The sequence below is a fragment of the Pseudomonas sp. MF6394 genome, from assembly GCF_002018845.1.
Lineage (GTDB): Bacteria > Pseudomonadota > Gammaproteobacteria > Pseudomonadales > Pseudomonadaceae > Aquipseudomonas > Aquipseudomonas lactis.
Genome location: NZ_MVOJ01000003.1, coordinates 1 through 56069, shown reverse-complemented (window position 1 = coordinate 56069; position 56069 = coordinate 1). Strand labels below are relative to the sequence as shown.

Sequence of the window (56069 nt, the reverse complement as noted above, 5' to 3'; positions counted from 1 at the left end):
ACGTGGTTCATTTTTTCGGAGGTGATGTTCTTCATCGCCTTTTTTGGTGCGCTGTTCTACGTGCGCGTCTGGGCTGGGCCTTGGTTGGCGGGCGAAGGGCCCAAGGGCATTGCCCATATGCTGTGGCCGAACTTTGAGTTTGCCTGGCCCCTGCTGAACAACCCCGACCCCAAGCTGTACCCAGCGCCCAAAGGCACCATCAGCCCCTGGGGCCTGCCGTTGGTCAACACCATCCTGCTGGTGAGTTCCAGCGTGACCATCACCATTGCCCACCATGCCCTGCGCAAAGGCCATCGTGGTGCACTGAAACTGTGGCTGGCGATCACCGTGCTGCTGGGCCTGGCGTTTCTTGGGTTCCAGGCTGAGGAATACATCCACGCCTACAAAGAGTTGGGCCTTACCCTGGGTTCAGGCGTGTACGGCGCGACGTTCTTCATGCTCACGGGCTTTCACGGCGCCCACGTGACCATCGGCACCCTTATTTTGTTTGTGATGCTGATGCGCATCCTGCGCGGGCATTTCAATGCCGAGCACCAGTTCGGTTTCGAGGCGGCCAGTTGGTATTGGCACTTTGTGGACGTGGTGTGGATCGGGCTGTTTTTCTTCGTGTATGTGCTGTGACGCTGCTTACCACGGCGCATGAGAGACCAGTTGGCCGCTGAAAAAGCCCCAGGCGATCAAGCCCACGGTGATCACGGCCAGCGTGACACGCACGGTCAAGGCGGTGACGAGGCGGTTGGAGTTGCCCTCGTCCTTGACCAGGAAGAACAAGCCACTGAACAGGCTCACGACGGTCGCGATCAGCATCAGGGCAATGGCGGCTTTGAGCATGGTCTGGCTCCGGGTTTATTGAAGGAGGGGCGATGAGATCGAGTATAGCCAGTGCCCTGCAACGCTTTCGTCCGGGCATCGCGCCGACGCTGGTGGTGCTGATGTTGCTGCCATTGATGGTGGGCCTGGGGTTCTGGCAACTGGCCCGTGGGCACGAAAAGCAACTGCTGGTAGACCGTTATGCCGAGCGCCGCGCGGCTGAGCCGGTCAGCAGTGCGCAGCTCAATGATATGGCTGATCCGGCCTTCCGCCGCGTTCATCTTCGCGGGCAACTGGATGGCGAACACAGCGTATTGCTGGATAACCGCATGCGTGACGGCAAGGCCGGTGTCGAGTTGCTGCAACCCTTCCATGACCAGGCCAGCGGCCTGTGGCTGTTGCTCAACCGTGGCTGGCTGCCCTGGCCGGACCGGCGTATCGCGCCCGCCTTTACTACCCCTGAACAGACCCTGAACCTCGACGCCTGGGTGTACGTCGCCCCTGGCGAGACCTTCCAACTGCATGCCGACCCGGCCAGCACGCAATGGCCGCGCCTGCTCACCGCGCTGCACCCCGCCGCACTGTGGGACGAACTGGGGCGCAGCGGTTTTGCCTATGAGCTGCGTGCCGAAGCGGGCCCCGGTACCTACGAAACCCACTGGCCCATCGTCGCCATGGGCCCGGAAAAACACCTGGCCTACGCCGTGCAATGGTTCGCCATGGCCTTGGCGTTGCTGGCGCTTTACCTCTACCTCGGATGGCATAACAAAAAGGAGAAGCCCCATGGGAGCGGCCATGAATCCACCCAGCACATCTGACACGCTTGATCGGCGTAAGGGTCGCTGGCAGCTGATTTTGATCCTGATGATGGTGATCGGCCCGATGGCGCTGGCCACCTTTATGTACAAATTGCAGTTCTGGGTGCCGGACAGCCGCAGCTACCACGGCGAACTGATCGGCAACGGCCAGACCCGCGCCGACATCGGCGTGCAGGCCGATGAACAGCGCTGGCAACTGTTGGTCACCGCCCCCACCGCGTGCGCTGCCGATTGCCAGCAACTGGTGTACCTGGCGCGTCAGCTGCAGATCAGCCTTGGCCGTGATGCGTCCCGTGCCAGCCATGCCCTGGCCGGCGCGCAACCTTTGAGCCGCGAATACGAGGCCAAGCTCAAGGCCGAATATCCACAGCTGCAGCGCTACCCGCTGGATGTGTCGACCTTTGCCAGGAATGCTGCCGCGCCCGGCGATGCGCAACTGTGGATTGTCGACCCCCACGGCAATCTGGTGCTGCGCTACGACGCCAAGGTCAAGGGCAAGGACTTGCTCAACGACCTGCGCCTGCTGTTGAAACTGTCGAACATCGGATAAGGGCACCGTCATGGCCAAGCCTGGATTTCGCCTCGCGCTGTTTGCCACGTTACTGGCATTGTTTGTCGTGCTGCTCGGCGCCTATACCCGCCTGACCCACGCCGGCCTCGGCTGCCCGGACTGGCCGGGCTGCTATGGCTTTATCAGCGTGCCGCACAGCGAAGCCCAACTGGCCCATGCCGAGTTGCACTTTCCCGACACGCCGGTGGAGGCCGACAAAGGCTGGGCCGAGATGACCCATCGCTACTTCGCTGGCAGCCTGGGCCTGATGATCGCGCTGCTGGCGGCGCGTTCGTGGCGTCATCGGCGTGATCCGGGCCAGCCAGTGAAGCTGCCGCTGTTCATACTGGCGGTGGTGTTGGCCCAGGCGGCGTTTGGCATGTGGACCGTGACCTTGAAGCTCTGGCCGCAAGTGGTCACCGGGCATCTTTTGGGCGGCTTTGCGACCTTGAGCCTGCTGTTTCTGCTGACCCTGCGGCTGTCCGGCGTACTGCCGGCGCTGGTCGTGCCCAAGCGCCTGCAATATTGGGCGACGGCGGGCCTGGTGCTGGTGATCGGGCAGATCGCCCTGGGCGGCTGGGTCAGTTCCAACTACGCGGCGGTGGCCTGTGTCGATTTGCCCACCTGCCATGGCCAATGGTGGCCGGCAGCGGACTTTGCCAATGGCTTTCACCTGACCCAGCACATCGGCCCCAATTACCTGGGCGGGCAGCTCGACAGCGAGGCGCGCACTGCTATCCACCTGACGCATCGCGTCGGCGCCGTGCTGGTCACGCTGGTGCTGCTCGGTTTGGCCTGGCAACTGCGGGCAGTGGGGATGACGCGCCTGGCCGGCCTGCTGTTGATCGCCCTGGCCGCGCAGATCTGCCTGGGGCTGAGCAATGTGGCGTTCGGCCTGCCGCTGCCGGTGGCAGTCGCGCACAACGCTGGCGGGGCAACGTTGTTGTTGACGCTGGTGCTGGTCAATTACCACGCGCGCACCAGCCTGGTTCGGGTGCGTCACCCGCGTCTGTTCGGTTGGCGTTTTATCCCGCGCAAACAGGTGTCGGGCCTGATCACCCTTAAAGGAGAACTGCCATGGCGACCGTGATCGGCGCACGTCGCGACCGGGCGATCTGGCGTGACTATCTGGAGCTGACCAAGCCCAAAGTAGTGGTGCTGATGCTGATCACTTCGCTGGTGGGCATGTTCCTCGCCACCCGCGCCGGGGTGCCCTGGACCGTGCTGGTGTTCGGCAACCTCGGCATTGCCCTGTGTGCCGGCGGCGCGGCGGCGGTCAATCATGTGGTGGATCGACGGATTGATGCCGTGATGGCGCGCACTCACAAGCGGCCGATGGCTGAGGGGCGTGTCTCGCCGATGGCGGCGTTAGCGTTTGCGTTGTTCCTGGCGATTGCAGGATTGGCCCTGCTGCTGGCGTTCACCAACCCGCTGGCGGCCTGGCTGACCTTGGCTTCGCTGCTGGGTTATGCGGTGATCTACACCGGCTTTCTCAAGCGAGCGACGCCGCAGAATATCGTCATCGGCGGTCTGGCCGGTGCGGCACCGCCGCTGCTGGGCTGGGTGGCGGTCACCGGCCATGTGAGTGCCGAACCCTTGCTGCTGGTGCTGATCATCTTCGCCTGGACCCCGCCACACTTCTGGGCCCTGGCCATTCACCGCAAAGAGGAATACGCCAAGGCCGACATCCCGATGCTGCCGGTCACCCATGGCGAGCACTACACCAAGGTGCATATCCTGCTGTACACCTTTGCCCTGCTGGCGGTGAGCCTGATGCCCTACGTTATTCACATGAGCGGGCTGCTCTACCTGGGCTGTGCGCTGGTATTGGGGGCGCGCTTTCTGCAATGGGCCTGGGTGTTGTACCGTGGCAGCCAGCCGCACGCGGCGATCAACACGTTCAAGTACTCTATCTGGTACTTGCTGTTGCTGTTTATCGCCCTGCTCGTAGACCACTACTTATTGTTGAACCTATGACTCGAACTCAAAAAACCGTCTTCATCCTCGTGGCCCTGGTGGCATTGATCATGGGCCTGACCGTCAACAAAGTGCTCTCGGGCAAAGGCCAGGGCGATCCCACCGCGCTGATCGACGCGGGCATCATTCTGTTGCCGCAAAGTCGTCAGTTGCCAGCGGTGACCATGACCAATCAGGAAGGCCAGCCGGTGGTGGTCAACGAGTTGAAGGGCAAGTGGAGCCTGCTGTTTTTTGGTTACACCTTCTGCCCGGATATCTGCCCGACCACCCTCGCCCAGCTTCGCCAGATCAAGAGCGAGCTGCCTAAAGAGGCTGTGGATAAGTTGCAGGTGATTCTGGTCAGCGTCGATCCGCACCGCGATACCCCGGCGCAGCTCAAGCAGTACCTGGGCTACTTCGACCCACAGTTCCAAGGCCTGACTGGCGCGAATGTGGAGGATGTGCAGAAGGTCTCGAATGCGGTGAGCATTCCCTTCATTCCGGCAGATACCAGCAAGCCGAACTACACCGTCGACCACAGCGGTAACCTGGCACTGATCGGCCCGGACGGTACCCAGCGTGGGTTTATTCGTGCGCCGTTGAACAACCAGAAGCTGGTGGCGCAGTTGCCGGGGTTGCTGCAGCGCAAATAGCAGCCATATAAAGCCGATTTTGTAGGAGCGAGCTTGCTCGCGAAGAACTCACAGGCGCCGCGTTTATTCAGGCAGCGCGCATTATCGTTGACGTTTTTCGCGAGCAAGCTCGCTCCTACAGATCGGGTTGGATCAGAACGCCGGCTTGATCGCGCCTTTGTACTTCTCTTCGATGAATTTCTTCACTTCAGGCGTGTGCAGGGCTGCAACCAGCTTCTTCACCGCGTCTGCATCTTTGTTGTCTTCGCGGGTTACCAGGATGTTCACGTAAGGCGAATCGCTGCCTTCGATCACCAGGGCATCCTTGGATGGGTCCAGCTTGGCTTCCAGGGCGTAGTTGGTGTTGATCAGCGCCAGGTCGACCTGGGTCAGCACGCGCGGCAGGGTGGCGGCTTCCAGTTCGCGGAATTTCAGCTTTTTATCGTTGCCGGTGATGTCCTTGATGGTCGACAGGATGTTGGTCGGGTCCTTCAGGGTGATCAGGCCGTTCTTGGCCAGCAGTAACAGCGCACGGCCGCCGTTGGTGGCGTCGTTCGGGATCACCACGTTGGCGCCGTCAGGCAGGTCGGCCAATTTTTTGTACTTGCTGGAGTAAGCGCCCAGAGGCTCCAGGTGCACAGCGCCGACGCTCACCAGGTGAGTGCCTTTGGCCTTGTTGAATTCATCCAGGTACGGCTGGTGCTGGAAGAAGTTGGCGTCCAGGCGTTTCTCAGCCACCTGTACGTTCGGCTGCACGTAGTCGGTGAAGACTTTGACCTTCAGGTCCACGCCTTCTTTGGCCAGGGCAGGTTTCACGAATTCGAGGATTTCGGCGTGAGGCACCGGCGAAGCAGCGACCGTAATGGTCTCGGCGTGGGCGGAAAACGCAGCCACGGCGGCGAAAGCAACCAGTAGTTTTTTCATCCAGCAAGCTCCTTGTTCGGGCGTCTGCCGGCTGTGTGCCGGCAATGGCCGTTATTTACGAGAAAAGTGCACCACCAGCCGGTCGCCGACGGTTTGCAGAATTTGCACCAGAATCAACAGCATCACCACAGTGACCACCATCACATCGGTCTGGAAGCGCTGGTAGCCAAAACGGATGGCCAGGTCGCCCAGGCCGCCAGCACCGACCACACCAGCCATTGCGGTGTAGGAAACCAGTGTAATCGCCGTCACCGTAATCGCTGCGAAGATGCCAGGGCGGGCTTCGGGCAACAGGGCGTTGGTGATGATCTGGCGGGTGGTAGCCCCCATGGCCTGGGTGGCTTCGATGATGCCACGGTCCACTTCGCGCAGAGCGGTTTCCACCAGGCGCGCAAAGAATGGCGTGGCGCCGACGACCAGCGGTGGGATCGCACCGGCGACACCCAGCGACGTGCCGGTGATCAGTACCGTGAACGGAATCATCACGATCAGCAGGATGATGAACGGCAGCGAGCGCAAGATATTCACGATCAGCGACAGCAGCGCGTACAGGCCTTTTTGTTCGAACAGCTGGCGCGGGCTGGTCAGGAACAACAGCACGCCCAGGGGCAGGCCCAGCAGCACGGTGAAGAACAGCGAACCGAACAGCATGGTCATGGTATCGCCGGTGGCGAGCCAGATTTCAGACCAGTCGATATTGGCGAAGAAACTCAGGAAAACGTCCATCAGCGCAGGACCTCCATGTGAACGTCGGCGGCGGTGAAGCGCGCAAACGCGGCGTCCATGTCACCGCCGGTGACGGCGAGGGTCAGTTGCCCGTAAGGGATGTCTTTGATGCGATCGATACGACCGGCAAGGATGCTGTAGTCCACCCCGGTTTCCCGGGCGACGGTACCCAGTAGTGGCGCGTAGGTCGCGTCCCCTTGGAACGTCAGGCGCACGATACGGCCTGGCACATGGGCAAAGTCGTCGCGCTGCTCGCCTTCGTCCACCTGTTCGGCTTCTTGTACGAAGCGTTTGGTGGTCGGGTGCTTGGGGTGCAGGAACACGTCGGCCACCGAACCTTGCTCGACGATCACCCCGGCGTCCATCACGGCGACCTGGTCGCATACGCGGCGGATCACGTCCATTTCATGGGTGATCAACACGATGGTCAGGTTCAACTCACGGTTGATCTCGGCCAGCAGTTGCAGGACCGACGCCGTGGTTTGCGGGTCGAGGGCGCTGGTGGCTTCGTCGCACAGCAGGATTTTTGGCTTGGTCGCCAGGGCGCGGGCGATGCCGACGCGCTGTTTCTGGCCGCCGGACAACTGCGCTGGGTACTTTTTGGCATGGTCCGACAGGCCAACGCGGGCGAGCAGCTCAGCCACACGTTGGTCGATTTCCCTGCGCGACAGTTCGCCGGCGAGCGTCAGCGGCAGCGCGACGTTGTCGGCCACGGTCTTGGACGCCAGCAAGTTGAAGTGCTGGAAGATCATGCCGACCTGCTGGCGAAAGCGCCGCAGGCCGTTGGCGTCCAGCGCAGTGACTTCTTCGCCATCCACCTTGATCTGGCCACCACTGGGCTCTTCCAGGCGGTTGATCAGGCGCAGCAGGGTGCTTTTACCGGCACCCGAGTGGCCAATCAGGCCAAACACCTGGCCGTTCTCGACGCGCAGGCTGGTGGGGTGCAGGGCGGGAATATCCTTACCGGCGACGCGGTAGGTTTTATGGACGTTTTGAAACTCGATCACGTAGCGAACCTTGTGGGGCGCATTGAAAAGGGATCAGCGGTTAGCCGGGCGCGCATTTTAGCCTGTCCGTATAGCGTTTCTTAGCATTTATTTCGTATTCATCCAGTCATTTGGCAATAACGCGATCAAAGGTCATAAAAAAGGAACGGTGCAAAACCGCGCCAGTCACTACTTAAGCAACTCGATTTCCCAGGTGCCGTGCCTGGGGTTTTGCTCAAACGAGCCGGGGACCGCTCTGGCCACTTTGAATAAGGAGTTTTGACTGATGAGTACCAAGAAGCCAGCCACCCCGCCCAAGAGTGAACTTGCGGGTACCGATACCCTGGACCGTGGCAACACCAACGCCAAGTTGCAGGCCCTGGAAGAATTCCGCTCTGATGCGACCGGTCAGGCCTTGCGCACCAACCAAGGCGTGAAGATTTCCGATAACCAGAACAGCTTGAAAGTCGGCGCGCGCGGCCCGTCGCTGCTCGAAGACTTCATCATGCGTGAAAAGATCACGCACTTCGACCATGAGCGCATCCCGGAGCGCATCGTGCATGCCCGTGGTACGGGCGCCCATGGCTATTTCCAGAGTTACGGCGACCATTCGACGCTGACCAAGGCAGGTTTCCTGCGCACGCCTGAGCATAAAACCCCAGTATTCGCGCGTTTTTCCACGGTGCAGGGCCCGCGTGGTTCCGGCGACACCGTGCGTGACGTGCGCGGTTTTGCCGTGAAGTTCTTCACCGACGAAGGCAACTTCGACCTGGTGGGCAACAACATGCCGGTGTTCTTCATCCAGGATGCGATCAAATTTCCTGACTTCGTCCACGCGGTGAAACCCGAGCCTCATAACGAAATTCCTACCGGCGGTTCGGCCCACGATACGTTCTGGGATTTTGTTTCGCTGCAACCGGAATCCGCGCACATGGTGATCTGGGCCATGTCCGACCGCGCCATTCCAAAAAGCCTGCGCGCCATGCAGGGCTTTGGGGTGCACACCTTCCGTTTGATCAACACCGAAGGTAAGTCCAGCTTCGTGAAATTCCACTGGCGTCCGAAAGTCGGCACCTGCTCCCTGGTATGGGATGAGGCGCAAAAGCTGGCCGGTAAAGATACTGACTACCACCGCCGTGACCTGTGGGAAGCGATTGAAAGCGGCGATTACCCCGAGTGGGAGTTGGGCGTGCAGATCGTGGCCGAAGAAGACGAGCATAAGTTCGATTTCGACTTGCTCGACCCGACCAAGATCATTCCCGAAGAGCTGGTACCGATCACGCCGCTGGGCAAAATGGTGCTCAACCGTAACCCGGACAACTTCTTCGCTGAAGTCGAGCAGGTTGCGTTCTGCCCAGGCCACATCGTGCCGGGCATCGACTTCACCAACGACCCGTTGCTGCAAGGCCGTCTGTTCTCCTACACCGATACCCAGATCAGCCGACTGGGCGGGCCGAATTTTCATGAGATTCCAATCAACCGGCCTGTCGTGCCTTTCCATAACGGCCAGCGCGACGCTCAGCATCGTACGGTGATCGATAAGGGCCGTGCGTCCTACGAACCAAACTCCATTGATGGTGGTTGGCCGAAGGAAACCCCTGCCGGTCCTACCGATGGTGGCTTTGAGTCCTACTACGAGCGCGTCGATGCCAACAAAGTGCGTGAGCGCAGCGAATCCTTCGGTGACCATTTCTCCCAGGCGACGCTGTTCTACAACAGCATGAGCCACCACGAGAAAGAGCACATTATCGCGGCCTACAGCTTTGAGCTGGGCAAGGTGGAGCGCGAGTTCATCCGTGCGCGCCAGGTCAACGAGATCCTGGCCAATATCGACCTGGAGCTGGCCAAGCGCGTTGCGCAGAACCTGGGCTTGCCGGCGCCGACCAAGGGCACGGTGCCTGCCCGTGAAACATCGCTGAAAGAATCGCCAGCCTTGAGCCAGGTGAACTTGCTATCGGGCGATATCAAAACGCGCAAAGTGGCGATTCTGGCAGCCAACGGCGTTGATGGTGCGGCCATTGACGCGCTGAAAGCCGCGCTGGAAGCTGAAGGCGCCCATGCCAAGTTGCTGGGGCCTACTTCGGCGCCTGTGACCACCGCGCAGGGCAAGACGCTGCCGGTCGACGCCTCGATGGAAGGCATGCCGTCCATTGCCTTCGACGCAGTGTTTATCCCGGGTGGCAAAGAGTCCGTGAAGGCGCTGAGCGGTGATGGTGTGGCGTTGCATTACGTACTGGAAGCCTACAAACACCTGAAGGCGATTGCGGTAGCCAGTGATGTGAAACCCTTGCTGGATCTGCTGAAACTGGAGGCGGATGCGGGGTTGATCGTGGGCGCGGATGCCAACGCGTTCAAAGCGTTTTTTGCGGCGATTGCCCAACATCGGGTGTGGGAGCGTGAGCCGAAATCCAAGGCGATTCCGGCTTAACTTATCGGTTGTTTGTTAGGTCGTCATCGCAGGCAAGCCAGCTCCCACACCGTTCAAAGGTGGGCGCTGGCTTGCCTGCGATGCTTTTAGTCCGCCTTGCGCGGAATCAGCACAACCTGCGCCGGAATATGTTTCAGGATCTGCCGGTGAATCTTCAGGTCATACCCCGAATCAATCCGCTTGACCCGCTTGGTCAGTAACGTGGCCAGCCACGGGTAATCCTGGGTGCGTGGCACCTGGATGCTGACGTCGCACTGGTAATTCACCACATCGGTGGCGATTGCATCCAGCTGATGGCGCATATCTTCGACATCCGCCAGGTTCAGCGCCACGGTGGTGCTCGGCGCTGCCGGGTCGATGACCTTGGCGGCGGGCTTGGCTTCAGCGGCTTTCAATGCGGCTTCTGCCTGGTCCAATTCGGCTTTGCGCGCATGGCTGATGGCGCTGTTGACGCCACCCGTCAGCGCAGGGGCCTTGGGCATCAAGGCGCGGGCACGGCTCAGGGCCGTGGCGGCCGCGTTGACATCGCCCTTTTGCAACACGATCTGGCTGCGCTGCAAGTAGGCTTCGGCCAATTGACGCTGGTAAGCCTCAAGTGCCGGGTCATTGGGCGATTGGGCCTGCAGTGCGGCCAACTGGTCTTCGGCGGTGGCCAATTCGCTGCTGGCCAGGTTTTGTTCCAGCTGCGCGATGGCCGCAGCCCGCGGATCCGGAGCCTGGAGGGCGGCGGGCGGCGTACTTTGGCAGGCGCCCAGCAGCAGTGAAAATGCGGCAAGGAGCAGATAACGGGAGGTGAACGGCTTCATTCCTGCGACTCTCTATTTGCGCAAAAAGCGAGCAAGTCTACACCCCTCGACGGGGCAGGACAAAACTCAGCAGAAACAGGGCGGCCGCCGTAACCACAATCGACGGCCCGGCCGGTGTGTCCTTGAACCAGGACAGCGCCAGGCCACCACACACTGCAAGCATCCCCAGGAGGCTGGCGCCAATCGCCATCTGCTCCGGAGAGCGAGCGTGACGTTGGGCGGCGGCGGCTGGAATGATCAGCAGCGACGTGATCAACAATACGCCGACAATCTTCATCGCGACAGCAATCACCACGGCGATGAGCAACATCAGCGCCATACGCAGGCCTGCGACGGGCAAGCCCTCTACCTTGGCCAGTTCTTCATGCACGGTGATCGCCAGCAACGGGCGCCACAGGGTCACCAGCAACACCAGCACCGCAGCGCTGCCGCCGAGTATCCAGGCCAGGTCGGTCGGGCTGATCGCCAGCAGGTCGCCAAACAGGTAGGCCATCAGGTCGATGCGCACTTCATGCATGAAGCTCAGCACCACCAGGCCCAGGGACAAGGTACTGGGCGCAAGGATGCCCAGCAGTGTGTCGGAAGCCAGTGGCTGGCGTTGCTGCAGGGTCACCAGCAGCACCGCCAGCAGCAGGCAGCCGACGGTCACGGCGATGGCCGGGCTTACATCCAGCAGAAAGCCCATGGCCACGCCCAGCAAGGCGGCATGGGACAAGGTGTCGCCGAAATAGGCCATGCGCCGCCAGACCACAAACGAGCCCAATGGGCCCGCCACCAGAGCCAAAGCCAAGCCTGCCAGCAGGGCGTAGAGCAGAAAATCAGCCATGCTTGCAGCTATCTCCATGAACGTGGGGGGTATCGACGACGGCGCCATGCAGGTCATGGGCGTGGTCATGGTGGTGATGGTAGATCGCCAGGCTCTGGGCGTTCTTGCCGAACAACTCCACGAACGCCGGGTCGCCACTGACTTGTTCCGGGTGGCCGGAGCAGCACACGTGGCGGTTGAGGCAGACCACCTGGTCGGTGGTGCTCATCACCAGGTGCAAGTCGTGGGAGACCATCAGCACGCCGCAACCATGGCGGTCGCGCAGGCGGGTGATCAGGCTGTACAGCTCGGCCTGGCCGGCGACATCGACACCTTGCACGGGCTCATCAAGTACCAGCAGCTCGGGCTCGCGCAGCAAGGCGCGGGCCAGCAGCACGCGCTGCATTTCGCCGCCGGAGATGCTTTGCACCGGGTTGTCGATGACGTGTTCGGCGCCGACTTCCTTAAGCGCAGCCTGGGCGCGGGCGCGGTCTACGCCGGGAACCAGGCGCAGGAAGCGCAATACGGAGAGCGGCAACGTTGGGTCTACATGCAGCTTTTGCGGCATATAACCCACGCGAAGCTTGGGCTTGCGCCAAACCGTGCCGCTGTGGGGCTTGAGCAGCCCGAGTACGGCGCGCACCAGGGTGGTCTTGCCAGCGCCGTTGGGGCCGATCAAGGTCACGATTTGCCCCGGTTCCACGCTCAGTGCGATGTTCTCCAGCACGTTTTGCCCGGCGAACGTGACCCCGACCTGCTCCAGGCGGATTAACGCATTGCTCATCAAACCCCCTGGCAGCCTGCGCACAGGCCGACCACTTCGACCGTTTGCCCATCGACCTTGAAGCCAACGTCGGCAGCGCTTTTGACAATGGCGTCGCTGATGCTTTTTTGTTCAAGCTCAATGGCGGCGTGGCACTCGCGGCAGATCAGGAACTGACCTTGGTGCGCGTGCTCCGGGTGGTTGCAACCGACAAAGGCGTTGAGCGAGGCGATACGGTGCACCAGGCCGTTTTCCAGCAGGAAATCCAGCGCACGGTAAACGGTAGGCGGCGCGGCGCGGCGGCCGTCCTGCTCGCTGAGGACGCCGAGAATGTCGTACGCGCCCAAAGGCTTGTGGCTCTGCCACACCAGCTCCAGCACCCGGCGACGCAAGGCGGTCAGGCGCAAGCCTTTCTTTGCGCACAGGGTGTCGGCCTCTGACAATGCGGTGTGCACGCAGTGAGAGTGGTCGTGGGGACGGCTGGCAAGCGGTGTTTTAGGCATGAGCGGCGACAGATATTTGATAGAGACGTTATTATGTTACCCGTTCCTACGCCATCGAGTGGTCATCGTGTCCCGACTTTTTCCCGTTTTTGTCGTATTTGTCACCAGTTTGTTCGTTGCGGGTGCCGTTCAGGCCGAGGTCAAGGTGCTGACGAGCATCAAGCCGTTGCAACTGATCGCGGCTGCCGTGCAGGACGGCGTGGCTGTTCCAGAGGTATTGCTGCCGCCGGGGGCGTCGCCGCATAACTTCGCTTTGCGCCCATCCGACGTACGGCGCGTGCAGTCGGTCGACCTGCTGTACTGGATTGGGCCGGACATGGAAACGTTTTTGCCGCGTGTGCTCAAAGGCCGTACGGCGGCAACGGTGGCGGTGCAGGACCTGCCGGGCATGAAACTGCGCATTTTCGGCGAAGATAGCCATTCTCATGCCGATGAAGCCGACGAACATGACCACGATCACCGCCCAGGCAGCGTGGATGCGCACCTGTGGCTGTCGACCGTCAATGCGCGCGTGATCGCCGCACGGATGGCGGCCGACCTCAGCGCCGTCGACCCGGCCAATGCCGAGCGTTATCAGAGCAATGCCAAAGCGTTCGAAGAACGCCTGAACGCGCTGGATGCGCGCCTGAAGCAGCGTTTGGCGGGCGTTGATGGCAAACCTTACTTCGTGTTCCACGAAGCCTTTGATTACTTCGAAGAGGCGTACGGCTTGAAGCATGCGGGCGTGTTCAGCGTAGCCGCCGAAGTACAGCCGGGCGCCCAACACGTAGCGGCGATGCGCGCGCGTTTGCAGGAAGTGGGCAAGACTTGCGTGTTCAGCGAGCCGCCATTGCGACCTCGCTTGGCCGAAACCCTGGTGGCCGGGTTGCCGGTGAAGCTGGCGGAATTAGATGCGTTGGGTGGCTATACCCCGGCGACGGCCCAGGGTTATGAGCAGGTGCTGGAAAAACTCGGCAATGACCTCGCCGGTTGCCTGGAGTCGCTCTAACAGGTAACACAAAACCCCTGTGGGAGCGGGCTTGCTCGCGAATGCGTTGGATCAGTCAATGATGTAATAACTGACAGGTCCCATTCGCGAGCAAACCCGCTCTCATATTTTTTTGACCGAGTGGGGCTTTTTAGAGTGCGAACGGCAGCTGGACCGTGACCTGCTGACGCTGCGCCAAGCGATGCTCGAACTCAGCCGGGTCATGAATCAACACATCCTGCCCGGCAAATGACTCGGCTGCGATCAGCCGGGACAGCCAGAACCGCACGCACGCCACCCGCAGCATGGTCGGCCATAGCTCGGCTTCCTTCGCGGTAAACGCCCGTAGCCCCGCGTAAGCGCCCAGCAGGGCCCGGGCACGGTGACCGTCAATCACGCCCTCGGCATCCGAGCACCAGTCATTCAAGGCGATAGCCACGTCGTAGAGCATCGGCCCCGAACAGGCGTTGTAGAAGTCGATCAGGCCCGTCAGGTGCGTGCCTTCAAACATCGCGTTATCGCGAAACAGATCGGCGTGCACATTCGCCCGCGGCAGGCCGAGAATGTCGGCCTTGTGGGCTTCGATCTCGGCCAGCGCATCGCGCAACAGGCATTGCTGGGCCTCGTTGAGGTGCGAAATAAGCTGCGCGCCCTCGCTGAGCATCCACTCCAGGCCGCGGTCGGTCTTGCGTTCAAGTACCTTTTCGCCTTGGGTGGCCAGGTGCAGGTGGCCGAGCAGTTCGCCAACCTGGGCACAATGCTGCGCATTGGCCTCCTTGATGTGCTTGCCCGCCAGGCGCGGTTGTAGCAAGGCCGGTTTGCCCTTGAGTTCGCGCAAAGCGATGCCGTCGGTAGTGCGCAGGGCGTACGGCACCGGCAGGTCGGCGTCGTGGAGCACGTCGAGCAGCTCGATGAAGAACGGCATTTCTGCCACCGGGCCACGTTCAACCAGGGTCAGGACGAACTCGCCCTGCTCCAGACTGATAAAGAAATTGGTGTTTTCGCTGCCGGCGGCAATCCCCTGGAAATCAAGCAGGCGGCCGAGCCCGTAAGGGGCGAGAAAGGTTTCCAGCTCGGGCCGAGCCAGGGGGGTGAACACAGACATGGTTAAAACTGCCGTTACGGGCGCTGCGGTGGGCAGCGCCGGTTAAAATTAAGAAATCATTTCCATTCGAAGATCTTCCATGACGGGATCAGCATATCCGGCTGGTCAGAGCGGATGAAGTTCGCGTCGGTGCCGTCCGCACGTACCAGAAAGTACGGCGGTGCGCCCTTCGGGGTGACTTTGATTGCGTACAGGAAGCCGTTTTGGCGGTATTCCTGGATGGTTTTGTCGCCTTCCGTGCGAATGGTAACTTCCGGGTCTGCCGAAGGGGCATCGTCTGCCGCCATGGCAGCCATCGGAGCGAGTGCAATCAAACCGGTCAACAGCAGGCGATTGAATGTACGCATGATAACCTTGTCCCTTTGTTTTCATTGGTCCGGCTATTCTAGCGCCTGACCCGCCGAAAAGGTTGATCCTGCTCATGAGCCAAGCGCCCCTCGTCCTGGTGGACGGTTCTTCTTATCTGTACCGCGCCTTCCACGCGCTGCCACCGCTGACCACCTCCAAAGGCCTGCCCACCGGTGCGGTCAAGGGCGTGTTGAACATGCTCAAAAGCCTGCGCAAGCAGTACCCGGACAGCCCGTTCGCGGTGGTCTTCGACGCCAAGGGTGGGACGTTTCGCGATGAGATGTACGCCGAATACAAGGCCAACCGCCCGAGCATGCCCGATGACATGCGCCTGCAGATCGAGCCGCTGCATCAAAGCGTGATCGCTCTTGGCTTCCCGTTGCTGTGCGTCGAGGGCGTCGAGGCCGATGACGTGATCGGCACCCTGGCCCGCAGCAGCGCGGCCGCCAGCCGCCCGGTGGTGATCTCGACCGGTGACAAAGACATGGCGCAGCTGGTGGACGGCCACATTACCTTGGTCAATACCATGACCGGTAGCTCCATGGACATTGAGGGCGTTAAGGAGAAATTCGGCGTCGCTCCGGAGCAGATCATCGACTATCTGGCGTTGATGGGAGATTCGTCCGACAACATTCCCGGCGTTCCGGGCATTGGCCCCAAGACCGCCTCCGGTTTGCTGGTGGGGGTCAATGGCGGCCTCAAAGAGCTTTATGAGCAGTTGGATATTGTGCCGACCCTGCCTATCCGTGGGGCCAAGACCCTGCCGGCCAAGCTGGAAGAGCATAAAGAGATGGCATTCCTGTCCTATCAGTTGGCGACGATCAAGATCGATGTGCCGCTGGATGTTGGGTTGGATGATTTACACCTGATCGAACCGGACCGCGAAAAGCTGCTTGAGCTGTACACATTGCTGGAGTTCAAGAGCTGGTACGACGAGATCCAGCGCGATACCAAGCGTGTCGAGCTGAAGGCGGCCAATGAAGTTGCGCCCGTCGCGGATGTCGCAGTGGAAGCGGTGGTATCGGTGCCCGTAGAGACGGTTTACACCACCATTCTTGACCAGGCCACGTTCGATCTGTGGCTGAAAAAACTCAACGACGCCAAGCTGTTTGCCTTCGATACCGAAACCACCGGGATCGACGCCCAGCAGGCGCAATTGGTTGGGGTTTCGTTCGCGGTGCAGCCCCATGAGGCTGCCTACATTCCGCTGACGCACGCTTACATCGGTGCGCCGGAGCAGTTGGACCGCGACACCGTGCTGCTGGCCTTGAAACCGTTGCTGGAAGACCCGACCAAACTCAAGGTGGGCCAGCATGCCAAGTTCGACATGAATATCCTGGCCAACTGCGCCATTGGTGGCGACCCTGCCCAGGGCATTACCGTGCGCGGCATCGCCTTCGACACCATGCTCGAATCCTACGTGCTCAACTCCACCGCGACGCGGCACGATATGGACAGCCTGGCGAAGAAGTACCTGGACCACGACACGGTCAGCTTCCAGGACATCGCCGGCAAAGGCGCCAAGCAACTTACGTTCGACCAGATCGCCCTTGAGCAAGCCGGCCCTTACGCGGCCGAAGATGCTGATGTGACCTTGCGCCTGCATCAGTACCTGTACGCGCAACTGGCAGCGATCCCGAGCCTGGCCAGTGTGCTGACGGACATCGAGATCCCGCTGGTGCCGGTGCTGGCCCGCATCGAGCGCCAGGGCGCACTGGTAGACAAGGACCTGCTCGGCATCCAGAGCATCGAGCTGGGTAACAAGATGGTTGAACTGGAGCGCCAGGCCTACGAGATCGCCGGTGAAGAATTCAACCTGGGTTCGCCCAAGCAGCTTGGGGCGATTCTCTACGAAAAGCTCGGCATGCCGGTGCTGAAAAAAACCGGCAAGGGCCAGGCCTCCACGGCTGAAGAAGTGCTGGCCAAACTGGCCGAAGATGATTTCCCGCTGCCCAAGGTACTCATGCAGTACCGCAGCATGAGCAAACTCAAAAGTACCTATACCGACCGCCTGCCGGAACAGATCAACCCACGTACCGGGCGTATTCATACGTCTTACCATCAGGCCGTGGCGGCGACCGGGCGTTTGTCCTCCAGCGATCCGAACCTGCAGAACATCCCGGTGCGCACCGCCGAGGGGCGTCGCATTCGCCAGGCGTTTGTTGCGCCCAAGGGCTATAAGCTGCTGGCGGCGGACTATTCGCAGATCGAGCTGCGGATCATGGCGCATTTATCCAAGGACGAAGGCTTGATGAACGCCTTCCGCAATGACCTGGACGTGCACACCGCCACGGCGGCCGAAGTGTTCAAGGTTGAGTTGAATGAGGTCACCTCCAACCAGCGCCGCAGCGCCAAGGCGATCAACTTCGGCCTGATTTACGGCATGGGTGCCCAGAAGCTGGGCAAGGACATCGGCGTCGACACCAAGACCGCCAAGGCCTACATCGATGTGTACTTCGCCCGCTACCCAGGGGTTCGCGAATACATGGAGCGCACCCGCGCTCAGGCGGCGGATCAGGGTTATGTCGAAACCTTCTTCGGGCGACGCCTGTACTTGCCGGATATCAACTCCAACAAGCCCCAGGAGCGCGCGGCGGCCGAGCGCACAGCGATCAACGCGCCGATGCAGGGCACGGCGGCGGACATCATCAAGAAAGCCATGGTGCAGGTGGATAACTGGCTGACCGAGTCGGGCCTGGACGCCAAGGTCATCCTTCAGGTGCACGACGAATTGGTGCTGGAGGTGCGCGAAGACCTGGTCGCGCAGGTCAGCGAGAAGATTCGCGAGCATATGAGCGCGGCGGCGCAGTTGGACGTGCCTTTGGTGGTGGACGTAGGCGTAGGCGACAACTGGGACGAGGCGCACTGATTCTGCGGCTTCGCCATCACATTGCGCGGTGGCGAGGCGGTTTAGAGCGCAAACCGCGGTCAGTTATTTCCAATAGTTTTTTGAGCCTGTCGGAACTTAACCTGTGAACTGCCACTCAGAGTTACTGAATGGGTGGTGAAGCCCTTCAATGCTCCTATGTTGTGTTAAGTGTTGGCAGATAATTCCGGACCCCGCCCTAGCGGTCCGGAACTTGAACCCCGAACTTCCCCTCCCCAAAAGAAGTCCGGGGTTTTTTTTGCCCGCAGAAAAGTTATTCGGCGATTTCTGCGCCCTTGTCCGCCAATTCCATCCAGCCGGCCAGTACGGTGTAAGCCTCTTCCAAACCCATGCGCTTGGGGGCGGAGAACAGCTGAATGGTGATGGTGTCGCCCCAACCCTTACGGATTTCGGACTGCACTTTGAGCAGGGTGTTCTTGGCTGCACCGTAGGTGAGCTTGTCGGCCTTGGTCAGCAAAATGTGCATCGGCATGCCGCTGGCGACCGCCCAATCGAGCATCAGCAAGTCGAAGTCGGTCATTGGATGACGGATATCCATCATCAGAATCAAACCCTTCAAACTCTCGCGACCGCCCAGGTAAGCCTCGAGGTGACGCTGCCAGTGCAGCTTCAGCGGGATAGGTACTTTTGCATAACCGTAGCCCGGCAGGTCGACCAGACGCCGATCATCGTCTAGCTTGAAGAAATTGAGTAGTTGCGTGCGGCCCGGGGTTTTCGAGGTGCGCGCCAGGCTGGCGTGGGTCAGGGTGTTCAGTGCGCTGGATTTACCGGCGTTGGAGCGGCCGGCAAAGGCGACTTCAAAGCCCTCGTCATCGGGGCATTGGTCCACTTTGGCGGCGCTGAGCATGAAGGTGGACTGTTGGCACAGGCCGAGGATGGGGTTCTTGAGTTGCATGAGATTTCCGATGTGGGCGGTGCCGAGAAAGGGTGCGGCAAGCGGTGTCGTTTCCGTTTCAGTAGCGCCAGTATATAATGCCGCAGATTTTGTGTGTGCTTTGTCCCAGCGAAGGATGAAGTTCACGGGAGCGAAAGACCTTTATTGCGCATTAGAACGCAAAACGCTCTCAAACCCTGAAAAGGTCGATGTATGGACCGACGGTTGCTCGCTTCTGCTGCCCTGATTCCGCTTTACGGCGCTCAGGCTACACAGGATCAACCGAGTTTGCATGGTCAGGCTGACGCAGCACGTGACCCAGGGTTTCAAGGCAATGCCGCCGCGTGGTTTGTGCATGGACTGCAGTACTGAGGATTACCAGGCCGTCACTGATGTGATGGTGAGTAAACCCGGTAGATAACTCTTAAACCCTTAGCCGTAGTTGGATTAGCTGATGAACAAACTGATCGTGAGTCTGCTGTTGACCTTGGGCATCACCAGTGTTGCCCATGCTGCAGGCGACGCTACAGCGGGCCAGGCGAAAGCCGCCGTGTGTGGTGCTTGCCACGGACCGGATGGTAACAGCCCGGCGCCGAATTTCCCCAAGCTGGCCGGCCAGGGTGAGCGTTACCTGACCAAGCAGATGCAGGATATCAAGAGCGGCAAGCGCACGGTGCTGGAAATGACCGGCCTGCTGACCAATCTCAGCGATCAGGACCTGGCGGACCTCGCGGCCTATTTTGCCAGCCAGAAGGGCAGTGTGGGAGCTGCCGATCCTAAATTGGTCGCCCGTGGAGAGCAGTTGTTCCGTGGCGGGAACCTGGAAAAAGGCCTGCCTGCCTGCACCGGTTGCCACTCGCCCAATGGCGCAGGCAACGCTGCTGCCAGCTTCCCGCGCCTGAGCGGCCAGCACGCCACCTACATCGCCAAGCAGTTGACCGACTTTCGCAAAGAAGAAGCCGGCCGGGCCAACGATGGCGACGCGATGACCATGCGCACCATCGCTCGCAAGCTGAGCGACGAAGACATCGCAGCCCTCTCCAGTTATATCCAGGGCCTGCACTGACCGGGCTGGGCGTTAACGCTCGATTAATCCCGCGATGCAAGCATAAAAAGGGTGGCTCAGGCCGCCCTTTTTTGTGGCCGCTGCCGTTACACTAACGAACTCATGTCCGCGTAGACCTGTCACAACAAAGGTCGCGTGAGGCGACTTTATTTGTCCAGGAGTAAAGCATGCGTAATCTGATCCTCAGCGCCGCTCTCGTCACTGCCAGCCTCTTCGGCATGACCGCACAAGCTGCCGATGTGCCGCTTGAAGCCGGTAAAACCTATGCTGAGCTGACTAACCCGGTTCCCGTTGCAGTACCGGGCAAGATTGAAGTGGTGGAGCTGTTCTGGTACGGCTGCCCGCATTGCTACGCCTTCGAGCCGACTATCAACCCATGGGCTGAAAAGCTGCCCAAGGACGTTAACTTCCGTCGCATTCCTGCCATGTTCGGCGGCCCATGGGACGCCCACGGCCAACTGTTCCTGACCCTGGAAGCCATGGGTGTTGAGCACAAGGTCCACAACGCCGTCTTCGAAGCGATCCAGAAACAAGGCAAGCGCCTGACCAAGCCGGACGAAATGGCTGACTTCGTTGCCACTCAGGGTGTCGACAAGGACAAGTTCCTGGCGACCTTCAACTCCTTCGCTATCCAGGGCCAGATCAAACAGGCCAAGGAGCTCGCGCAGAAGTACGGCGTGCAAGGCGTTCCAACCCTGATCGTCAACGGCAAATACCGTTTCGACCTGGGCAGCACCGGTGGTCCTGAAGCGACCCTGAACGTTGCTGACCAACTGATTGCCAAAGAACGCGCTGCCAAGTAAGGGGCTCGCCATGCGCCGCTGGGGTACCGAGCGTGTCGTTGGCCTGCATGAACCGCAGGTCAATGAGCATCACCTGGAGTCCACAGGCCTGCCGGCAGATAGCCGCTTGCGCCTGCTCAGCTTCAATATCCAGGTGGGCAACAGTACCGAGAAGTATCGGCACTACCTCACGCGTGGCTGGCAACATCTGCTGCCACACAAGGGGCGTACCGGTAACTTGCAGAAAATCGGCGACCTGCTCAGTGACTTCGACTTGGTCGCCCTGCAGGAAGCCGACGGCGGCAGCCTGCGCTCCGGCTATATCAACCAGGTGGAACACCTGGCTCAGTTGGGTGCTTTTCCGTACTGGTATCAGCAACTCAACCGCAACCTGGGGCGCCTGGCACAGCACAGCAACGGCGTGCTCAGCCGTCTCAAACCCACTGCCATTGAAGATCACCCCTTGCCAGGCCCCAAAGGCCGCGGGGCAATCCTTGTGCGTTTTGGCGAAGGCCCGGAAGCCTTGGTGGTGGTGATGATGCACCTGGCCCTCGGGGGGCGTACGCGCAACCTGCAACTGGCCTACGTGCGTGAATTGATTGGTAACTACAAGCACCAGGTGCTCATGGGTGACATGAACACCCATGCCAACGACCTGCTGCAGAATTCTCCGCTGCGCGACCTGGGGTTACTGGCCCCGCAAGTCGAAGCCACGTTTCCCAGCTGGCGCCCGCAACGCTGTCTGGACCATATCCTGCTCAGCCCAAGCCTCACACTGGAAAGTGTGCAGGTGCTGGCGCAGCCCATTTCCGATCACCTGCCGGTCGCGGTAGAGATTCGTCTGCCGGGCTCGCTCACGGCTGATGCATTACCCGCGTTGAGCCCAGGCCCTCGCGGACCCCTTGCATGAGCGACGACGCCCAGCGCTGGAAAGAGAAGTACCTTCAGAGCATCGAGCAACAAGACAAACTCGAACGCCGCTGGGCTGCCCGCCTCGATTTGCTGCGCCGCGGGCTGGTGCGCAGCACGCTGGCCGCTGAAGGCACCGACCGCGCCGTCGATCAATGCATGAAGGAAATGCGCGATGTCGTGCGCACGGACGACATGGATGCTGCCCTCGCCGCTTTACTGCCGCGCCTGGAAAAGGCCGTGCTGGATTCGGAACAGCGCCGCGAAACCCGCGTCGACCAGATCAGCACCGCGCTCACGGCATTGGTTGCCCAATTGCAAAAGCTGCCGCTGCCTCGCGAAGTGGCTCGCCCGCTGAAAACCTTCGCCAAGCAACTCGATGGTCGCGTGGCGCAAGCGCGGGAGATACCCCTGCTGCTCAGTGAGCTGAGCAGCCTGCAGGGGCAGGCGCTGAATAATCTGGAGCCGGATGGCGAAACCACACGCCCCGGGCCGGGCCTGTTGCAACGCCTGTTCGGTAGTAAAGAGGCCTCCAGTGAAGCGCCCCCGGTTGACGCTGAGCCGATGCCGGTAGCGCAATTGGCACCGCCAACGCCTGCAGCGCCTAAACCCGCGCCCGAACCGGAAGAACCTGCGCAATCGGAAGAGTTGACCCAAGCCTTGCGTGCCTTTGCGCCTTTGCCACCCTTGAAGCCTGCGCCTGTGGCAGCGGCCGAAGTGCAAGAGGTCGCCAGCGAAACGCCGGTATTCGGCGCTCCAGAGCTGCCGTCGATTGCGGCGCCTGCGCAATTACCTGAACCCGACGTGCAGGCGCCGCCAGTTGCGGAGCCTGCTCACGAAAGCGCACTCGCCGCCTTTATCGAGCCGCCGCCGATTCCAGTTGAAACGCCGGATGAGACCACCATCGGCAGCTTGTCATTACCCCCCGTGCTGGAAAGCCCCGAGCCTGACGAACTGCAACCGGACGGCACCTACGCCCTGCCCGATTCGCCTGAACCGTCTTACAGCTCGGTGGCCAAGCACATTGAAGGCACTTTGCTCGGCCTGCTGGAAGATCTTTCCCTGCCCGAACGTCACCAGCCCCAGGCCGAGGCGATGCGTGAGCGTCTCGCCCACGGCTTGAACTGGTACGAACTGCTGCCGATCCTCGATGACCTGGCGGTGCTGATGCTGGCGATCACCGACAGTGGCCAGCATGAGTTCGAGGCTTATCTCAAGCAGCTCAACGAGCGTCTCGAGGCATTCCAGGGCCATCTGCAGGTCGCCAGCGAGGGCCACGCCGACAGCAGCCTGGCCGCGCGGGAGTTGGACACGCAGATTCGTGAGCAGGTCGACGGCCTGCAAAGCAGCGTGCAGGACGCCGCCGACCTGGACAGCCTCAAGCAGGTGCTCGAAAGCCACCTTGAAGGCTTGCTCGGCACCATGGACGAACACCAGCAGCAGCGTGACCTGCGCGAACAGGAAGTGGCCGCACGTCTAAAAGGCCTGGCTGAACGCGTGGCCCATATGGAGCAGGAGGCCCAGGGCTACCGCGAGCACCTGGAAGTGCAGCGCCAGAAGGCCTTGATCGATCCGCTCACCGGCTTGCCCAACCGTGCGGCGTGGAGCGAACGCCTCGATTACGAAGTCAACGCCTGGCATCAGCGCGGTGACAGCCTGTCGCTGGCCATGCTCGACCTGGACCACTTCAAGCGCATCAACGACGGTTACGGTCACTTGGCTGGGGACAAAGTCTTGAAGATCATCGCCAATGTGCTGAGCAAGCGCCTGCGGCCGACGGACTTCATCGCGCGTTTTGGGGGTGAAGAGTTTGTGCTGCTCATGCCCGACTCGACCTTGGCGGATGCCTTGGCCGTAGGTGAAGTATTGCGTGAGGCCATTGCCGCGTGCCCGTTCCACTTCAAGGGTGAGCCGGTAACGATCACGGTGTCCATGGGCGTGGCGCAGTTTCAACCCGGCGAGCGCAGTGACCTGGCGCTCAAGCGTGCCGATGAAGCGCTCTACAGGGCAAAGGCCGCGGGGCGTAATCAGGTGCAGGCGGCATAAAAGATGTTCCATTTTGTAATTTGACCGCCTGGCCGTGAGTCGTACGTTACACTGTTGCATTATCGTCTTTCAGTGTACTGCCTCTCGCCATGAAATCCTTGTATATCGCTTTAGCGTTTCTTCTGCTCGCCGGCTGCGCCAATGGCCCGCGCCTGAACACCAGCCATCCTTCGGTCAACCACGACAATCGCGTGCAGTTCGTTGTGGTGCATTACACCTCGACCAACCTTGAACGTTCCCTGGCGCTGTTGACCCATGGCCAGGTCAGCAGCCATTACCTGATCGGCGACGACGCCTCCGGCACCATCTACAAGCTGGTGGATGAAAGCCAGCGCGCCTGGCACGCAGGGGAAAGCGAGTGGATGGGGCGCACCTGGCTCAATTCCAGTTCCATCGGTATCGAGATCGTCAACCCAGGGTTCAGCGATACGCCGACGGGGCGTGTGTGGTACCCGTATTCCGAAGCGCAGGTGCAGTCGCTGATCGTGCTGCTCAAGGACATCAGCAAGCGCAACGGCATCGACCCCAAGAACATCATCGGGCACAGCGACATCGCCCCACTGCGCAAGCTGGACCCAGGCCCGTTGTTCCCTTGGAAGCGCTTAGCGGCAGAAGGTCTGGCCGTGTGGCCGGATGCCCAGGCAGTGGCCCGGTTTCAGGTGCAGTACGCCGCGCAGTTGCCGAGCATTACCTGGTTCCAGGAAGAACTGGCGCGCCTGGGCTACCAGACGCCGCAGACCGGCGAGTTGGATGTGGCCACGCGGCATGTCATCGCCGCATTCCAGATGCGTTTCCGCCCGTCATTGTTTGACGGCACCCCGGATGCTGAAAGCGCCGCAATCCTGCGCGCCTTGAATCACCGCTGATGGTGTAAAAATAATAATGTAGGAGCGAGCTTGCTCGCGAAGAACGCATAGACGACGCGGGCTGCCTGACAGCACAGCGTTATCGTTGACGTTTTTCGCGAGCAAGCTCACTCCTACAGGGGTAATGCCATATAGAACTGCGTGCCCTGCCCCGGCCGTGAATACACACCCATGCGGCCCCCGTGCAATTGCACGATCTCCTTGCACAGTGCCAAGCCCAGGCCCGCACCGCCTTTCTTGCGGCCCACCTGCACAAAGGGTTCGAAGATCCGCCCTTGCTGGCCGTAGGCGATACCTTCGCCGTTATCCTCGACGCTGATAATCACCCGCTCGCCATGGCGTCGTGCTTGCAGGCGGATCTGCCCGCCTTCGGCGGTGTGGCGCAGGGCATTGCCCAGCAGGTTGTCGAGCACCCGCTCCAGTTGCACTTGGTCGGCATATAGCCGTGGCAACTCAGGTTGGGCTTCCACCAGCAACTCAATGTGCTGGGCGTTCGCAGGCTCAGTAAACCGCGCCCGTGCGTGCTCCAGCAAGTCGGTGACGTCGCACGTGCCCAGGGTGAGTTTCTGCAGGCCGTTCTGGTAGCGCGAGAAGTTGAGCAGGTCGTTGATCAACTGCATCAGGCGCTGCATCTCTTCATTGACCGTATCCAGCAGGTCCGCCTCGCGGGAGTCCGGTGGGAACTTGGCCCGCTCACGGAACAAGCCGAAGGCCATGTGCATGCCGGTAACCGGCGTGCGCAGCTCATGGGAGGCGCGCAACACGAACTCGCTGCGCACCCGCTCGAACGCGCGCTGTTCAGTCACGTCATGCAGCACCATCACGGCTCCGAGAATGTGCCCCTGGGTATGGCTGACCGGGGTCAGGCTGTAGGTCAGCAGGCGCAATTCACCCTCGACTTCCACCTCCAGATCATCCGGGGCCCGCTCCAGGTTGCCGCCGCGCAGCACCAGTTGCAGCTGTTCATCCATTTCTGCGCGACCCATGGCTTCGCCAAGGCCTTGGCCGAGCCGCTCCTCATCCCATCCCAATTGACGCTGCGCCACAGGGTTGAGGTGCTCCAGGCAGCCTTGGCGATCGATCATCAACAAGCCGTCATCGATACTGTCGAGCACCGCTTGCAGGCGCTGTTGGCCGGCCAGCAGCTCATCGATGTTAGTGGCCTGATGTTGGCGCAACGCTTCAGCCATGATGCCGAAACGGCGGGTCAGCAGGTTCATTTCCGCTGCGGAGGAGATCGGCAGGGTGACTTCGAAATCGCCCTGCCCGATCTTGTCGGCGGCCTTGGCCAGCGCCTCGATGGGGCCACCGAAGCGCCGGGCGATGCCATGGGCCGTGACGAAACCGATGATCAACACCGCGAGCCCTACCAGCCCGAGCAGGCCGGCAATCAACAACGCGCGCTCGCGGGATTTATGCTCGCTGGTACTGATATTTTCCAGCGCCCGCTTGTGATCGGCGATCAGGCCGTTGCGCAATATGTTGAAGGTTTCAGTCAGCTTTTCTTTGCTGCCTGCGGGCGGTGATGCCTGTTGGGATTGGTCAAACGCTTCCAGTAGCTTCTGGTAATCGGAGCGTGCCTGGCTGAAGCCATGATTTTTGCCGTCTATCTGCTCATGGGCGATGCCTTGGTCCAACAGGTCGAAATAATGTTGCTTGGAGGCTTGCAGCGCGTCCGGGTCGGGGCGCTTCTCCAGCATCATGATCAACTGGTCGCCCAGGCTCTGACGCAACTTGAGCCCCAGGTCCAGGGTGATGAAGTTACTGCGGATCAGCGATTCCTGGGTCTTGGCCATTTGCATGACACTGACCAAGCCCAGGATCAACCCCAGCAATGCCACGGTGATCAGCGCTGAGATGCTCAGGAATAACCGGGTGCGCAGTTTCATCGCGAGCTTCATAAGGTCCTGTTCAAAGGTTGTACTGCTTGCGTTTGCGGTACAGCGTCGACGCATCGATGCCGAGTGTGCGGGCCGCTTGGTCCAGTGTGTCGCTGGTCGCAAGTACGGCGCCGATATGGGCTTTCTCCAGCTCATCCAGGCTCAAAGCCGCGCCGATACGCGGTGCATTGTTGGCCGGTTGCTCGGCCATCCCCAGGTGGCTGATCTCCACCTTCTCCTGAGGGCAGATGATGCTGGCGCGTTCCACCACGTTACGCAGTTCGCGGATATTGCCGGGCCAGCGATAGTTGAGTAGCGCTTCGCGGGCATTATCACTGAAGCCGCGCGCCGGGCGTGCGTATTCCTTGACGAAGCGGGCAAGGAAGCGGTCAGCCAGGGTCAGGATGTCTTCACTGCGTTCGCGCAGCGGCGGCAAGTGCAAGGTGATGACATTCAAGCGGTAGAGCAAGTCTTCACGGAAGCGGCCATCGCGCACCATGTCTTCCAGGTTCAGGTTGGTGGCTGCGAGGATGCGCACATCGGCGCGGCGGGTGACCGGGTCGCCCACACGCTCATACTCTTTATCTTGAATAAACCGTAGCAACTTGGGTTGCAACGTGAGGGGGAAATCGCCGATCTCGTCGAGAAACAGCGTACCGCCGTCCGCCTGGTTCACTCGGCCCAAGGTGCTTTCGCTGGCGCCGGTGAACGCGCCGCGGCTGTGGCCGAACAGTTCGCTTTCCATCAGCTCTGCGGTCAGAGACGGGCAGTTGATGGTCACGCAGGACTTCTTCGAGCGTTTGCTCCAGCCGTGTATCGCCCGGGCCAACTCACCTTTACCGGTACCGGACTCGCCGAGGATCAAGATGTTGGCGTCTGTCCCGGCCACCTGCCGCGCGGTTTCCAACACCACCATCATTGCCGGGCTATGGGAGTCCAGGCCGTCTTTAGGCTGGCGCACTTCGCCTTCCAGCGCTTCCAGCCGCGCCGAGAGCTGACGCACCTCCAGTTGCTTGGCGGTGGCCAGGCGCAGTTGGTCTGGGCTGCACGGTTTGACCAGGTAGTCGGCGGCGCCAGCCTGGATGGCGTCCACGGCGGTATCCACGGCCGAATGGGCGGTCACAATCACCACGCGCATCCACGGTGCCTGCACCCGCATCTGGGCCAGCACGTCCAGGCCATTGTCCTCGCCCAGGCGCAGGTCGAGGAAGCACAGGTCGAACACCTGACGCTGCATCAGGGCATCGGCCTGAGCGGCACTGTTCGCGGTGGCGACGGTATAGCCTTCATCTTCCAGGCAATAGCGGAAGGTGCGCAGGATCGCAGATTCGTCATCCACTAAAAGAATGCGGCCTTGAAGTTCCTTGGCTGATTCCATCTGTCCTGCACTCCTTAACTATAAATGTGATGGTGTTTAGTCCCGGAATAATCGGGCAAGTTGCATGGTTTATTCTGATTCATAAAAGGCTTCTTCGTGCAGCTATCTGCGCGCCTTCCTACAGACGTCGTCTGAGCGCATTTCCCTTCCGTTCGCCCTTCGATCCTTCGATGTGTGCGCTGGGTGGCTGGTTCCGACCACTTGCCATCGTGCATTTCGCACGGCCTGCAAGGAGGCATCGTGCAGGATGCTAGGCGACGAATCCATTGATCAAGTGTAACCACTTGATTTTATTGAGTTTTATTTTGCAATAAAGCTGGCACGCACTCTGCAATATCTCCCCCAAGAGCGTCATGAACGAATAATCAGAATGCGGGAGCAATGCAGTATGACTCGCCAAAGCCTCAGCCAATTGCGTGTATCGCCGCTGCGCTTGCAGCAGAGCCTGTTTGCCAGCCTGGCCTTGATGGTCACGTTGATCGCCGGCCAGCAGTTGCAGCATTGGCAAGAGCGTGCGCAGCCAGCCCCGCAATTTGAACGTCCTGCCATGACCCAGACCCATTTTCGTTCCATTGGCAGCGCCAGCGCCGATGTGACTGCCCCGCAATTGAGCCTGGTAGATCAGGGTTCCACCCTGGATGAACTGCCGGCCCATGACCGTTGGGTGTTCTAGGCAAAAAACGTCGCTTGTATTGAGCGGCTGCACGGCATCACCGCTGTTACCCCTATAGAAGCATAAGGAGAATCACCATGTTGAGTTGGGCAATCACATTTCTGATCATCGCCATTGTGGCTGCAGTCCTGGGCTTCGGTGGTATCGCTGGCACCGCTACCGGCATCGCCAAGATCCTGTTTGTGGTCTTCCTGGTGATGTTCATCGCTTCGTTCTTCTTTGGTCGCAAAGGCCGAGGTTGAATATGGCCAACCTGCCTTTTAAAGCCCTTGCTGCCGCCCTGCTGTTGGGCGGTAGCGGCTTGGCCTTGGCCGCCAATGACGGCCAATCCCGGGCTAACGAATTGCTCAGCGCGGATCCGCAGTACCGTGAAACCTGGCAAGACGTGGTGAAGAAAGAAGAGCGCCTCCCTGAGTGGGTGATGAACCTGTCGGGCACGGCCGAGCAAATGAATGCCGTTGAGGAAGATGGCGACAAGTATTTGGTCGGGCCGCTCTGCGAAACCGCAGACACCTGCCTGAACAAGCGCCTGATCGTTGCCTTCAGCCTCGACAAGGAAGATGCCTACGCCATGTTGGTGGAAGTACCGGCCGGTTTGCCGGCGGACAAGTCCCCGACGCGGCACGCCGATTACCGTTTTATCGGTAAGCCGGACGAGGGTATGCAAAAGCTGCTGATGGAGCAGCTCAAGAAAGATCCGAATTGGTACTAGGTTCCGTCTGACGGAGCCGGCGTCCATAGAAAGAAGCCTTTGTGCTTCTTTCTGTTTGCATCGCTCCTTGAGCGATGCATGACCAGGGGGCCGGGTTGCTCTGATCGATCAGGATCGGCGTGACCTACGGGTACAGGGAGTACCTGCGCAAGGGCCGGGTCAGGCGAAAAGCTGCGACGCAAGTTCACAAGACCTCAAGCTTGCTGAACTTGCGGCGGGCTTATGACTCTCATGCCCGCACTTCATGCCGCCCATAGCCGCAGTTTTGCTTTTTGCCTCTGGCTAACCATTACTGGGTATGTCGGCGTGACCATCTATCGAGAATTTTTCATCCGCGCTATAGGATCTTTCTGGCGCTAGGTGATGGATTTCTCAGACATTTCTGCCAACCAATCCGAGACGTCCAGTATCTCTGCGCGAGCCTGATTTGGCTGCTCAACGGCATATTCACCCGCCTGAATGGCGGATACGAACTGACCGTTTGGACAAATATTTTCAAAAAAAGCCATGCCGATTCGGCATGGGGTAGGCGTTTACGGCATTAGACGTCGCTCCCTTGCATGGGAATAGTTGCGCCTTTTTTCGCCTGCCAGTAAGCCATTTCGGCCACGCTGCGGTGACCTTCCATGGAGGCAGATGCACACACTTTTTCGCTTTCGAGCGTTGCAGCTGGCGCATTTGCCGTAAGTCCACTTGAAGCAAGGGTAATGACATGAAGAAGGCAAAGCTAAGCCTCGCCTGGCAGATCCTCATCGGTTTGGTACTGGGCATTGCAATCGGTGCAGTACTCAACCATTTCAGTGCTGAAAAGGCCTGGTGGATCAGCAATGTGTTGCAGCCGGCGGGCGATATCTTTATCCGCTTGATCAAGATGATCGTGATCCCGATTGTGATTTCTTCGCTGATCGTCGGTATTGCCGGTGTCGGCGACGCGAAAAAGCTCGGTCGTATCGGCGTCAAAACCATTCTTTACTTCGAAATCGTCACCACCATCGCCATCGTGGTAGGCCTGTTGCTCGCCAACCTGTTCCACCCAGGCGCAGGCATCGACATGAGTACTCTGGGTACCGTCGATATCTCCAAGTACCAGGCGACTGCTGCCGAAGTGCAGCATGAACATGCGTTCATCGAGACCATCCTCAACCTGATCCCTTCGAACATCTTCGCCGCTGTTGCCCGTGGCGAGATGCTGCCGATCATCTTCTTCTCGGTGCTGTTCGGCCTGGGGCTGTCGAGCCTCAAGCCTGAGCTGCGCGAGCCGCTGGTGACCATGTTCCAGGGCGTGTCCGAGAGCATGTTCAAAGTCACCCACATGATCATGAAGTACGCGCCTATCGGTGTATTCGCGCTGATCGCGGTGACGGTCGCCAACTTCGGCTTCGCCTCGCTGCTGCCGCTGGCCAAGCTGGTGATCCTGGTTTACGTCGCGATCCTGTTCTTCGCCTTCGCGGTACTGGGTTTGATCGCACGCCTGTTTGGCTTCTCGATTCTCAAGCTGATCCGCATCTTCAAGGATGAGTTGGTATTGGCTTACTCCACCGCCAGCTCCGAAACCGTGCTGCCGCGTGTGATCGAAAAGATGGAAGCCTACGGCGCGCCGAAAGCGATCTGCAGCTTCGTGGTGCCGACCGGTTATTCGTTCAACCTCGACGGTTCGACCCTGTACCAGAGCATCGCAGCAATCTTCATTGCCCAGCTGTATGGCATCGACCTGTCGATCGGCCAGCAACTGATGCTGGTACTGACCCTGATGGTGACCTCCAAAGGTATCGCCGGCGTGCCGGGCGTGTCCTTCGTGGTATTGCTGGCGACGCTGGGCAGCGTGGGCATCCCGCTGGAAGGCTTGGCGTTTATCGCCGGTGTCGACCGTGTGATGGACATGGCGCGTACCGCCCTGAACGTGATCGGCAACGCCTTGGCCGTACTGGTTATCTCCCGTTGGGAAGGCATGTACGACGATGCCAAGGGCGAGCGCTACTGGAATTCCTTGCCGCACTGGCGCAGCAAGGAAGCCCTGCCTACGGCACAAGCCACCCGTAGCTGATTGCAGATTGATCGAAAACAAACCCCGGAGAATTCCGGGGTTTGTCGTTTCTGCCAGCCCCGTTATCATTCGCCCCATCTTTCGGGGGACTTATCTGATGCTCAATGGCCTGTGGCTTGGCTTCTTTGTCGTGGCAATGGTGTCAGCACTGGCGCAATGGCTGGTGGGTGGTAACGCCTTGATCTTCGCGGCGATGGTCGAAAGCATTTTCGCCATGGCCAAATTGTCGGTGGAAGTCATGGTGCTGCTGTTCGGTACCCTGACGTTATGGCTGGGCTTTCTGCGGATCGCCGAAAAAGCCGGGATCGTCGATTGGCTGGCCAAGGCCCTCGGCCCGCTGTTTCGCCGCTTGATGCCGGAAGTGCCCGCCGGGCACCCCGCGATCGGTTTGATCACCCTCAACTTTGCCGCCAACGGCCTGGGCCTGGACAACGCCGCCACGCCCATCGGCCTGAAAGCCATGAAGGCGCTGCAAGAGCTCAACCCCATTCCCAATACGGCGACTAACGCTCAGATCCTGTTCCTGGTGCTCAACGCGTCCTCGCTGACGCTGTTGCCGGTGACTATCTTCATGTACCGCGCCCAGCAAGGCGCTGCGGACCCGACGCTGGTGTTCCTGCCGATCCTGCTGGCCACCAGTGCGTCGACGCTGGTGGGCCTGCTGTCGGTGGCAGTCATGCAGCGCCTGCGGCTGTGGGACCCGGTGGTGCTGGCCTATCTGGTCCCCGGCGCGTTGCTGCTGGGCGGCTTCATGGCGCTGCTGGCGACCCTGTCTGCCACGGCGCTGGCCGGTTTGTCGTCGATCTTGGGCAACCTCACACTGTTTGGCTTGATCATGCTGTTCCTGGTGATCGGCGCGTTGCGCAAGGTCAAGGTGTACGAGGCCTTTGTGGAAGGCGCCAAGGAAGGCTTCGACGTAGCCAAGAACCTGTTGCCCTATCTGGTGGCGATGCTGTGCGCGGTTGGCGTGTTGCGTGCCTCGGGGGCCTTGGAGTTCGGCCTTGAAGGGATTCGCCATGTGGTGGCCTGGACGGGCCTGGATACGCGCTTTGTCGACGCGCTGCCGACCGCGATGGTCAAGCCGTTCTCCGGCAGCGCGGCGCGGGCGATGCTGATCGAGACCATGCAGACCCAGGGTGTGGACAGCTTCCCGGCGTTGGTGGCGGCGACGATTCAGGGCAGTACGGAAACCACGTTTTATGTGTTGGCGGTGTACTTTGGCTCGGTAGGCATCCAGCGGGCGCGGCATGCGGTGGGGTGTGCGTTGTTCGCGGAGTTTGCTGGTGTAGTGGCGGCTATTTCGGTGTGCTACTGGTTCTTCGGTTAAGCATGAGCCGCACCCCTGTAGGAGCGAGCTTGCTCGCGAAAAACGTTAACGATGACGCGGGGCATCAGACTCCCCGAGGCGGTCTCAGGTTTTTCGCGAGCAAGCTCGCTCCTACAGGGCGGTGGAATCATTTTTTCGGCGCGGTATTACCCTGTTGTACTACCCAATCCACCACCTGCTTATTCAACTGATCCCCGGCCTGGCCAAAAGCAGCCACCACCGCTGGCACCTTGGTGTCACTCACCGGCTGCCTCACTTCAAACCGACGGCTGGCGATAATTCTTTGATCACGTCCACGCACCAATCGCGCGTCGAGACGAATCACCACCTCCACCGCCTTGCCCCGATACTCGCTCTGAAACGCCTGCAACTGCCCGCCCAGCTCATAGTCGGCTTGCAGGTTGGTCTCGTCGGTACTCAGTAATGTCACGCGCCCATCGCGCTGAAAGCCATCCAGCAGGCGATTACGCAGCAGCACCGGCGCCGGGTCGCTCCAGCGCGAGTTCGCGTAGTTGCTGATCAAGTTGCCATCTGGCACCACGGCGATGCGCGGGCTGTCGAGAAACTCGCTGGTCTGCGGCTTGGTCACGCGCAGCGACCAACTCACCGGCGTGCCTTGGCTGGCCGGTTGGGCGGACGCCAGCCGGTACACGTCCGAAGGGTCCGGCTTGGGTAGGATCGAGCAGGCGCTGACCAGTGCCAGGGCCATAGGGACGATCATGTGGTAAGCACGCTTCATGGCGTGAATTCCTTGTTCTTATCGCTGCCCAGCAGGTAACCACTGGGGTTGGCTTCCAGGCGGCGAGAGATGGCGCGCAGCGAGCCGAGGGTTTCACGCAACTCGCGCACGGCTGGCGCCAGTTCGTTAAGGCCCTGCATGCCGCTGTTTACCGAGTCCTGGTTATTGGTCAGCAAGGTATTGATGGTGGCGGTGCTTTGCTCCAGGGATTTCATCGCCTGCTCGGCGCTGCCGAAGGCTTGCTTGCCTTGTTCGCTGAGCAAGCCATTGGCGCTACGCATCAGCACGGTGGTTTGCTCCAGCGCCGCGCCCGCCTGTTTGCTCACCTGCATCAATTGCTGCATCACCACCTTGATGTCGCCGCGTTGCTCGGCAATGGCGCCGGTGGTTTGTTGCAGGTTATCCAGGGTGTTGCTCAGGCGTTCGACGTTTTCCCGCGAGAACAGGTGGTTGGCGTTGTGCAGCAGCAGGTTGACGCTGGTCATCAGGTCGTTGCTGTTATTGAGCAGGCGCGCGATGGGCGATGGCGATGCGATGATTTCCGGCAGGTTGCCGTCCTTGCCCTTGAGCTCCGGGCTCTGCGGGGTGCCGCCACTGAGCTGGATGATCGAGGTGCCGGTGATGCCGGTCAGGGCCAGTTTGGCCTGGGTGTCTTCCTTGATCGGCGTTTGCCCGGCCAGGCGGATGCGAGCCAGGACGCGGCGCGGGTCTTTGGGGTCCAGGCGCAGGCTGATCACGTCGCCCACCTTGATGCCGCTGTACTGCACCGCACTGCCCTGGGACAGGCCGCTGACCGCCTCGTTGAAGATCACTTCGTAATCCTGGAATGCGGTATCCACGCTGGACTTGGCCAGCCACAGGCCGAACAGCATCGCGCCGACCACCACAATTACGCTGAACAGTCCGATCATCACATGATGGGCTCGGGTTTCCATGTCATACCTCGTTGAGCGATTGAGCGGCATCCAATGCCGCGCGGCCTCGGGGGCCGTGGAAATATTCGTGAATCCAGGCGTCGTCCGTTTCCGACACGACATCGATGGCGTCGGCCACCAGCACTTTCTTCTGCGCCAGCACCGCCACACGGTCGGTGATGGTGTACAGCGTGTCGAGGTCGTGGGTGACCAAAAACACACTCAAGCCCAACGCATCGCGCAGGGTGAGGATCAGTTGGTCGAATTGCGCCGCGCCAATCGGGTCGAGACCGGCGGTGGGTTCGTCCAGAAACAGGATGTCCGGGTCCAGGGCCAGTGCGCGGGCCAGGGCCGCACGTTTGATCATGCCGCCGGATAACGAGGCCGGGTATTTGTCGGCCGCCGACAGCGGCAACCCCGCCAGGGCCAGCTTGACCGCCGCCAAGTGCTCGGCATCGGCGCGGCTGAGGCCGGCGTGCTCGATCAAGGGCAGGGCCACGTTTTCGGTCACCGTCAGCGAGGAAAACAGCGCGCCCTTCTGGAACAGCACGCCAAAGCGGCGCTCCACCAGTGAGCGTTCATGTTCAGGCAGGCTCGGCAGGTTTTTGCCGAACACCCGAACTTCGCCTTCGCTGGGGCGACGCAGGCCAACGATGCTGCGCAACAACACGGATTTACCGCTGCCAGAGCCACCCACCACCGCCAGGATCTCGCCTTTGTACAAGTCCAGGTCGAGGTTCTCGTGCACGCTTTGGCTGCCAAAGCGATTGCACAGGCCACGCACTTCAATCACCGCCTCAGTGGGCGCACGGCGTAGACGACTCACCAGCCCATCTCCATGAAAAACATCGCCGCGACCGCATCCAGCACGATCACTACAAAAATCGATTGCACCACGCTCGACGTGGTATGCGCGCCGACAGATTCGGCACTGCCGCTGACTTTGAAACCTTCCAGGCAGCCAATGGCCGCGATCAAAAAGGCAAAGATCGGCGCCTTCACCATGCCCACCAGAAAGTGCTGCACGCCAATGTCCGATTGCAGCAGCGAAAGAAACATCGCCGGCGAAATATCCAGGGCCACGGCACACACCACACCACCGCCGACGATCCCCGAGAGCATCGCCAGGAAGGTCAGCATCGGCAACGCCACCAGCAGCGCCAGCACGCGGGGCAATACCAACAGTTCCATAGGGTCCAGGCCCAGGGTGCGGATGGCGTCGATTTCTTCGTTGGCCTTCATTGAACCGATTTGCGCGGTGAATGCACTGGCGGTGCGCCCGGCGATGAGGATTGCGGTGAGCAACACGCCGAATTCGCGCAGGAAGGAGAAAGCCACCAGGTCGACGGTAAAGATCGTCGCGCCGAAGCTCTTGAGCACGGTGGCGCCGAGGAAGGCCACGACGGCGCCCACCAGAAAGGTCAGCAGCGCGACAATAGGCGCCGCATCCAGGCCTGTCTGTTCGATGTGGGCGACCATGGGCGTCAGGCGCCAGCGCTTGGGCCGCCAAATGCCGCGGGCGAAGGTTTCGAGGATCAGGCCGATAAAGCCCAACAGCTTCATTGCGTCTTGCCAGACCGTGTCTACTGCGCGGCCGATGCGGGCCAAGACTTGAATGCCGGCGGCCTCTTCCGGCTCTTTGATCGGTACGCAAAAGTCATTCAGGGAGCGGTAGACGGTCTTGAGCAGTGCACGGTCGGCGGCTGCCAGGGTGCAATCGGTCTGTTCGGCAGAGTGTTCGATGCGCGCTGGGCCCAGCAGCTCCACCAGCAACGAGGCGCCGGCGGTATCCAGCGCGCCGAGGCCGTTGAGGTCAATGCGGGCACCGGCGTCGTATTGGCCGTCGAGCGTGGCCGACAGCTTCTTCAGGTGGGCGTAGTGGGCCAGCGTCCAGTCGCCGGTAATCCGTAGCGAAGGCGGGGTGCTGGACGTATCAAGATGGGCCGCGCCGGCCGTCGTGCGAGTGGTCATAAGCTCCGAGCTTGTTTGGCTATCCACAATTGCTACGTAATAGCACGATCCGGCTTACTTTGGGTTGTCCGCTTGTGCTGTATCTATCACTTTGAAGCGCAGAACGCCGATGACTTGCCCGTCTTCGGTGAGCACCTGCACCTGCCAGCGCCCCACGGCGTCACCCGGGAAATTCTGCTTATGGGTCCAGGCGCGATAGCCTTCCTTGCGCCCACCATGGATGTCCAGGGCAATGCGGTCGACTTCCTGGCCGTTGAATTTCCACACATGGTAGATCCGCTCATCCAGCCCGCGTGGTGCGTTGATGGCGGTGTACGCATACAGCCCACCGCTGCGCAGTTGGGCGGCGGTGACTTGCTTGAGGTCGTCGCCCGGCGTGCGGTCTTGCAGTTGGGTGCTGATGGCGACTTCGGTCATCCACAGGGTCGCGGGCGGTACCCAGCTGCGCAGGAACCAGCCGGCGCAGCCGATGGCGGCCGTTACCCCCAGCAGCATCGCCCAGCCCTTGAGGCTACGCAGCGGCAGGCTGACGGCCAGGCTTGGAATCGACAAGACCATGGCTACACCCAACGCCAGTTTGTAACTCTGGGCGGTGGTCAGGTGCATGATGATCGGCAGCGCGGTCAGCAGCGCGGCGAACAGGGTCAGGGTGTGCAGGGCCAGGAACAGCGAGCGTTTGGGCGCCAGCCACTTGTAATACAGCGGGTCGATAATCGATACCAGCGCCGCCGCGCCCAGCAGGCCAGTGAACAGCGATTGGCCGCTGTTCCAGGCGGTGGTGACGAAAAAGAAGGGCAGGACGAAAAACAGACTTTCCTGGTGGATCATCTGGGTGGCGTAGCGCAGCAGCGGTTCAGGGATCTCGCGATTGAAGACCTTGGTGAACAGCTGCGTAAAGCTGTTTTCCAGCATCAGCCACAACCAGCTCACCAGCATGATCACCGCGATCCAACTGGCCATGCCCTGCTGGCGGTCTACCAGAATGAAGCTGCCGACCCCCGAGATAAAACCGCCGAGTGCAATCACCCCTGGGTAGCGCTTGATCAGTTCTATAACGCGCTGGATGAGGGGCGGCAAGTTCGGCATGGGCGGTTCACTGGTTGTGGGAAAAATCTCAGACAGAATAACGCCTTAGCCCGATATTCTGTGCGTCATTACTCAACAGGTTTGCGATAAAGCCTCAAGCCGATCAAACCAAGGATGATCAGGCCCAGCACGCCCGCACCGATCCAGGTCAATGCGTCATAACTCAACAGCGGTTTTTCGATGCGCCAGTAGCCCGGCTGCTGGAACGCTTCGCGCATGGCCTGGTTGGTTTGCGCCAGGCTTACGGCCTTGATGCGTTTGACCGGGTCGCTGAAACGCCCATTGGAGTAGTCGCCGGCCGCACTCCAGTAATAGTCGGCCAGAGCACTGTTGCCCTGCACCGCCCAGGCTTGGCGGGCAATGGCGGCCTGTTGCAGGCGCGTGAATACTGTTGGGTCGAGGCCGTCCTTGAGCAGTTGGGCCTTGAGGTCTTGCAAGACCTGCTCGGCTTCAGGGAGGTTTTCCCGCTCAAGGTCGGCATTCAGGCTGAGGAATCCAACGCCGCCGAGCACTTCGCGTTCTACCCAGGGGCCGTAGGACAAACCGTGCTTGAGGCGCAGTTGCCGGTACAGTGCCCAGTCGAGGTAATCCTTGAGCAGGTTGTAGGTTTCATCATGCTGGTCGTCCAGCACAGGCTCGGGGAACAGCCAGTGCAGCTTGGCGCCATCGCCCACCCAGCCGCGGATCAGGTCGCGATGGCTGGCGGCGGTATGCTGGATTTCGGGGAGGGGGCGATGTTCGCTCGGCTCCACGGGGTCGAGTTGCCCATAAGTGCGTTCCAGGTAGGCAGGCAGCAGTTTGTCGAGATCGCCGACGACGATCAGGGTCATGTTGTTCGGCGCGTACCATTCGTTGCGCAGCTTCTCTAACTGGTCGCGGGTGAGGTGGTTGACCTCGGCGCGTTCGGCGCACTTGAGGCCCAACTCCACGGCCAATTGGTTGCTGGCGCTGTGACCGAGGTCCTGGCGATCCAGCAGGCGTTGCAAGTGTGAGTAATGGCCGCCGTCTTCGCGCTCCACCACTTGCTTGGCGGCATTGATATGGGCGTCGGTCAATTGCGTGCGCGTGAGGATTGCCAGCAGCAGGTCCAGCACCTTGCGTTGGTTCTGCGCGGGCGCCTCGATCACGAAGGTGGTGTCGGCGTTGCTGGTGTAGGCGTTCCACTCGCCGCCGAGGGCTTGCATACGGTCTTCGAGGTCGCCTTCGCCGCCGCCGTCGATACCGCTGAACAGCAAGTGCTCGAACAAGTGCGGCAGTTCTTTTTCGTCGCAACCGAAGTCGTCCAGGCCCACCCCAGCCACCAGGCGAATAGCCACGTGCCCACGCTCGGTGCCCGGTTTGAGCAGCAGTTGCAGGCCGTTGGGCAAGGTGTAGCCCTCGACTTGCAGGCGGTCAAAGGCAAAGGTGTGGGCCGAGCCCAAGAGCAGGCAGGCGAGTAACAGGCGACGCATAACAAGCTTCCTGGCGAATGAGGTCCATTGTTAACTGACTTCGCTCGCGGGCGTACGTTCAGGGCGAATGGGTGATGTCGGCAATACTTTCGGCAGAGAGCGCGCCGGTGTCGGACGTTTCCAACACTACATAAGCACTGCTGCAAAACAACGAGTTCAAGCGTTTCATGTCGGCAATCAGTTCCAGATGCAGGGAACTGGTTTCCAGGCTCTGCACGATCTTGCGCTGCAAGCGGCTGACATGGGCGTGGGCCAGGCGGCGTTCCTGGGCGCGGAAGCGGCGCTTTTCTCGCAGTAATTGGCGGGCGCTTTCCGGGTCGCCGCTGAGAAACACCGACAGGCCCAGGCGCAGGTTGGCGATCAACTGGCTGTGCAGGCCGCTGAGTTCTTCCAGGCCCACTTCGGAAAATTGCCGGCGCTGCGAGGTCTTCTGTTGCTGGACCTTGCGCAGCATGCGTTCGATCAGGTCACCCGCCAATTTCAAGTTGATCGACAGCTCGATGATCTCGGCCCAGCGGCGGTTGTCTTGTTCACTCAGGTCTTCCCGAGGCATTTGCGCCAGGTAGAGTTTGATCGCGCTGTAGAGCGCTTCGACGTCATCGCTCAGGCTGCGCATTTCTTGGGTAACGGCGGTTTGGTTGCCGCGCAGCACTTCCTGCATCGAGGTAAGCATATTGTCGATCAAGTCACCCAGGCGCAGGGTTTCGCGGGCAGCGTTCGCCAGGGCCAGGCTTGGGGTATTCAATGAGGCCAGGTCCAGATGGCGTGGCTTGGCTTTGCCATTGGTTTCGGGGCGTTCCGGCAGCAGCCATTCGCACAGGCGTGCCATGGGCCCGATGGTGGGCAATAGGATCAGGCAACGGCTGACGTTGTAGAGCAGGTGGAAGGTGATGACCATGCCCTGAACGCTGTAGTCCAGGCCGTCCATCCAGCCCACGAGCGGGTCAAGCACCGGAATGATCAGCAACAGACCGATCAATTTGTACAACAGGCTGCCCAGGGCCACTTGGCGACCGGCAGTGTTTTGCATGCTGGTGCTGAGAAAAGCCAGTACGCCGCTGCCGATGTTGGCGCCGATCACCAGGCCGATGGCCACGTGCAAACCGATCACGCCGGCACCGGCCAGGGTGGCCGTGAGCAATACTGCGGCAAGGCTGGAGTAGGAAATCATCGCGAACAGCGCGCCGACCAGGGCGTCCAGCAAGATATCGCCGGTCAGCGAGGCGAAGATGACTTTGACGCCCTGGGCATGGGTAATGGGCCCGGCGGCTTCGACGATCAATTGCAGCGCGAGGATGATCAGGCCCAGGCCGATCCCGACCCGGCCCAACTGCCCTGCCCGCGTCTGTTTGCGCGACAGGAAGAAAATCACCCCGAGGAAGATCAGCAGCGGCGACAGCCAGGACAAATCGAACGTCAGCACCCGCGCCATCAAAGCCGTACCGACGTCGGCGCCAAGCATGGTGGCCAAGGCCGGCGTGAGGCTCATCAGCCCTTGGCCGACGAACGAAGTCACCAGCATCGCGGTGGCGTTACTGCTTTGCACCATGGCCGTCACCAGGATACCGGCGACAAATGCCAGCCAGCGCTTGGACATGTTCTGCCCGATGACTTGGCGCAAATTGGAACCGTAGACCCGCAGGATGCCGGTTCGGACGATATGCGTGCCCCAGATAAGCAGGGTCACGGCGGAAAGCAGATTGAGCAAGGTCAGCATGCTCGGCCCCCCGTGTGGGTGCGCTCCAAAAGGAGCGAAGGAAAGTTACCGCGTGCCGCTCTACGTCTTGTACCTAAGCTGTAGTTGGCGAATGGGCTCTGCGCCAGCATCGCATAGCTAAACTTGGGATTGAAACAAAACTGTCATGAAATCAATTTTTTGCGGATGAAAAAAAGGGGCTCGAAAGCCCCCTTCTTCACAGCGGGTCAAATTTACTGACCCGGAATATCCTTGCGCAGTTTCACTGGGTCCTGCTGTTTCTTCTTTTTCGCGATGGCGGTACGCATCTTGATGTTCACCGCTTCCACCGCCAGCGAGAACGCCATGGCGAAGTAGACGTAGCCTTTTGGCACGTGCACGTCGAAGGATTCAGCGATCAGCACGGTACCCACGACCAGCAGGAACGACAGCGCGAGCATTTTCAGCGACGGGTGCTTGTCGATGAACTCGCTGATAGTGCCGGCAGCCAGCATCATCACCAATACCGCAACGACGATGGCGGCAACCATCACCGGCACGTGGGAAACCATGCCGACGGCGGTAATCACCGAGTCCAGGGAGAACACGATGTCGATGATGGCGATCTGGATAATGGTGTAGATGAATTTGCCACCGGCGCCTTTGGGCTCGTCCTGGGTTTCATCTTCACCTTCCAGGGCGTGGTACATCTCCTGGGAGCTTTTCCACAGCAGGAACAGGCCACCGAAGAACAGGATCAGGTCGCGACCGGATATGCCCTGGCCAAACACCACGAACAGGTCGGCGGTCAGTTGCATGACCCAGGTGATCGACAGCAGCAACAGGATGCGCGTGACCATGGCCAACGCCAGGCCGAAGATCCGAGTGCGTGCCTGCATATGCTTGGGCATGCGGCTGACCAGGATCGAAATCATGATGATGTTATCGATGCCCAGGACGATCTCAAGGGCCGTCAGGGTGAAGAAGGCAATCCAGATTTCCGGATTGGTCAGCCATTCCATGTGTATTCCTTTGAGCAAGTGTTAACCGCGCAAGCTGTAGCGCCGCGCGGTGAGTGAGTCGGTACGATTATAGAGTGCTGAACAGCGGAAAAATCCCCATCAGCAATGCGGCGAACATTATGCACAGGCACACCAGCACTGCCCACTTGAGCGTGAAGCGCTGGTGATCGCCGAATTCGATGCCCGCCAGGGCAACCAGCAAGTACGTCGAGGGTACCAGTGGGCTGAGCAAATGCACGGGTTGCCCGACGATCGACGCCCGCGCCATTTCCACAGCGGTGATGCCGTAATGGCTGGCGGCTTCGGCCAGTACCGGCAGTACGCCGTAGTAGAACGCATCGTTGGACATGAAGAAGGTGAACGGCATGCTCACCAGCGCGGTGATCACCGCCAGGTAAGGGCCCATGGCTTCGGGGATGACTGCCAACAGGCTCTTGGACATGGCGTCGACCATGCCGGTGCCCGACAGGATGCCCGTGAAGATACCGGCGGCGAAGATCAAACCCACCACCGCCAATACGCTACCGGCGTGAGCCGCGACGCGGTCCTTCTGCTGCTGCAGGCACGGGTAGTTGACGATCATGGCGATACTGAACGCCACCATGAACAGCACCGGCAGCGGCAACAGGCCGGCAATCAAGGTGCACATCAACGCCAGGGTCAGGGCGCCGTTGAACCAGATCAGTTTTGGGCGGCGAGCGTCGGGGAATTGCGACACGCTGATTTCGCTGTGGTCGATCTCGTCGCCCTGCAGGTGCAGTTCACCCAGGCGCGCACGTTCGCGCTTGCCGTACATGTAGGCAATCACCAGGATCGCCACGACACCGGCGGCCATGGCCGGGATCATCGGTACGAAGATGTCCGACGGGTCTACATGCAGCGCACTGGCGGCGCGCGCCGTCGGGCCGCCCCAGGGGGTCATGTTCATCACGCCACCGGCGAGAATGATCAGGCCGGCCATGATCCGTGGGCTCATGCCGATGCGCTGGTACAGCGGCAGCATGGCCGCGACGCAGATCATGTAGGTGGTGGCACCGTCACCGTCCAGGGATACCACCAAGGCCAGTACGGCGGTGCCGACCGACACCTTGAGCGGGTCGCCCTTGACCATCTTGAGGATCTTGCGCACGGCCGGGTCGAACAGGCCGGAGTCGATCATCAAGGCAAAATAGAGGATGGCGAACATCAGCATCACGCCGGTCGGCGCAAGCTTGGTGATGCCTTCGAGCATCATCGGGCCGATCTTCGGTGCGAAACCGCCGAACAGCGCGAACAGGATCGGCACGATGATCAAGGCGATCAGCGCAGACAGGCGCTTGGTCATGATCAGGAACATGAACGTGATGACCATGGCAAAGCCAAGGAAAGTCAGCATAGGAATACTCCAGGCGTAGCGCGGCTAGGGAATGGCGGACCGAGTGGCGGTCAGCGCAGAACGAAAGGCACGAGGCGTACGGGTGGAGTTGGAGCGAACAGGCGGGTACGAGCGGACATCGGGAATCACCATTGTTGTTGTTAACAGCCGGTCTGTTGCCGGCAGTGGAGGCGATCCTAGACGGGGAAGCTTTCAGCCAGCTTTCGCTGAGAAAACAGCTGATGAAGGGCAGGCAACAATCTTCAGGTTCTTGTTCTTGTAGGAGCGAGCTTGCTCGCGAAAAACGTCAACGATAACGCGCGCTTTCTGAATAAACGCGGCGCCTGTGAGTTTTTCGCGAGCAAGCTCGCTCCTACAAGGGCAAGCCAGTGGTCGCTGCCAGAGTATCAGGGTAGTTCCAGGCCGCCGGCGGCTTTGTGCAAGGCTCGCAAATGCTCACCCACCTGTTTGAGGTTGGCCTCACAGGCGGCAATCTCGGCGGCGCGAGACGGATCGAGCAGCGCCCTCACCTCCTTATCCAACTCGCCGGTCAATGACTGCAACTGCTTCTGGCGTTCGGCGCTTTCTGATTCCAGGCGCTTGGCTTCCGAAGGTTGCGGCAGGCCATAACCCCCACTGTCCAGCAACTCGGCTGGGCGGCTGAGGAAGCCGCTGTTGGCGAGAATTTGCTGCAGCGTATTGTTGGCTTTCTCCATGCCGCCGTTTTTCAGTTCGCGGGCATTGAGGTAGCGTTGTTTGACTTCGTCCTGGGCGAGCATCAATTGCTTGCGATAGCTGGCCTGTTCCAGCAGCAACAGTGCGGCGCTGGTACGTAGGTCGGCCTGGCTGAACCATTGGCGACGCGCTTGCGCATCCAGGGACAACCAGTCTTCGACCTGGGTCTGCTTGATCGGCAGTTGCTTGCGTAACACGTCGAACATGGCCTGGTAGCGCTCGCGGAACGAATCGAAGTGATACCCCAGGCGCAGGGCTTCGCGCTTGTCGTTCAATACGCTGGTGTCGGCCAGGCCGCGGGCGCTGAGCACTTCCAGCAATCCGTTGGGGGTAATGTTGTCCAGGCCGGTCAATTGCGGGTTGGCGCTGCCACTGCGCAACAGTTTCAGGCTTTCGACCGCACAGTTGTTGGAGATAAAGAAGTAGTTGCCGTCATAGCTCCAGTGCATCTGAGCCGCATGTTCGACGGTGTCGTTGATTTCCTGGCGGCTGAGCTTCAGCGGCACCGACGCCAAGCCGCGCAGTTCGGTCTTGGTGTATTCATCAATGACTTGGGCCAGCGGCAGGACGAAGAGCCGCGACGGGTATTTGCCCACCAGGCCATCCCAGCTCGACAGCTGAACGTCACCGACGAAGGCGCGGTAAGACAAGACCAGGTGCCGGTCCAGATCCAGCCGACAATCCGGGCCACGTGGGCGGCCCGGGGCGCAAATCACCAGGCGCAACATGCTATGGCCCCAACGGCTTACCAGGTTCTGGTTGGCTTCGGCCAGCAGGTAGTCGATTTCATACACGCGTTCCGGATCGATCTGGCCCAGGGGTGTCTTGGCGAAATCGTTGCCTGCGTTCAGGAAGGGATAGGTGCTGGCGCAGGTGTCTTGTTCGGGTGGAGCCCAGCCGAAGTGATCCTTGTAATAACGGAACAGCGCTGGGCGGCGACAGGCGTAGCTGGGGTCCAGGAGGAAGTACTCCATGTTGACCGCTACGAATTCCAGCGGGCTGGTGGTTTCGTAGATGTCCGGGCTGCGTACCACCTGATGGTTGTGCTGTTCACGCTCGCCGCGCCGACCCACATATTGTGGCCAGCCGGCAAGGTCCAGCAGGCGCGGGTCGTCACTGAGGGTAAAGCGGCGGTCGTTCTGGCCACGGCACTGGTCGGGCAAGCCTATCAAGCCGGTGATGTTGTTCTGACGGCTGCAGCGCTGGATCAGCATGCGCTCGTCCTTGGGCCAAAGGCGCGCACGGTCATAGATGTGGGTCAGTTCATGCAGCACGGTGGCGAGCATTTCCCGGCGCACAGTACCGTGGGGGCGATTGGTTTTCTGGGTGGCGGCGCTGCCGTCAGTCAGGCTGGCGAGCAGGTTCTGGTTGAGGTCCAGTTCGGACACCAGGGATGCCTGGCCGTAGGCGTTTTCAGGCATCTTGTCGGTCCAGCCGACATCGATACGTCGATCCAGCTGCTCGACAAAGCGCGGCGGCAATGAACGTAGCGCTTCATCGAGCAATGCCTGGCTGGCCTGCTCTTCGGCCGGGCTCAAGCCTTCGGTCTTGAGCCGCAGTTGCAGGCCGGCCTGGGCCGTACTTGCGCACAGCAGCACGGCCCCGGCCAGGAGCCAGGTTTTGAGGCGCCTCACAGAGCGAGGATAGCTTCTGCGAGGGTCTGGTCGCTGGCATCACGGGCTTCTGGCACGCGGGTGCGAAGGGTATCGAACGCGGCTTCCAACTGGGCGCCACGGATCTCGCCATTGGTGGCGACGAAACTGGCGGCGTCATCGTGGGCTTCGCGCACGATTTTGGAGTCGCGGATGGAGGTGGTGGTGTCCGAGGTGAAATCAATGGTACGTGCCGAAGCCCGCACGACGATGTTGCTGGTGGCCTTCAAGGTTTGCGCCTGGGCGACGTCGGCCAAAAACAGCAGGCCGAGGGCGGCGACGATCAGCGGGCTACGCATGGGGTGACTCCAATGACAAAGATAGAAATACAACGATGATTATTGGACGAGAATTGCTTGCGCCAGTTCAAGGTCGCTTGCATGAAGTTTTGGCTGGGTGCGGCGCAGATAGTCCAGCGCGGACTCCAGGCATGCGCCCCGCCATTGGCCGTCAGTGGCAATGAAAGCGGCAGCATCATCCCGAGCGGCCAGGACCAACTTATTGTCGAACGGCGCAGAGGTCACTTTGCTGGTGGCATACACGCTGACAACCGTGCTCTGGGTGGACACATCCAACGCTGAAGCCATGGTTGACCAGCAGGCGCAAAACAGTACAGGAACAATCAATAAACGGTATGAAAAAGCCATGGGACTCGACAACTGAAAGCGAGCGCCAAGGCTAGCGCAACGGCCGGGCGAGAGCCAGCGTCGAGCCATGCGGGAGCGGCGGGCGCTCCCGTCTGGTTGCCGTGGGTCAGATAGCCAGGATGGCCTGTGCCAGCTGTGCATCGGTTGCGGTATTGAGCTGTGGCGCTTGTTGGCGGATCTGGGCCAGGGCGCTTTCCAGTTTCACGCCACGGATGGCGCCTTCGCTGGCGACAAAGCTGGCGGCGTCGTCACGGGCCGCTTGTACGACCTTGTTGTCGCGCAGGGATGAGGTGGCATCAGACGTGGCATCGGAGGTTGCCTTCAGAGCGCCGACGATCGAGTCGGTCGTCATGATCAGGCTGCTCGCGTTGGCATTGGCAGCCAGGGTCAGCACAGCGGCAGTGCACAGCAGGCGAAGACGGGACATGGGGTAACTCCTGTAGACGAATAATAAGGTGGCGCGAAACGGCCACAATGAAACGGACTGGGACTGTCGAGCATCAGACGCACGCTCTACAGGGTTCGCCACGTGGTGAACCGATATTAGGCGTGTGCCCGGCTATTCGGAAGCCTGTAATTAAACTGTACCTGTCATATTTTATTAATTTAGAACTGTATCTGTGTGCTTGAGTCGAGCCAATCCAATGCGCTATCGCAGATACAACAAAGCCCGCCTCCGGTTACCCGGGGCGGGCTTTGCTTTGACAAATCAGGGTGCTGGCAGTGGACCCGTCAGGTCAGGGCCAGCGGGCGCTACTTAGCGCCAGAACGGCTTGCTCAGCTCTTCGTAACGTTGAGCTTCGCTGATACCGGCGTCAGCCAGCAGACGCGAATCCAGGCGAGCCAACTGGTGGCGGCTGGAGATGCGGCGCTGCCACAACATCAGGTTGGCGAGAACGCGCAAAGGCAGGGAAGCCTGGGTGTTTACAGCTTTTTCTTCGAAGAACAGTTCGGAACTGAGTGTACGTTCCATGATGACATCCTTCCGCTTGTGGCGGGATTAGGTAGTGGTTTAACTGATGCCAATGATCCTCTTCCAAGGCAAGACTCTCTAGATACAGTTCACCTGTATTGTGAGAGGCCAGTTAACTGTTTAACGAGGCTGTACGGTACGAAATTGGGGCAACTGTACCTGTGCGCACTTAAAAGGTGCGAAACCGGCGTTTTTGAGTTGAGGTGTGGGATATTTCGGTAGGAAATGACCAGTACAGCAGTACAGTTTTTTCCATAAGAGCGGGTGAGTTCACCGAGCTGATGAAACTGTATGTGCATCAGCTCGGATCTGTATTCATCAAGCCTTGAGCATATGCCCGGTTTCTTCCAGGTTGATGTGCCAACTCAGCGCTTCGCGCAGGATGTGCGGGGTATGCCCACCGATGGCGCAGGCGGCATCGAAGTAAGTGTTGAGGGCATCGCGGTAGGCTGGGTGCACGCAGTTATCGATGATGACCCGAGCGCGCTCCCGTGGCGCCAGGCCCCGCAGGTCGGCAAGGCCTACTTCGGTGACGAGAATGTCCACGTCATGCTCGGTGTGGTCCACATGGCTGACCATCGGTACCACGCTGGAAATTGCCCCGCCCTTGGCAATGGACTTGGTGACGAAGATCGCCAGGTGCGCATTGCGGGCGAAATCCCCGGAGCCGCCGATGCCGTTCATCATCCGCGTGCCGCAGACGTGGGTGGAGTTGACGTTGCCGTAGATATCGAACTCCAGCGCGGTATTGATACCGATAATGCCCAGGCGCCGTACCACTTCAGGGTGGTTGGAAATTTCCTGCGGGCGCAGCACCAATTTGTCCTTGTAGTGCTCCAGGTTGCCGAACACATCGGCATTGCGTCGCTCCGACAAGGTAATCGAACTGCCGGAGGCAAAGCTCAGCTTGCCGGCGTCGATCAGGTCGAAGGTCGAATCCTGCAACACTTCCGAGTACATGGTCAGGTCTTCGAACGGCGACTCGATCAACCCGCACATCACCGCGTTGGCAATATTGCCGATGCCGGCTTGCAGCGGCCCGAGCTTGTTGGTCATGCGCCCCGCATCGACTTCTTGCTTGAGGAAGTTGATCAGGTGGTTGGCGATGCCTTGGGTATCGCTGTCAGGCGGCGTCACCGTGGAGGCGGAGTCCGCCTGGTTGGTGATGACGATGGCGACGATTTTCTCTGGCGGGATCGGAATCGCGGTGCTGCCAATACGGTCGTCGACTTTCACCAGCGGAATCGGCGTGCGCGTTGGCCGGTAGGTCGGGATGTAGATGTCGTGCAACCCCTCCAGGTTCGGGTTGTGCGCCAGGTTGATCTCGACGATCACCTGTTTGGCAAAGATCGCGAAGCTGGCCGAGTTGCCTACGGAGGTAGTGGGCACGATATGGCCCTGCTCAGTGATCGCGACGGCTTCGATCACGGCGATGTCTGGCAATTTGAGCTGATTGTTGCGCAGTTGCTCGACCGTTTCCGACAGGTGCTGGTCGATAAACATCACCTCGCCGGCATTGATAGCCTTGCGCAGGGTGCTGTCGACTTGAAAGGGCATGCGTCGTGACAGTACGCCGGCTTCGGTCAACTGCTTGTCCAGGTCATTGCCCAGGCTGGCGCCGGTCATCAGCGTAATTTTGAGCGGCGAAGTCTTGGCGCGTTCGGCCAGAGCGTGGGGGACGGCCTTGGCTTCACCGGCACGGGTAAAGCCGCTCATGCCGACGGTCATGCCGTCCTCGATCAGTGCAGCGGCGTCTGCCGCGCTCATGACCTTGTTCAACAACGAAGGCAAGCGGATACGATCACGGTACATGAATTGTTATCTCTGGCTACGGAAAGCAAGGTGGGCAGTGTAGTGATTTCAAAAAGTTTCGGCCCGCTACCATGGTCGAATGCCAGGTCGCGATTTAGAGCCTTTGGTCGGGTTTCATCCGCTAATAAAAAACCCCAGCCTACGGGAGGCCAGGGTTTCGGGTATTGCGCTGGCGCAGTGTTATTCGACGGCCTTGACCATGTCTTCGATGACCTTTTTGGCATCACCGAACACCATCATGGTCTTGTCCAGATAGAACAACTCGTTGTCCAGGCCCGCATAGCCGCTGGCCATCGAGCGCTTGTTGACGATGATGGTCTTGGCCTTGAACGCCTCGAGGATCGGCATGCCGGCAATCGGTGAGTTCGGGTCGTTCTTGGCGGCCGGGTTGACCACGTCGTTTGCGCCCAACACCAGCACCACGTCGGCCTGGCCGAACTCGGAGTTGATGTCTTCCATCTCGAACACCTGGTCGTAAGGCACTTCGGCCTCGGCCAGCAATACGTTCATGTGCCCCGGCATACGACCCGCCACTGGATGGATCGCGTACTTCACGGTGACGCCGTGGTGGGTCAGTTTCTCGGTCAGTTCCTTGAGCGCGTGTTGTGCCCGCGCCACTGCAAGGCCATAGCCTGGGACGATAATCACGGTGTCGGCGTTGGTCAGCAGGAAGGTGGCGTCATCAGCGGAGCCGGACTTCACCGGGCGTGCTTCTTTGGAGCCCGCCGCAGCGCCAGCATCCGGCGCATTGCCGAAGCCGCCCAACAACACATTAAAGAAGGAGCGATTCATCGCCTTGCACATGATGTACGACAGGATCGCGCCGCTGGAGCCCACCAGGGAGCCGGCGATGATCAGCATCGAGTTGTTCAGCGAGAAGCCAATGCCCGCCGCTGCCCAGCCGGAGTAGCTGTTGAGCATCGACACCACCACGGGCATGTCGGCGCCGCCAATCGGGATGATGATCAGCACACCCAGCACAAAGGCCAGGGCCAGCATCAGGGCGAACGCAGTGAGATTGCCGGTCAACATGAACGCCAGGCCCAGGCCCAGGGTTGTGAGGCCGAGCACCAGGTTCAATTTGTGTTGCCCGCCGAACTGTACCGGTGCGCCCTGGAACAGGCGGAACTTGTACTTGCCCGACAGCTTGCCGAACGCGATCACCGAGCCGGAGAAGGTGATAGCACCGATGGCAGCACCGAGGAACAGTTCCAGACGGTTACCGGCCGGTATCGAATCGCCCAAGTGCTTGACGATGCCCAGGGACTGCGGTTCGACCACGGCGGCAATGGCGATGAACACCGCTGCCAGGCCAATCATGCTGTGCATGAAGGCGACCAGCTCTGGCATCTTGGTCATTTCGACGCGCTTGGCCATGATCGAGCCGGCGGTGCCGCCGACCAGTAGGCCAACGATGACGTAGCCAATACCCGCAGTCGCCAGCTCAGCCCCCAGCTTATAGATGAGGCCGACGGTGGTGAGTACCGCCAGCGCCATACCGAGCATGCCGAACAAGTTGCCGCGCCGCGAAGTGGTCGGGTGCGAGAGGCCTTTGAGGGCCTGGATGAAACAAATCGACGCGATCAGGTAGAGCGTCGTCACGAGATTCATGCTCATTACTTGGGCGCCTCTTCTTTTACTTTCGGGGCTTTCTTCTTGAACATCTCAAGCATCCTGCGGGTGACCAGGAAGCCACCGAAGACATTTACCGCCGCCAGGGCCACGGCCAGCGTGCCCATGGTCTTGCCCAGTGGCGTCACGGTGAGAGCGGCGGCGAGCATGGCGCCGACGATAACAATCGCGGAAATGGCGTTGGTCACGGCCATCAGCGGCGTGTGCAATGCGGGTGTTACGTTCCAGACCACGTGATAACCGACATAAATCGCCAGCACAAAGATGATCAGGTTGTAGATACCGGGGGAGATAAGCTCTTCCATCGTCTGAATCCCTGCTTAGGCGTTTTTGCGGATGACTTGGCCGTCGCGGCACATCAGGCACGCGGCGACGATGTCGTCTTCGAGGTTGATTTCAAACTGCCCTTCCTTGGTGAAGACCAGCTTCAGGAAGTCCAGCAGGTTGCGCGCATACAAGGCCGATGCGTCGGCGGCGACAGCGCCCGCCAGGTTGGTCGGGCCGCAGATGATCACGCCGTTTTCCACCACGACCTGGTCGGCCACGGTCAACGGGCAGTTGCCACCCTGGGCAGCGGCGAGGTCGATGACCACCGAGCCGGGTTTCATCTGCGCCACGGTCTCGGCGCTGAGCAGGGTCGGAGCCTTGCGGCCCGGGATCAGGGCGGTGGTGATGACGATATCGGCCTGTTTGGCGCGTTCGTGCACGGCCAGGGCCTGGCGCTGCATCCAACTGCTGGGCATCGGGCGCGCGTAGCCGCCGACACCGACGGCGCATTCACGCTCTTCATCGGTTTCGTAGGGGACGTCGACAAATTTGGCGCCCAGGGACTCGATCTGCTCTTTCACCGCCGGGCGCACGTCGGACGCTTCGATCACCGCGCCCAGGCGCTTGGCCGTGGCGATGGCTTGCAGGCCTGCCACACCGGCGCCGAGGATCAGTACGCGCGCGGCTTTTACAGTGCCGGCAGCGGTCATCAGCATTGGCATGAAGCGCGGGTAGTGATGAGCGGCCAGCAACACGGCCTTGTAACCGGCGATGTTGGCTTGCGAAGACAGCACATCAAGGCTTTGAGCGCGTGAAGTGCGCGGCGCGGCTTCCAGGGCGAAAGCGGTGATGCCGCGCTCGGCGAGCTTGGCGATGGTTTCGTTGCTGAACGGGTTGAGCATGCCCACCAACACGGTGCCACTTTTGATCAGCGCCAGTTCGCTGTCGCTGGGGGCAACCACTTTAAGGATCAGCTCGGCGCCAAACGCGTCGTTGGCACTGCCAATGGTGGCGCCTGCCGTTTCATAGGCACTGTCGATGATGCTGGCATTGATGCCTGCGCCGCTTTGTACAGTGACCTTATGGCCCTGGCCGATCAGCTTCTTGATGGTTTCCGGGGTGGCAGCCACCCGCGTTTCACCGGTCTGGGTTTCGAGAGGAACACCAATGTGCACGTCAAATCTCCTGCATGATCTTTTTGCTTTTGATCTTTTTGTAAAAAGGCCAGTGCGCCGCGAGTGGCGCAGCTGGGGCGGCCGATCAGCACGATCCCGCTGAAATGACAGCGGGGCGCGGCATTTTGCAGGCGAACTTTACGGCCATCAAGGGATTATGACGGGTGACGAAAAATTAACTACAAGTCACCCTGTGACTGATTGTCGCAACAAGCTGAAATAACCTCTTTAAATACAGGCCTTTAAAGGTGTTCAGGCGTTTTCGGTCCGTTTTTCCATTGCTAGTCTGAATAGTCGTGCATTGGCCGGTAAGAGTCGCTAAGAGCCATGAGATACATGGCTTTTAGCCTTATTTTTGGCTGACAAGTACAGTCTGTTTAAATGCGACATATACGTACATCTGTAGGTTCTGAATTTATCTGACTACAGAGTCAATAAGTGCGTTGTGTCCTTCATTTACATGGGTTGTAGCGTCTTGACTGGTCGAGCAGCCAGTCCCTGAATGCATGCAGAGAAGCGGATTCGACCTTTTTGTCAGGAATCATCAGGTAATAAGCCTTTTCGCTGGTCAGTGCTTCGGTGCTGGCGATTACCAGTTGTTGCTCCTTCAGCTCCCGCTGTATGAGGAAGGGAGGAATCAGCGCGATGCCCATGTCATGCATGGCCGCTTGAGACAGCATCGAGAATAGCTCGTATCGAGGGCCTGTCATGTCGCGAGGGATGTTCAGTTGTTGGGCGTTGAACCATTGGCGCCAGGCATAGGGGCGTGTGGTTTGCTGCAGCAGGGGCAGCTCGGCGATCTGTTGAGGGGTGAAATGCGTGCGGTCGCCGAGCAAGCGTGGGCTGCATACCGGTACCGGGTTCTCGCCCATTAACCTGTGGGATTGCGTACCCGACCAGTCCGCGTCCCCGAAGTAGATGGCGGCATCGAACTCGGTGTCGGCGAACAGGAAGGGACGCGTGCGGTTTGTCAGGTTTACGGTGACTTCCGGGTGCTGATGTTGAAAATCCTTCAGGCGTGGGATCAGCCACTGCGTGCCGAAGGTAGGTACCACCGCCAGTTCGATTACGTTGGCGCCCTGCTGGCCCATCACCGACAAGGTGTCGCGCTCTACGGCGTCCAGTTGCGTTGCAACCCTGCGGCTATAAGACAGCCCCGCCTCCGTCAGCTTCACTCCACGGCGTGAGCGGCGAAACAGCTCGACACTCAAAAACTCCTCCAGGCTGGCGATCTGTCGGCAAATCGCGCCTTGGGTGATGGAAAGCTCCAATGCTGCCTTGGTGAAGCTCTCGTGGCGGGCTGCTGCCTCAAAGCTGATGAGTGCGGTGGTACTGGGGATTTTTCTGCGCATGTACGTTGACCTCACAGATAAAGCGCATTTCTGGGCTTTTTTAGTGTTACGAAGTGAGAAATTAGCACAAGCCTATGCAAAAACCTCGTTTGCCCTCTGCGCTGACCGCGCCTAGTCTGGTTCCACGACTTCTGATTTTTTCCGCGAGGACTTATTCATGGCTGGCAAGGCAAGCTTCAACTGGATCGATCCACTGCTGCTGGATCAACAGCTCACCGAAGAAGAACGCATGGTGCGTGACAGCGCCGAGCAATTTGCTCAGGACAAGCTGGCTCCTCGTGTGCTCGAAGCCTTCCGTCATGAAAAGACAGACCCCGCTATTTTTCGTGAGATGGGCGAGACCGGTTTGCTGGGGGCGATGATCCCTGAGCAGTACGGTGGCAGTGGTTTGAACTACGTCAGCTACGGTTTGATTGCGCGTGAGGTCGAGCGTGTCGACTCCGGCTATCGCTCGATGATGAGTGTGCAGTCTTCCCTGGTCATGGTGCCGATCAATGAGTTTGGTACCGAGGCGCAAAAACAGAAGTACTTGCCCAAACTGGCCTCTGGTGAATGGATCGGTTGCTTCGGGCTGACCGAGCCCAACCATGGTTCCGACCCGGGTGCGATGATTACCCGGGCACGCAAAGTGGATGGCGGCTACAGCCTGACCGGCGCCAAAATGTGGATCACCAACAGTCCGATTGCGGATGTGTTTGTGGTGTGGGGCAAAGACGATGCAGGTGATATCCGTGGCTTCGTCCTGGAAAAAGGCTGGAAAGGCCTGAGCGCTCCCGCTATCCACGGCAAGGTGGGGTTGCGGGCCTCCATCACCGGTGAAATCGTCATGGATAACGTATTTGTGCCGGAAGAAAATATCTTCCCGGATGTCCGTGGCTTGAAAGGCCCTTTTACCTGCCTTAACTCGGCGCGGTACGGGATTTCCTGGGGCGCGCTGGGGGCTGCTGAGTTCTGCTGGCATACCGCGCGCCAGTACACACTTGATCGCCAGCAGTTTGGTCGCCCGTTGGCCGCCACTCAGCTGATCCAGAAGAAGCTGGCCGACATGCAGACCGAGATTACCTTGGCCCTGCAAGGTTGCCTGCGCCTGGGTCGGATGAAAGATGAGGGGACGGCGGCGGTTGAGATCACATCGATCATGAAGCGTAACTCGTGTGGCAAGTCATTGGATATCGCGCGCATGGCCCGGGACATGCTGGGCGGTAATGGCATCTCCGACGAATTCGGAGTGGCGCGCCACTTGGTCAACCTGGAAGTGGTCAACACCTATGAGGGGACCCATGACGTGCATGCCTTGATCCTGGGGCGCGCGCAAACCGGTCTTCAAGCGTTCTATTAATAGGAGCATGGGCATGGGCGCGCTTTCGCATCTGCGAGTGCTGGATTTGTCGCGAGTACTCGCGGGCCCTTGGTCCGGGCAGATTCTTGCAGACCTTGGGGCTGAGGTGATCAAGGTCGAAAGGCCGGGCAGTGGCGATGACACGCGTGCTTGGGGGCCTCCCTTCCTGAAGGATGCGGATGGTGAGAACACCAGTGAGGCGGCGTATTACCTGTCGGCCAACCGTAATAAAGAGTCGGTGACCATCGACTTTACGCGACCGGAAGGCCAGAAACTGGTGCGCGACCTGGCTGCCAAGTCGGACATCCTGATCGAAAACTTCAAGGTGGGTGGTCTTGCGGCGTATGGGCTGGACTATGAATCCCTCAGAGAGGTCAACCCGGAGCTGATTTACTGTTCCATCACGGGGTTTGGTCAGACGGGCCCCTATGCGATGCGCGCCGGCTACGATTTCATGATCCAGGGTCTGGGTGGGCTCATGAGCCTGACGGGGCGGCCTGAAGGGGATAAAGGTGCCGGGCCGGTAAAGGTTGGGGTCGCCTTGACTGATATCTTGACCGGGCTTTATTCGACCGTGGCGATCCTGGCTGCGCTAGCTCATCGCGATCACGATGGTGGTGGGCAACATATCGACATGGCGTTGCTGGATGTGCAGGTGGCTTGCCTGGCGAATCAGGCAATGAATTACCTGACAACTGGGATGCCGCCCAAGCGCTTGGGAAATGCTCACCCTAATATTGTGCCCTATCAGGATTTCCCCACTGCCGATGGAGATTTCATCCTCACCGTAGGCAATGACGGGCAGTTCCGTAAGTTCGCTGAAGTCGCCGGGCAGCCACAATGGGCGGATGACGTGCGTTTCGCCACCAATCGCGCGCGGGTGGCTAATCGCGCGGAGCTGATTCCTTTGATCCGTCAAGCGACGGTCTTCAAGACGACCGCTGAGTGGGTGTCGCAGCTGGAGCAAGTGGGCGTGCCATGTGGGCCGATCAATGATCTGGCGCAGGTGTTTTCCGATCCGCAGGTCCAGGCGCGTGGTTTGGCGATTGAGCTGCCTCACGCATTGGCGGGGACGGTGCCCCAGGTTGCGAGCCCGATACGCTTATCCAAGACGCCTGTTGAGTACCGGAGTGCGCCTCCTCTATTGGGGGAGCATACGCTTGAGGTGCTGCAGGGGGTTCTGGGGCTGGGAGCTGCTCATGTGGCCGCATTGAAGGAGGCGGGTGTTATTTGAGCGTTCCCTTCTATATAGAAGCGCACTGTTGAGCTGGTTGTTTTTTAACCGAAGCTAACTTATTGATAGGAAAGCAAAATTAAGAGTTGACGGCGAATTATATCTGTCTATAATTCGCCCCACTTCCGGCGCAGTCGAAACGGAAAACTCCTTGGTAAACAATGAGTTGCGCGGTTCTCGACAGCAAGTTGCTTCAGTTCATCGAAGCCAAAAGGAAGTTGAAAAAGAGGTGTTGACAGCAGCGTGTAACGCTGTAGAATTCGCCTCCCGCTTACGAGAGATCGCAAGCGCAAGTGGTTGAAGTTGTTGAAGAAATCTTCGAGAACTTCTGAAAATAACCACTTGACAGCAAATGAGGCTGCTGTAGAATGCGCGCCTCGGTTGAGACGAAAGATCTTAACCAACCGCTCTTTAACAACTGAATCAAGCAATTCGTGTGGGTGCTTGTGGAGTCAGACTGATAGTCAA

The 56069-nt window shown here is 60.0% G+C and carries 54 protein-coding genes and 2 pseudogenes (1 of these 56 running past the window's edge); 23 read left to right on the top strand and 33 right to left on the bottom strand.

The window, feature by feature from the left end:
* A protein-coding gene (locus tag MF6394_RS04770) for a cytochrome c oxidase subunit 3 (protein WP_044270265.1) crosses the window boundary here: on the top strand, positions 1-621 show its 3' portion. Its footprint begins 267 nt before the window's first position; 621 of the gene's 888 nt are visible here — the last part of the coding sequence; the start codon falls outside the window, past its left edge; it ends in the stop codon at positions 619-621.
* A gap of 6 nt (positions 622-627) precedes the next feature.
* Here the strand turns inward: MF6394_RS04770 and MF6394_RS04765 are convergent, their stop codons facing one another.
* A complete protein-coding gene (locus tag MF6394_RS04765) occupies positions 628-831 on the bottom strand; it encodes a twin transmembrane helix small protein (protein ID WP_003187345.1) in 204 nt (67 codons plus the stop codon).
* A 32-nt stretch (positions 832-863) separates the two neighbouring features.
* Between MF6394_RS04765 and MF6394_RS04760 the strand changes: the two genes are divergently transcribed.
* The 5 genes from MF6394_RS04760 to MF6394_RS04740 are packed head-to-tail and all read left to right on the top strand — an operon-like array spanning position 864 to position 4787.
* Positions 864-1628, top strand: a complete 765-nt coding sequence (locus tag MF6394_RS04760; protein ID WP_044270267.1) for an SURF1 family protein — start codon at positions 864-866, stop codon at positions 1626-1628.
* Entirely contained in the window at positions 1594-2178 is a 585-nt protein-coding gene (locus tag MF6394_RS04755; protein WP_078466257.1) for a hypothetical protein, read from the top strand. Before MF6394_RS04760 ends, MF6394_RS04755 begins: the two co-directional genes overlap by 35 nt.
* A gap of 10 nt (positions 2179-2188) precedes the next feature.
* Positions 2189-3268: a COX15/CtaA family protein gene (locus MF6394_RS04750; protein WP_044270271.1), complete on the top strand. Its 1080-nt coding sequence runs from the start codon at positions 2189-2191 to the stop codon at positions 3266-3268.
* Entirely contained in the window at positions 3256-4155 is a 900-nt protein-coding gene (gene cyoE / locus MF6394_RS04745; protein WP_044270274.1) for a heme o synthase, read from the top strand. The genes MF6394_RS04750 and cyoE overlap by 13 nt, the downstream gene beginning before the upstream one ends.
* Positions 4152-4787 (top strand): SCO family protein, encoded by a 636-nt coding sequence (locus MF6394_RS04740; RefSeq protein WP_044270276.1) that lies wholly within the window; start codon positions 4152-4154, stop codon positions 4785-4787. The genes cyoE and MF6394_RS04740 overlap by 4 nt, the downstream gene beginning before the upstream one ends.
* Positions 4788-4919: 132 nt before the next feature.
* On the opposite strand, the gene MF6394_RS04735 is transcribed toward MF6394_RS04740, so the two are convergent.
* The 3 genes from MF6394_RS04735 to MF6394_RS04725 are packed head-to-tail and all read right to left on the bottom strand — an operon-like array spanning position 4920 to position 7423.
* The gene (locus MF6394_RS04735; protein WP_047712804.1) at positions 4920-5690 is read right to left on the bottom strand and encodes a MetQ/NlpA family ABC transporter substrate-binding protein; all 771 of its coding nucleotides are present in this window, start codon (positions 5688-5690) and stop codon (positions 4920-4922) included.
* Positions 5691-5741: 51 nt separating this feature from the next.
* On the bottom strand, positions 5742-6416 hold the full coding sequence (locus MF6394_RS04730) for a methionine ABC transporter permease (protein WP_003187354.1): 675 nt from the start codon (positions 6414-6416) through the stop codon (positions 5742-5744).
* Positions 6416-7423 carry a methionine ABC transporter ATP-binding protein gene (locus MF6394_RS04725; protein ID WP_044270278.1) on the bottom strand — a complete coding sequence of 336 codons (1008 nt, stop codon included), beginning with the start codon at positions 7421-7423 and terminating at the stop codon, positions 6416-6418. Before MF6394_RS04725 ends, MF6394_RS04730 begins: the two co-directional genes overlap by 1 nt.
* 265 nt (positions 7424-7688) lie before the next feature.
* On the opposite strand from MF6394_RS04725, the gene katE reads away from it, so the two are divergent.
* Complete coding sequence (gene katE, locus MF6394_RS04720; RefSeq protein ID WP_078466256.1) at positions 7689-9830, top strand: catalase HPII; 2142 nt, start codon at positions 7689-7691, stop codon at positions 9828-9830.
* An 86-nt stretch (positions 9831-9916) separates the two neighbouring features.
* Here katE and MF6394_RS04715 read toward each other — a convergent pair whose 3' ends face one another.
* From MF6394_RS04715 to zur, 4 genes are read right to left on the bottom strand one after another with little or no spacing between them, the layout of a single operon-like run.
* Positions 9917-10636, bottom strand: a complete 720-nt coding sequence (locus MF6394_RS04715) for a PA5502 family lipoprotein (RefSeq protein ID WP_047712806.1) — start codon at positions 10634-10636, stop codon at positions 9917-9919.
* 37 nt (positions 10637-10673) lie between these two features.
* Positions 10674-11462, bottom strand: coding sequence for a zinc ABC transporter permease subunit ZnuB (znuB, locus tag MF6394_RS04710; protein WP_003187359.1), 789 nt, complete (start codon positions 11460-11462; stop codon positions 10674-10676).
* Positions 11455-12225 carry a zinc ABC transporter ATP-binding protein ZnuC gene (gene znuC / locus MF6394_RS04705; protein WP_003187361.1) on the bottom strand — a complete coding sequence of 257 codons (771 nt, stop codon included), beginning with the start codon at positions 12223-12225 and terminating at the stop codon, positions 11455-11457. The genes znuB and znuC overlap by 8 nt, the downstream gene beginning before the upstream one ends.
* A complete protein-coding gene (gene zur / locus MF6394_RS04700) occupies positions 12225-12707 on the bottom strand; it encodes a zinc uptake transcriptional repressor Zur (protein WP_032894315.1) in 483 nt (160 codons plus the stop codon). The genes znuC and zur overlap by 1 nt, the downstream gene beginning before the upstream one ends.
* A gap of 58 nt (positions 12708-12765) precedes the next feature.
* Between zur and MF6394_RS04695 the strand changes: the two genes are divergently transcribed.
* Positions 12766-13695: a zinc ABC transporter substrate-binding protein gene (locus MF6394_RS04695; protein ID WP_078466255.1), complete on the top strand. Its 930-nt coding sequence runs from the start codon at positions 12766-12768 to the stop codon at positions 13693-13695.
* A 130-nt stretch (positions 13696-13825) separates the two neighbouring features.
* Here MF6394_RS04695 and MF6394_RS04690 read toward each other — a convergent pair whose 3' ends face one another.
* Positions 13826-14779, bottom strand: a complete 954-nt coding sequence (locus MF6394_RS04690; protein WP_069556973.1) for a homoserine kinase — start codon at positions 14777-14779, stop codon at positions 13826-13828.
* Between the two features lie 56 nt (positions 14780-14835).
* A complete protein-coding gene (locus MF6394_RS04685; RefSeq protein ID WP_003187366.1) occupies positions 14836-15126 on the bottom strand; it encodes a DUF2782 domain-containing protein in 291 nt (96 codons plus the stop codon).
* A gap of 74 nt (positions 15127-15200) precedes the next feature.
* Here MF6394_RS04685 and polA point away from each other — a divergent pair, with 74 nt between their 5' ends.
* A complete protein-coding gene (gene polA / locus MF6394_RS04680) occupies positions 15201-17996 on the top strand; it encodes a DNA polymerase I (protein ID WP_069556974.1) in 2796 nt (931 codons plus the stop codon).
* A gap of 271 nt (positions 17997-18267) precedes the next feature.
* Here polA and yihA read toward each other — a convergent pair whose 3' ends face one another.
* Complete coding sequence (gene yihA, locus MF6394_RS04675) at positions 18268-18909, bottom strand: ribosome biogenesis GTP-binding protein YihA/YsxC (RefSeq protein ID WP_003187369.1); 642 nt, start codon at positions 18907-18909, stop codon at positions 18268-18270.
* Positions 18910-19101: 192 nt separating this feature from the next.
* Here yihA and MF6394_RS32905 point away from each other — a divergent pair.
* The 6 genes and pseudogenes from MF6394_RS32905 (at position 19102) to MF6394_RS04645 (ending at position 24557) form a co-directional block, all read left to right on the top strand.
* Positions 19102-19309, top strand: a pseudogene (locus MF6394_RS32905) (cytochrome).
* Between the two features lie 33 nt (positions 19310-19342).
* A complete protein-coding gene (locus tag MF6394_RS04665) occupies positions 19343-19954 on the top strand; it encodes a c-type cytochrome (protein WP_032894308.1) in 612 nt (203 codons plus the stop codon).
* Positions 19955-20121: 167 nt separating this feature from the next.
* Complete coding sequence (dsbA, locus tag MF6394_RS04660) at positions 20122-20757, top strand: thiol:disulfide interchange protein DsbA (RefSeq protein ID WP_032894305.1); 636 nt, start codon at positions 20122-20124, stop codon at positions 20755-20757.
* Positions 20758-20767: 10 nt separating this feature from the next.
* Complete coding sequence (locus tag MF6394_RS04655) at positions 20768-21646, top strand: endonuclease/exonuclease/phosphatase family protein (RefSeq protein ID WP_003187377.1); 879 nt, start codon at positions 20768-20770, stop codon at positions 21644-21646.
* Positions 21643-23691 (top strand): diguanylate cyclase, encoded by a 2049-nt coding sequence (locus MF6394_RS04650; RefSeq protein WP_078466253.1) that lies wholly within the window; start codon positions 21643-21645, stop codon positions 23689-23691. Before MF6394_RS04655 ends, MF6394_RS04650 begins: the two co-directional genes overlap by 4 nt.
* 89 nt (positions 23692-23780) lie before the next feature.
* Entirely contained in the window at positions 23781-24557 is a 777-nt protein-coding gene (locus MF6394_RS04645) for an N-acetylmuramoyl-L-alanine amidase (protein WP_003187380.1), read from the top strand.
* Between the two features lie 113 nt (positions 24558-24670).
* Here MF6394_RS04645 and MF6394_RS04640 read toward each other — a convergent pair whose 3' ends face one another.
* Both MF6394_RS04640 and algB read right to left on the bottom strand, forming a co-directional pair.
* Positions 24671-26458, bottom strand: a complete 1788-nt coding sequence (locus tag MF6394_RS04640) for an ATP-binding protein (RefSeq protein ID WP_044270296.1) — start codon at positions 26456-26458, stop codon at positions 24671-24673.
* Between the two features lie 10 nt (positions 26459-26468).
* On the bottom strand, positions 26469-27815 hold the full coding sequence (algB, locus tag MF6394_RS04635) for a sigma-54-dependent response regulator transcription factor AlgB (RefSeq protein ID WP_003187383.1): 1347 nt from the start codon (positions 27813-27815) through the stop codon (positions 26469-26471).
* A 388-nt stretch (positions 27816-28203) separates the two neighbouring features.
* Between algB and MF6394_RS04630 the strand changes: the two genes are divergently transcribed.
* The 3 genes from MF6394_RS04630 to MF6394_RS04620 all read left to right on the top strand — a co-directional run bounded on the left by MF6394_RS04630 (position 28204) and on the right by MF6394_RS04620 (position 29200).
* Positions 28204-28488 carry a hypothetical protein gene (locus tag MF6394_RS04630; RefSeq protein WP_078466252.1) on the top strand — a complete coding sequence of 95 codons (285 nt, stop codon included), beginning with the start codon at positions 28204-28206 and terminating at the stop codon, positions 28486-28488.
* 77 nt (positions 28489-28565) lie between these two features.
* Complete coding sequence (locus tag MF6394_RS04625; protein WP_003187386.1) at positions 28566-28730, top strand: DUF1328 domain-containing protein; 165 nt, start codon at positions 28566-28568, stop codon at positions 28728-28730.
* A gap of 2 nt (positions 28731-28732) precedes the next feature.
* Complete coding sequence (locus MF6394_RS04620) at positions 28733-29200, top strand: inhibitor of vertebrate lysozyme family protein (protein ID WP_032894297.1); 468 nt, start codon at positions 28733-28735, stop codon at positions 29198-29200.
* A gap of 356 nt (positions 29201-29556) precedes the next feature.
* Here the strand turns inward: MF6394_RS04620 and MF6394_RS34125 are convergent, their stop codons facing one another.
* The gene (locus MF6394_RS34125) at positions 29557-29709 is read right to left on the bottom strand and encodes a hypothetical protein (protein ID WP_158497511.1); all 153 of its coding nucleotides are present in this window, start codon (positions 29707-29709) and stop codon (positions 29557-29559) included.
* Between the two features lie 203 nt (positions 29710-29912).
* On the opposite strand from MF6394_RS34125, the gene gltP reads away from it, so the two are divergent.
* From gltP to MF6394_RS34485, 3 genes and pseudogenes are all read left to right on the top strand, one after another.
* Positions 29913-31244 carry a glutamate/aspartate:proton symporter GltP gene (gene gltP / locus MF6394_RS04615; protein WP_003187390.1) on the top strand — a complete coding sequence of 444 codons (1332 nt, stop codon included), beginning with the start codon at positions 29913-29915 and terminating at the stop codon, positions 31242-31244.
* 97 nt (positions 31245-31341) lie between these two features.
* Positions 31342-32571, top strand: coding sequence for a nucleoside recognition domain-containing protein (locus MF6394_RS04610; protein WP_044270299.1), 1230 nt, complete (start codon positions 31342-31344; stop codon positions 32569-32571).
* A 2-nt stretch (positions 32572-32573) separates the two neighbouring features.
* Positions 32574-32687 (top strand): annotated as a pseudogene (locus tag MF6394_RS34485) (outer membrane lipoprotein carrier protein LolA); the annotation flags it as partial.
* Positions 32688-32698: 11 nt separating this feature from the next.
* Here the strand turns inward: MF6394_RS34485 and MF6394_RS04600 are convergent.
* The 19 genes from MF6394_RS04600 to MF6394_RS04510 all read right to left on the bottom strand — a co-directional run bounded on the left by MF6394_RS04600 (position 32699) and on the right by MF6394_RS04510 (position 53028).
* Positions 32699-33310 carry an ABC-type transport auxiliary lipoprotein family protein gene (locus MF6394_RS04600; RefSeq protein ID WP_047712811.1) on the bottom strand — a complete coding sequence of 204 codons (612 nt, stop codon included), beginning with the start codon at positions 33308-33310 and terminating at the stop codon, positions 32699-32701.
* The gene (locus MF6394_RS04595; RefSeq protein WP_003187394.1) at positions 33307-34245 is read right to left on the bottom strand and encodes an MlaD family protein; all 939 of its coding nucleotides are present in this window, start codon (positions 34243-34245) and stop codon (positions 33307-33309) included. Before MF6394_RS04595 ends, MF6394_RS04600 begins: the two co-directional genes overlap by 4 nt.
* Position 34246: 1 nt before the next feature.
* On the bottom strand, positions 34247-35050 hold the full coding sequence (locus MF6394_RS04590; RefSeq protein WP_069558372.1) for an ABC transporter ATP-binding protein: 804 nt from the start codon (positions 35048-35050) through the stop codon (positions 34247-34249).
* Positions 35047-36195, bottom strand: a complete 1149-nt coding sequence (locus MF6394_RS04585; protein WP_034129245.1) for an ABC transporter permease — start codon at positions 36193-36195, stop codon at positions 35047-35049. Before MF6394_RS04585 ends, MF6394_RS04590 begins: the two co-directional genes overlap by 4 nt.
* 54 nt (positions 36196-36249) lie before the next feature.
* On the bottom strand, positions 36250-37281 hold the full coding sequence (locus MF6394_RS04580; protein WP_003187399.1) for a DUF5924 family protein: 1032 nt from the start codon (positions 37279-37281) through the stop codon (positions 36250-36252).
* A gap of 68 nt (positions 37282-37349) precedes the next feature.
* Positions 37350-38732 (bottom strand): M16 family metallopeptidase, encoded by a 1383-nt coding sequence (locus MF6394_RS04575; RefSeq protein WP_078466250.1) that lies wholly within the window; start codon positions 38730-38732, stop codon positions 37350-37352.
* Positions 38733-38790: 58 nt separating this feature from the next.
* A complete protein-coding gene (locus tag MF6394_RS04570; RefSeq protein WP_003187402.1) occupies positions 38791-40449 on the bottom strand; it encodes a Na/Pi cotransporter family protein in 1659 nt (552 codons plus the stop codon).
* Between the two features lie 212 nt (positions 40450-40661).
* The gene (locus MF6394_RS04565) at positions 40662-41429 is read right to left on the bottom strand and encodes a TerC family protein (RefSeq protein WP_003187403.1); all 768 of its coding nucleotides are present in this window, start codon (positions 41427-41429) and stop codon (positions 40662-40664) included.
* A gap of 67 nt (positions 41430-41496) precedes the next feature.
* Complete coding sequence (locus tag MF6394_RS04560; RefSeq protein ID WP_003187405.1) at positions 41497-42804, bottom strand: CitMHS family transporter; 1308 nt, start codon at positions 42802-42804, stop codon at positions 41497-41499.
* Between the two features lie 386 nt (positions 42805-43190).
* Complete coding sequence (locus MF6394_RS04555; protein WP_078466249.1) at positions 43191-45152, bottom strand: DUF7844 domain-containing protein; 1962 nt, start codon at positions 45150-45152, stop codon at positions 43191-43193.
* On the bottom strand, positions 45149-45469 hold the full coding sequence (locus MF6394_RS04550; RefSeq protein WP_003187408.1) for a DUF2388 domain-containing protein: 321 nt from the start codon (positions 45467-45469) through the stop codon (positions 45149-45151). The genes MF6394_RS04555 and MF6394_RS04550 overlap by 4 nt, the downstream gene beginning before the upstream one ends.
* Before the next feature lie 39 nt (positions 45470-45508).
* Complete coding sequence (locus MF6394_RS04545) at positions 45509-45817, bottom strand: DUF2388 domain-containing protein (protein WP_069558375.1); 309 nt, start codon at positions 45815-45817, stop codon at positions 45509-45511.
* A 106-nt stretch (positions 45818-45923) separates the two neighbouring features.
* Positions 45924-46244, bottom strand: coding sequence for a DUF2388 domain-containing protein (locus tag MF6394_RS04540; RefSeq protein WP_034136006.1), 321 nt, complete (start codon positions 46242-46244; stop codon positions 45924-45926).
* A gap of 330 nt (positions 46245-46574) precedes the next feature.
* Positions 46575-46790, bottom strand: a complete 216-nt coding sequence (locus MF6394_RS04535; protein ID WP_003187413.1) for a DUF1127 domain-containing protein — start codon at positions 46788-46790, stop codon at positions 46575-46577.
* 318 nt (positions 46791-47108) lie between these two features.
* Positions 47109-48602 (bottom strand): acetyl-CoA hydrolase/transferase family protein, encoded by a 1494-nt coding sequence (locus MF6394_RS04530; protein ID WP_003187414.1) that lies wholly within the window; start codon positions 48600-48602, stop codon positions 47109-47111.
* Between the two features lie 180 nt (positions 48603-48782).
* Positions 48783-50219: an NAD(P)(+) transhydrogenase (Re/Si-specific) subunit beta gene (locus tag MF6394_RS04525; RefSeq protein ID WP_044270317.1), complete on the bottom strand. Its 1437-nt coding sequence runs from the start codon at positions 50217-50219 to the stop codon at positions 48783-48785.
* The gene (locus MF6394_RS04520; RefSeq protein WP_003187417.1) at positions 50219-50539 is read right to left on the bottom strand and encodes an NAD(P) transhydrogenase subunit alpha; all 321 of its coding nucleotides are present in this window, start codon (positions 50537-50539) and stop codon (positions 50219-50221) included. The genes MF6394_RS04525 and MF6394_RS04520 overlap by 1 nt, the downstream gene beginning before the upstream one ends.
* Positions 50540-50554: 15 nt before the next feature.
* Positions 50555-51676, bottom strand: coding sequence for a Re/Si-specific NAD(P)(+) transhydrogenase subunit alpha (locus MF6394_RS04515; RefSeq protein ID WP_078466248.1), 1122 nt, complete (start codon positions 51674-51676; stop codon positions 50555-50557).
* Positions 51677-52128: 452 nt separating this feature from the next.
* Entirely contained in the window at positions 52129-53028 is a 900-nt protein-coding gene (locus tag MF6394_RS04510; protein ID WP_003187421.1) for a LysR family transcriptional regulator, read from the bottom strand.
* Between the two features lie 157 nt (positions 53029-53185).
* Between MF6394_RS04510 and MF6394_RS04505 the strand changes: the two genes are divergently transcribed.
* Together MF6394_RS04505 and MF6394_RS04500 are read left to right on the top strand one after the other, a co-directional pair.
* Positions 53186-54367, top strand: a complete 1182-nt coding sequence (locus tag MF6394_RS04505; RefSeq protein WP_003187423.1) for an acyl-CoA dehydrogenase — start codon at positions 53186-53188, stop codon at positions 54365-54367.
* Positions 54368-54380: 13 nt separating this feature from the next.
* Positions 54381-55601: a CaiB/BaiF CoA transferase family protein gene (locus MF6394_RS04500; RefSeq protein WP_078466247.1), complete on the top strand. Its 1221-nt coding sequence runs from the start codon at positions 54381-54383 to the stop codon at positions 55599-55601.
* The last annotated feature ends 468 nt before the right edge of the window (positions 55602-56069 follow it).

Excerpts from the sequence above, each read along its gene's own strand:
- MF6394_RS04765 (WP_003187345.1), bottom strand. The coding sequence starts at position 831 with ATGCTCAAAGCCGCCATTGCCCTGATGCTGATCGCGACCGTCGTGAGC.
- MF6394_RS04760 (WP_044270267.1), top strand. The coding sequence starts at position 864 with ATGAGATCGAGTATAGCCAGTGCCCTGCAACGCTTTCGTCCGGGCATC.
- MF6394_RS04755 (WP_078466257.1), top strand. The coding sequence starts at position 1,594 with ATGGGAGCGGCCATGAATCCACCCAGCACATCTGACACGCTTGATCGG.
- MF6394_RS04750 (WP_044270271.1), top strand. The coding sequence starts at position 2,189 with ATGGCCAAGCCTGGATTTCGCCTCGCGCTGTTTGCCACGTTACTGGCA.
- cyoE (WP_044270274.1), top strand. The coding sequence starts at position 3,256 with ATGGCGACCGTGATCGGCGCACGTCGCGACCGGGCGATCTGGCGTGAC.
- MF6394_RS04740 (WP_044270276.1), top strand. The coding sequence starts at position 4,152 with ATGACTCGAACTCAAAAAACCGTCTTCATCCTCGTGGCCCTGGTGGCA.
- MF6394_RS04735 (WP_047712804.1), bottom strand. The coding sequence starts at position 5,690 with ATGAAAAAACTACTGGTTGCTTTCGCCGCCGTGGCTGCGTTTTCCGCC.
- MF6394_RS04730 (WP_003187354.1), bottom strand. The coding sequence starts at position 6,416 with ATGGACGTTTTCCTGAGTTTCTTCGCCAATATCGACTGGTCTGAAATC.
- katE (WP_078466256.1), top strand. The coding sequence starts at position 7,689 with ATGAGTACCAAGAAGCCAGCCACCCCGCCCAAGAGTGAACTTGCGGGT.
- MF6394_RS04715 (WP_047712806.1), bottom strand. The coding sequence starts at position 10,636 with ATGAAGCCGTTCACCTCCCGTTATCTGCTCCTTGCCGCATTTTCACTG.
- znuB (WP_003187359.1), bottom strand. The coding sequence starts at position 11,462 with ATGGCTGATTTTCTGCTCTACGCCCTGCTGGCAGGCTTGGCTTTGGCT.
- znuC (WP_003187361.1), bottom strand. The coding sequence starts at position 12,225 with ATGAGCAATGCGTTAATCCGCCTGGAGCAGGTCGGGGTCACGTTCGCC.
- zur (WP_032894315.1), bottom strand. The coding sequence starts at position 12,707 with ATGCCTAAAACACCGCTTGCCAGCCGTCCCCACGACCACTCTCACTGC.
- MF6394_RS04690 (WP_069556973.1), bottom strand. The coding sequence starts at position 14,779 with ATGTCTGTGTTCACCCCCCTGGCTCGGCCCGAGCTGGAAACCTTTCTC.
- MF6394_RS04685 (WP_003187366.1), bottom strand. The coding sequence starts at position 15,126 with ATGCGTACATTCAATCGCCTGCTGTTGACCGGTTTGATTGCACTCGCT.
- polA (WP_069556974.1), top strand. The coding sequence starts at position 15,201 with ATGAGCCAAGCGCCCCTCGTCCTGGTGGACGGTTCTTCTTATCTGTAC.
- yihA (WP_003187369.1), bottom strand. The coding sequence starts at position 18,909 with ATGCAACTCAAGAACCCCATCCTCGGCCTGTGCCAACAGTCCACCTTC.
- MF6394_RS04665 (WP_032894308.1), top strand. The coding sequence starts at position 19,343 with ATGAACAAACTGATCGTGAGTCTGCTGTTGACCTTGGGCATCACCAGT.
- dsbA (WP_032894305.1), top strand. The coding sequence starts at position 20,122 with ATGCGTAATCTGATCCTCAGCGCCGCTCTCGTCACTGCCAGCCTCTTC.
- MF6394_RS04655 (WP_003187377.1), top strand. The coding sequence starts at position 20,768 with ATGCGCCGCTGGGGTACCGAGCGTGTCGTTGGCCTGCATGAACCGCAG.
- MF6394_RS04650 (WP_078466253.1), top strand. The coding sequence starts at position 21,643 with ATGAGCGACGACGCCCAGCGCTGGAAAGAGAAGTACCTTCAGAGCATC.
- MF6394_RS04645 (WP_003187380.1), top strand. The coding sequence starts at position 23,781 with ATGAAATCCTTGTATATCGCTTTAGCGTTTCTTCTGCTCGCCGGCTGC.
- MF6394_RS04640 (WP_044270296.1), bottom strand. The coding sequence starts at position 26,458 with ATGAAGCTCGCGATGAAACTGCGCACCCGGTTATTCCTGAGCATCTCA.
- algB (WP_003187383.1), bottom strand. The coding sequence starts at position 27,815 with ATGGAATCAGCCAAGGAACTTCAAGGCCGCATTCTTTTAGTGGATGAC.
- MF6394_RS04630 (WP_078466252.1), top strand. The coding sequence starts at position 28,204 with ATGACTCGCCAAAGCCTCAGCCAATTGCGTGTATCGCCGCTGCGCTTG.
- MF6394_RS04625 (WP_003187386.1), top strand. The coding sequence starts at position 28,566 with ATGTTGAGTTGGGCAATCACATTTCTGATCATCGCCATTGTGGCTGCA.
- MF6394_RS04620 (WP_032894297.1), top strand. The coding sequence starts at position 28,733 with ATGGCCAACCTGCCTTTTAAAGCCCTTGCTGCCGCCCTGCTGTTGGGC.
- MF6394_RS34125 (WP_158497511.1), bottom strand. The coding sequence starts at position 29,709 with ATGGCTTTTTTTGAAAATATTTGTCCAAACGGTCAGTTCGTATCCGCC.
- gltP (WP_003187390.1), top strand. The coding sequence starts at position 29,913 with ATGAAGAAGGCAAAGCTAAGCCTCGCCTGGCAGATCCTCATCGGTTTG.
- MF6394_RS04610 (WP_044270299.1), top strand. The coding sequence starts at position 31,342 with ATGCTCAATGGCCTGTGGCTTGGCTTCTTTGTCGTGGCAATGGTGTCA.
- MF6394_RS04600 (WP_047712811.1), bottom strand. The coding sequence starts at position 33,310 with ATGAAGCGTGCTTACCACATGATCGTCCCTATGGCCCTGGCACTGGTC.
- MF6394_RS04595 (WP_003187394.1), bottom strand. The coding sequence starts at position 34,245 with ATGGAAACCCGAGCCCATCATGTGATGATCGGACTGTTCAGCGTAATT.
- MF6394_RS04585 (WP_034129245.1), bottom strand. The coding sequence starts at position 36,195 with ATGACCACTCGCACGACGGCCGGCGCGGCCCATCTTGATACGTCCAGC.
- MF6394_RS04580 (WP_003187399.1), bottom strand. The coding sequence starts at position 37,281 with ATGCCGAACTTGCCGCCCCTCATCCAGCGCGTTATAGAACTGATCAAG.
- MF6394_RS04575 (WP_078466250.1), bottom strand. The coding sequence starts at position 38,732 with ATGCGTCGCCTGTTACTCGCCTGCCTGCTCTTGGGCTCGGCCCACACC.
- MF6394_RS04570 (WP_003187402.1), bottom strand. The coding sequence starts at position 40,449 with ATGCTGACCTTGCTCAATCTGCTTTCCGCCGTGACCCTGCTTATCTGG.
- MF6394_RS04565 (WP_003187403.1), bottom strand. The coding sequence starts at position 41,429 with ATGGAATGGCTGACCAATCCGGAAATCTGGATTGCCTTCTTCACCCTG.
- MF6394_RS04560 (WP_003187405.1), bottom strand. The coding sequence starts at position 42,804 with ATGCTGACTTTCCTTGGCTTTGCCATGGTCATCACGTTCATGTTCCTG.
- MF6394_RS04550 (WP_003187408.1), bottom strand. The coding sequence starts at position 45,469 with ATGCGTAGCCCGCTGATCGTCGCCGCCCTCGGCCTGCTGTTTTTGGCC.
- MF6394_RS04545 (WP_069558375.1), bottom strand. The coding sequence starts at position 45,817 with ATGGCTTTTTCATACCGTTTATTGATTGTTCCTGTACTGTTTTGCGCC.
- MF6394_RS04540 (WP_034136006.1), bottom strand. The coding sequence starts at position 46,244 with ATGTCCCGTCTTCGCCTGCTGTGCACTGCCGCTGTGCTGACCCTGGCT.
- MF6394_RS04535 (WP_003187413.1), bottom strand. The coding sequence starts at position 46,790 with ATGGAACGTACACTCAGTTCCGAACTGTTCTTCGAAGAAAAAGCTGTA.
- MF6394_RS04530 (WP_003187414.1), bottom strand. The coding sequence starts at position 48,602 with ATGTACCGTGATCGTATCCGCTTGCCTTCGTTGTTGAACAAGGTCATG.
- MF6394_RS04525 (WP_044270317.1), bottom strand. The coding sequence starts at position 50,219 with ATGAGCATGAATCTCGTGACGACGCTCTACCTGATCGCGTCGATTTGT.
- MF6394_RS04520 (WP_003187417.1), bottom strand. The coding sequence starts at position 50,539 with ATGGAAGAGCTTATCTCCCCCGGTATCTACAACCTGATCATCTTTGTG.
- MF6394_RS04510 (WP_003187421.1), bottom strand. The coding sequence starts at position 53,028 with ATGCGCAGAAAAATCCCCAGTACCACCGCACTCATCAGCTTTGAGGCA.
- MF6394_RS04505 (WP_003187423.1), top strand. The coding sequence starts at position 53,186 with ATGGCTGGCAAGGCAAGCTTCAACTGGATCGATCCACTGCTGCTGGAT.
- MF6394_RS04500 (WP_078466247.1), top strand. The coding sequence starts at position 54,381 with ATGGGCGCGCTTTCGCATCTGCGAGTGCTGGATTTGTCGCGAGTACTC.